52 protein-coding genes (1 of these 52 only partly in view) are annotated in these 55878 nt (G+C 61.9%); 20 read left to right on the forward strand and 32 right to left on the reverse strand.

The features are described from left to right. Positions 1-63: 63 nt before the first annotated feature. Entirely contained in the window at positions 64-2553 is a 2490-nt protein-coding gene (locus tag ACQKPZ_RS15985) for a TonB-dependent siderophore receptor (protein WP_427539757.1), read from the forward strand. Between the two features lie 643 nt (positions 2554-3196). Here the strand turns inward: ACQKPZ_RS15985 and ACQKPZ_RS15990 are convergent. Together ACQKPZ_RS15990 and ACQKPZ_RS15995 are read right to left on the reverse strand one after the other, a co-directional pair. Further along, the gene (locus ACQKPZ_RS15990) at positions 3197-4525 is read right to left on the reverse strand and encodes an MFS transporter (RefSeq protein ID WP_427539760.1); all 1329 of its coding nucleotides are present in this window, start codon (positions 4523-4525) and stop codon (positions 3197-3199) included. Positions 4526-4607: 82 nt separating this feature from the next. Then, positions 4608-5585 carry a hydroxyacid dehydrogenase gene (locus tag ACQKPZ_RS15995; protein ID WP_427539763.1) on the reverse strand — a complete coding sequence of 326 codons (978 nt, stop codon included), beginning with the start codon at positions 5583-5585 and terminating at the stop codon, positions 4608-4610. 231 nt (positions 5586-5816) lie between these two features. Here ACQKPZ_RS15995 and ACQKPZ_RS16000 point away from each other — a divergent pair, with 231 nt between their 5' ends. Both ACQKPZ_RS16000 and ACQKPZ_RS16005 read left to right on the forward strand, forming a co-directional pair. Continuing rightward, on the forward strand, positions 5817-6494 hold the full coding sequence (locus tag ACQKPZ_RS16000; protein ID WP_427539766.1) for an RraA family protein: 678 nt from the start codon (positions 5817-5819) through the stop codon (positions 6492-6494). 84 nt (positions 6495-6578) lie between these two features. Beyond that, positions 6579-7805, forward strand: coding sequence for an MFS transporter (locus tag ACQKPZ_RS16005; protein ID WP_427539769.1), 1227 nt, complete (start codon positions 6579-6581; stop codon positions 7803-7805). A gap of 4 nt (positions 7806-7809) precedes the next feature. Here ACQKPZ_RS16005 and ACQKPZ_RS16010 read toward each other — a convergent pair whose 3' ends face one another. Next, a complete protein-coding gene (locus tag ACQKPZ_RS16010; protein ID WP_427539772.1) occupies positions 7810-9144 on the reverse strand; it encodes an MFS transporter in 1335 nt (444 codons plus the stop codon). 45 nt (positions 9145-9189) lie between these two features. Continuing rightward, positions 9190-10110, reverse strand: a complete 921-nt coding sequence (locus ACQKPZ_RS16015; protein ID WP_427539775.1) for an SMP-30/gluconolactonase/LRE family protein — start codon at positions 10108-10110, stop codon at positions 9190-9192. Positions 10111-10346: 236 nt separating this feature from the next. On the opposite strand from ACQKPZ_RS16015, the gene ACQKPZ_RS16020 reads away from it, so the two are divergent. After that, positions 10347-11663, forward strand: coding sequence for an OprD family porin (locus ACQKPZ_RS16020; RefSeq protein ID WP_427539777.1), 1317 nt, complete (start codon positions 10347-10349; stop codon positions 11661-11663). A gap of 177 nt (positions 11664-11840) precedes the next feature. Further along, positions 11841-12545, forward strand: a complete 705-nt coding sequence (locus tag ACQKPZ_RS16025; RefSeq protein WP_427540014.1) for an IclR family transcriptional regulator — start codon at positions 11841-11843, stop codon at positions 12543-12545. A 95-nt stretch (positions 12546-12640) separates the two neighbouring features. Here the strand turns inward: ACQKPZ_RS16025 and ACQKPZ_RS16030 are convergent, their stop codons facing one another. Then, the gene (locus ACQKPZ_RS16030; RefSeq protein ID WP_427539780.1) at positions 12641-14389 is read right to left on the reverse strand and encodes an OPT family oligopeptide transporter; all 1749 of its coding nucleotides are present in this window, start codon (positions 14387-14389) and stop codon (positions 12641-12643) included. 379 nt (positions 14390-14768) lie between these two features. Here ACQKPZ_RS16030 and ACQKPZ_RS16035 point away from each other — a divergent pair, with 379 nt between their 5' ends. Beyond that, positions 14769-15239 carry a GNAT family N-acetyltransferase gene (locus tag ACQKPZ_RS16035; protein WP_427539783.1) on the forward strand — a complete coding sequence of 157 codons (471 nt, stop codon included), beginning with the start codon at positions 14769-14771 and terminating at the stop codon, positions 15237-15239. Positions 15240-15266: 27 nt separating this feature from the next. Here ACQKPZ_RS16035 and ACQKPZ_RS16040 read toward each other — a convergent pair whose 3' ends face one another. Further along, entirely contained in the window at positions 15267-16649 is a 1383-nt protein-coding gene (locus ACQKPZ_RS16040; RefSeq protein WP_427539786.1) for a PLP-dependent aminotransferase family protein, read from the reverse strand. A 121-nt stretch (positions 16650-16770) separates the two neighbouring features. Between ACQKPZ_RS16040 and ACQKPZ_RS16045 the strand changes: the two genes are divergently transcribed. Beyond that, positions 16771-17640, forward strand: coding sequence for a DMT family transporter (locus ACQKPZ_RS16045; RefSeq protein ID WP_427539789.1), 870 nt, complete (start codon positions 16771-16773; stop codon positions 17638-17640). 43 nt (positions 17641-17683) lie between these two features. Here ACQKPZ_RS16045 and ACQKPZ_RS16050 read toward each other — a convergent pair whose 3' ends face one another. After that, positions 17684-18691: a zinc-binding alcohol dehydrogenase family protein gene (locus ACQKPZ_RS16050; protein WP_427539792.1), complete on the reverse strand. Its 1008-nt coding sequence runs from the start codon at positions 18689-18691 to the stop codon at positions 17684-17686. A gap of 130 nt (positions 18692-18821) precedes the next feature. Beyond that, on the reverse strand, positions 18822-19619 hold the full coding sequence (locus ACQKPZ_RS16055) for an SDR family NAD(P)-dependent oxidoreductase (RefSeq protein WP_427539795.1): 798 nt from the start codon (positions 19617-19619) through the stop codon (positions 18822-18824). 105 nt (positions 19620-19724) lie between these two features. On the opposite strand from ACQKPZ_RS16055, the gene ACQKPZ_RS16060 reads away from it, so the two are divergent. Further along, the gene (locus ACQKPZ_RS16060; RefSeq protein ID WP_427539798.1) at positions 19725-20666 is read left to right on the forward strand and encodes a GlxA family transcriptional regulator; all 942 of its coding nucleotides are present in this window, start codon (positions 19725-19727) and stop codon (positions 20664-20666) included. Between the two features lie 71 nt (positions 20667-20737). Here ACQKPZ_RS16060 and ACQKPZ_RS16065 read toward each other — a convergent pair whose 3' ends face one another. The 9 genes from ACQKPZ_RS16065 to ACQKPZ_RS16105 form a co-directional block, all read right to left on the reverse strand. Further along, complete coding sequence (locus tag ACQKPZ_RS16065) at positions 20738-21001, reverse strand: stress-induced protein (RefSeq protein WP_427539801.1); 264 nt, start codon at positions 20999-21001, stop codon at positions 20738-20740. Positions 21002-21233: 232 nt separating this feature from the next. Further along, positions 21234-22592, reverse strand: coding sequence for a Na+/H+ antiporter NhaA (gene nhaA / locus ACQKPZ_RS16070; protein ID WP_427539804.1), 1359 nt, complete (start codon positions 22590-22592; stop codon positions 21234-21236). Between the two features lie 171 nt (positions 22593-22763). Continuing rightward, positions 22764-22904: a DUF2256 domain-containing protein gene (locus ACQKPZ_RS16075; protein ID WP_427539807.1), complete on the reverse strand. Its 141-nt coding sequence runs from the start codon at positions 22902-22904 to the stop codon at positions 22764-22766. 38 nt (positions 22905-22942) lie between these two features. After that, a complete protein-coding gene (locus ACQKPZ_RS16080; RefSeq protein ID WP_427539810.1) occupies positions 22943-23491 on the reverse strand; it encodes a chalcone isomerase family protein in 549 nt (182 codons plus the stop codon). Between the two features lie 138 nt (positions 23492-23629). Continuing rightward, complete coding sequence (locus tag ACQKPZ_RS16085) at positions 23630-24121, reverse strand: DUF1543 domain-containing protein (protein WP_427539813.1); 492 nt, start codon at positions 24119-24121, stop codon at positions 23630-23632. Between the two features lie 81 nt (positions 24122-24202). Beyond that, positions 24203-25726, reverse strand: a complete 1524-nt coding sequence (hutH, locus tag ACQKPZ_RS16090; protein WP_427539816.1) for a histidine ammonia-lyase — start codon at positions 25724-25726, stop codon at positions 24203-24205. Positions 25727-25738: 12 nt separating this feature from the next. Further along, positions 25739-26554 carry a quaternary amine ABC transporter ATP-binding protein gene (locus tag ACQKPZ_RS16095; RefSeq protein WP_427540017.1) on the reverse strand — a complete coding sequence of 272 codons (816 nt, stop codon included), beginning with the start codon at positions 26552-26554 and terminating at the stop codon, positions 25739-25741. A 14-nt stretch (positions 26555-26568) separates the two neighbouring features. Further along, a complete protein-coding gene (locus ACQKPZ_RS16100; RefSeq protein WP_391134262.1) occupies positions 26569-27420 on the reverse strand; it encodes an ABC transporter permease in 852 nt (283 codons plus the stop codon). 75 nt (positions 27421-27495) lie between these two features. Continuing rightward, complete coding sequence (locus tag ACQKPZ_RS16105) at positions 27496-28461, reverse strand: ABC transporter substrate-binding protein (protein ID WP_427539819.1); 966 nt, start codon at positions 28459-28461, stop codon at positions 27496-27498. 100 nt (positions 28462-28561) lie between these two features. Here ACQKPZ_RS16105 and ACQKPZ_RS16110 point away from each other — a divergent pair, with 100 nt between their 5' ends. Beyond that, positions 28562-29476 carry a LysR family transcriptional regulator gene (locus ACQKPZ_RS16110; protein ID WP_427539822.1) on the forward strand — a complete coding sequence of 305 codons (915 nt, stop codon included), beginning with the start codon at positions 28562-28564 and terminating at the stop codon, positions 29474-29476. Between the two features lie 36 nt (positions 29477-29512). On the opposite strand, the gene ACQKPZ_RS16115 is transcribed toward ACQKPZ_RS16110, so the two are convergent. Beyond that, positions 29513-29977 carry a type II toxin-antitoxin system YhaV family toxin gene (locus ACQKPZ_RS16115; protein WP_427539825.1) on the reverse strand — a complete coding sequence of 155 codons (465 nt, stop codon included), beginning with the start codon at positions 29975-29977 and terminating at the stop codon, positions 29513-29515. After that, positions 29974-30291 carry a type II toxin-antitoxin system PrlF family antitoxin gene (locus tag ACQKPZ_RS16120; protein WP_427539828.1) on the reverse strand — a complete coding sequence of 106 codons (318 nt, stop codon included), beginning with the start codon at positions 30289-30291 and terminating at the stop codon, positions 29974-29976. Before ACQKPZ_RS16120 ends, ACQKPZ_RS16115 begins: the two co-directional genes overlap by 4 nt. Positions 30292-30582: 291 nt before the next feature. On the opposite strand from ACQKPZ_RS16120, the gene ACQKPZ_RS16125 reads away from it, so the two are divergent. Beyond that, positions 30583-31101 carry an MgtC/SapB family protein gene (locus ACQKPZ_RS16125; protein ID WP_427539831.1) on the forward strand — a complete coding sequence of 173 codons (519 nt, stop codon included), beginning with the start codon at positions 30583-30585 and terminating at the stop codon, positions 31099-31101. A 39-nt stretch (positions 31102-31140) separates the two neighbouring features. Here ACQKPZ_RS16125 and ACQKPZ_RS16130 read toward each other — a convergent pair whose 3' ends face one another. Next, the gene (locus ACQKPZ_RS16130) at positions 31141-35250 is read right to left on the reverse strand and encodes a CheR family methyltransferase (RefSeq protein WP_427539833.1); all 4110 of its coding nucleotides are present in this window, start codon (positions 35248-35250) and stop codon (positions 31141-31143) included. Positions 35251-35477: 227 nt separating this feature from the next. Here ACQKPZ_RS16130 and ACQKPZ_RS16135 point away from each other — a divergent pair, with 227 nt between their 5' ends. Both ACQKPZ_RS16135 and ACQKPZ_RS16140 read left to right on the forward strand, forming a co-directional pair. Continuing rightward, positions 35478-35615: a PSPA7_2676 family Cys-rich small protein gene (locus ACQKPZ_RS16135; protein ID WP_427539836.1), complete on the forward strand. Its 138-nt coding sequence runs from the start codon at positions 35478-35480 to the stop codon at positions 35613-35615. A gap of 9 nt (positions 35616-35624) precedes the next feature. Then, positions 35625-36461, forward strand: coding sequence for a Ku protein (locus tag ACQKPZ_RS16140; protein ID WP_427539839.1), 837 nt, complete (start codon positions 35625-35627; stop codon positions 36459-36461). 1 nt (position 36462) lies between these two features. Here ACQKPZ_RS16140 and ACQKPZ_RS16145 read toward each other — a convergent pair whose 3' ends face one another. Genes ACQKPZ_RS16145 through ligD form a run of 5 tightly spaced genes read right to left on the reverse strand, consistent with a single transcriptional unit; the run spans position 36463 to position 41975 of the window. Next, positions 36463-37125 carry a glycosyltransferase gene (locus tag ACQKPZ_RS16145; protein WP_427539842.1) on the reverse strand — a complete coding sequence of 221 codons (663 nt, stop codon included), beginning with the start codon at positions 37123-37125 and terminating at the stop codon, positions 36463-36465. After that, positions 37122-37721 carry a class I SAM-dependent methyltransferase gene (locus ACQKPZ_RS16150; protein WP_427539845.1) on the reverse strand — a complete coding sequence of 200 codons (600 nt, stop codon included), beginning with the start codon at positions 37719-37721 and terminating at the stop codon, positions 37122-37124. The genes ACQKPZ_RS16145 and ACQKPZ_RS16150 overlap by 4 nt, the downstream gene beginning before the upstream one ends. Next, positions 37718-38488, reverse strand: a complete 771-nt coding sequence (locus ACQKPZ_RS16155) for a PIG-L deacetylase family protein (protein WP_427539848.1) — start codon at positions 38486-38488, stop codon at positions 37718-37720. The genes ACQKPZ_RS16150 and ACQKPZ_RS16155 overlap by 4 nt, the downstream gene beginning before the upstream one ends. Continuing rightward, positions 38485-39510: an acyl-CoA dehydrogenase gene (locus ACQKPZ_RS16160; protein ID WP_427539851.1), complete on the reverse strand. Its 1026-nt coding sequence runs from the start codon at positions 39508-39510 to the stop codon at positions 38485-38487. Before ACQKPZ_RS16160 ends, ACQKPZ_RS16155 begins: the two co-directional genes overlap by 4 nt. After that, entirely contained in the window at positions 39507-41975 is a 2469-nt protein-coding gene (ligD, locus tag ACQKPZ_RS16165; protein WP_427539854.1) for a DNA ligase D, read from the reverse strand. Before ligD ends, ACQKPZ_RS16160 begins: the two co-directional genes overlap by 4 nt. Positions 41976-42130: 155 nt before the next feature. On the opposite strand from ligD, the gene ACQKPZ_RS16170 reads away from it, so the two are divergent. Then, on the forward strand, positions 42131-42589 hold the full coding sequence (locus ACQKPZ_RS16170; RefSeq protein WP_427539857.1) for a phosphotransferase system, HPr-related protein: 459 nt from the start codon (positions 42131-42133) through the stop codon (positions 42587-42589). A 223-nt stretch (positions 42590-42812) separates the two neighbouring features. Here ACQKPZ_RS16170 and ACQKPZ_RS16175 read toward each other — a convergent pair whose 3' ends face one another. Genes ACQKPZ_RS16175 through ACQKPZ_RS16190 form a run of 4 tightly spaced genes read right to left on the reverse strand, consistent with a single transcriptional unit; the run spans position 42813 to position 46661 of the window. Further along, positions 42813-43772: a lysylphosphatidylglycerol synthase domain-containing protein gene (locus ACQKPZ_RS16175; protein ID WP_427539860.1), complete on the reverse strand. Its 960-nt coding sequence runs from the start codon at positions 43770-43772 to the stop codon at positions 42813-42815. After that, positions 43772-44974, reverse strand: coding sequence for a cardiolipin synthase ClsB (gene clsB / locus ACQKPZ_RS16180; RefSeq protein WP_427539863.1), 1203 nt, complete (start codon positions 44972-44974; stop codon positions 43772-43774). Before clsB ends, ACQKPZ_RS16175 begins: the two co-directional genes overlap by 1 nt. After that, positions 44971-45744, reverse strand: coding sequence for an endonuclease/exonuclease/phosphatase family protein (locus ACQKPZ_RS16185; RefSeq protein ID WP_427539866.1), 774 nt, complete (start codon positions 45742-45744; stop codon positions 44971-44973). The genes clsB and ACQKPZ_RS16185 overlap by 4 nt, the downstream gene beginning before the upstream one ends. Next, the gene (locus ACQKPZ_RS16190) at positions 45741-46661 is read right to left on the reverse strand and encodes a DUF72 domain-containing protein (RefSeq protein ID WP_427539869.1); all 921 of its coding nucleotides are present in this window, start codon (positions 46659-46661) and stop codon (positions 45741-45743) included. Before ACQKPZ_RS16190 ends, ACQKPZ_RS16185 begins: the two co-directional genes overlap by 4 nt. A 165-nt stretch (positions 46662-46826) precedes the next feature. Here ACQKPZ_RS16190 and ACQKPZ_RS16195 point away from each other — a divergent pair, with 165 nt between their 5' ends. Both ACQKPZ_RS16195 and ACQKPZ_RS16200 read left to right on the forward strand, forming a co-directional pair. Next, positions 46827-47207: a low affinity iron permease family protein gene (locus ACQKPZ_RS16195; RefSeq protein WP_403195478.1), complete on the forward strand. Its 381-nt coding sequence runs from the start codon at positions 46827-46829 to the stop codon at positions 47205-47207. 82 nt (positions 47208-47289) lie between these two features. Next, the gene (locus tag ACQKPZ_RS16200) at positions 47290-47454 is read left to right on the forward strand and encodes a DUF6021 family protein (RefSeq protein ID WP_427539872.1); all 165 of its coding nucleotides are present in this window, start codon (positions 47290-47292) and stop codon (positions 47452-47454) included. 85 nt (positions 47455-47539) lie between these two features. Here the strand turns inward: ACQKPZ_RS16200 and ACQKPZ_RS16205 are convergent, their stop codons facing one another. The 3 genes from ACQKPZ_RS16205 to ACQKPZ_RS16215 form a co-directional block, all read right to left on the reverse strand. Further along, positions 47540-49984 (reverse strand): TonB-dependent siderophore receptor, encoded by a 2445-nt coding sequence (locus ACQKPZ_RS16205; RefSeq protein ID WP_427539875.1) that lies wholly within the window; start codon positions 49982-49984, stop codon positions 47540-47542. 137 nt (positions 49985-50121) lie between these two features. Further along, positions 50122-51078 carry a FecR domain-containing protein gene (locus ACQKPZ_RS16210; protein WP_427539878.1) on the reverse strand — a complete coding sequence of 319 codons (957 nt, stop codon included), beginning with the start codon at positions 51076-51078 and terminating at the stop codon, positions 50122-50124. Beyond that, positions 51075-51581 (reverse strand): sigma-70 family RNA polymerase sigma factor, encoded by a 507-nt coding sequence (locus ACQKPZ_RS16215; protein WP_427539881.1) that lies wholly within the window; start codon positions 51579-51581, stop codon positions 51075-51077. The genes ACQKPZ_RS16210 and ACQKPZ_RS16215 overlap by 4 nt, the downstream gene beginning before the upstream one ends. 222 nt (positions 51582-51803) lie before the next feature. On the opposite strand from ACQKPZ_RS16215, the gene ACQKPZ_RS16220 reads away from it, so the two are divergent. The 5 genes from ACQKPZ_RS16220 to ACQKPZ_RS16240 all read left to right on the forward strand — a co-directional run. Continuing rightward, positions 51804-52046, forward strand: a complete 243-nt coding sequence (locus tag ACQKPZ_RS16220; RefSeq protein ID WP_016486338.1) for a hypothetical protein — start codon at positions 51804-51806, stop codon at positions 52044-52046. Next, positions 52043-52843 carry an exodeoxyribonuclease III gene (gene xth / locus ACQKPZ_RS16225; protein ID WP_427539884.1) on the forward strand — a complete coding sequence of 267 codons (801 nt, stop codon included), beginning with the start codon at positions 52043-52045 and terminating at the stop codon, positions 52841-52843. The genes ACQKPZ_RS16220 and xth overlap by 4 nt, the downstream gene beginning before the upstream one ends. Positions 52844-53073: 230 nt before the next feature. Beyond that, positions 53074-54735, forward strand: coding sequence for a choline dehydrogenase (locus tag ACQKPZ_RS16230; RefSeq protein ID WP_427539887.1), 1662 nt, complete (start codon positions 53074-53076; stop codon positions 54733-54735). A 32-nt stretch (positions 54736-54767) separates the two neighbouring features. Beyond that, positions 54768-55037 carry a hypothetical protein gene (locus ACQKPZ_RS16235; protein ID WP_427539890.1) on the forward strand — a complete coding sequence of 90 codons (270 nt, stop codon included), beginning with the start codon at positions 54768-54770 and terminating at the stop codon, positions 55035-55037. Positions 55038-55268: 231 nt separating this feature from the next. Further along, positions 55269-55878: the 5' portion of an MFS transporter gene (locus ACQKPZ_RS16240; RefSeq protein WP_427539893.1), read on the forward strand. 716 nt of this gene lie beyond the right edge of the window; 610 of the gene's 1326 nt are visible here — the first part of the coding sequence; the start codon lies at positions 55269-55271; its stop codon lies off the right edge, out of view.

The raw sequence follows: 55878 nt of genomic DNA on the forward strand, positions 1-55878 counted from the left end.
TTTTTAAAACTCGTTCGTGCTTTCCCTTCAAACAGCCTGCCAATGGCAATTGAAGGAGCAGACATGCCACGCCTCACCCCACCCGCCAGTACCTCCCCACGCACATTGCCCAGGCTCTTATTGGGTGCAGCAGTCGTAATCCAGGTCGGTTTTATCCAGCCGCTCACGAACAAGGCCAGCCAGGCCTGTGCAGAACAAGCGCTTCAGGCTTACCGGATTGCGCCTGGCCCGCTCGGCGCGGCATTGAACCAGTTTGCACGCGATGCAGGGGTCGTACTTTCGTTCGAAACCGCATTGACCGATGGTCGTCACACCCCCGGCCTGCAAGGCCACTACAGCGTGGACCAGGGGTTCGCAGTGCTGCTTCAAGGTACCGGGCTGGAGGCGCTCAGAACCGGAGACAACTATCTGCTGACGGAAAAAAACGCAGGCAGTACTGCGTTGCAACTGGGCGCCACCAACGTCAATGCCAGCGGCCTGGGTGATACCACGCAAGGCACTGGCTCCTACACCACAGGGGTTGCCCGGACCGCAACCAAGCTGCCGCTGTCGATCCGCGAAACACCCCAGGCGGTCAGTGTGATGACCAGCCAACGTATGCGTGATCAGGACCTGGTGAGCCTGGAGGACGTGCTGGCCCAGGCGCCTGGCGTGCTCTACAAGAAAAAGAGCAATGCTTCGGACGATGAAGTCGGTATCTTCTCGCGTGGCATGAAGGTCGAAACGTTCCAGGTGGACGGCATTCCCACGGTGTTCGAGCCCTCCATGAGCAGCCAGTCGAACGACATGGCGGTCTATGACCGGGTCGAGATCGTGCGCGGCTCCACCGGGCTGCTCAGCGGTACCGGCCAACCTTCGGCCACCATCAACATGGTACGCAAGCGGCCAACACGCGAGTTCGCCGCCTCTGTCCAGGGCAGTGTCGGCTCTTGGGACAATTACCGTACCGAGGTCGACGTTTCTGGCCCGCTGGTGGAAAACGGTACCGTGCGTGGGCGCCTGGTCGGTGCCTACCAGACCGCCAACGCCTTCACCGACCGCCTCAGCACCGAGCGGCAGGTGGCCTACGGCATCATCGAGGCGGACCTGAGCGAGCGCGATACCGTGAGCTTCGGTATCGACTACCAGGTGCGCAATTGTGATGCCTGCGGGTACTTCGGTTTCCCTGCGTTCTACAGCAATGGCCAACGCACCGACTTCAAGCGCTCGTTCAACTCCGCGGCGGACTGGAGCCATGCAGACCGCCAGCGCACCTCGATATTCGGCACCTACGAGCACCGCTTCGACAATAACTGGCTAGCCAAGGTCGCGGTCACCAATGTGCGTGACGACAATGATATCGAGTACGGCTGGTTCAGCAGTTTCGGCTACCCCAACCAACAGACCGGCACCGGTACCGGGCTGTTCATGGCAAAGTGGCCGAGCAAGCCCGAGCAGAACTCGCTGGACGCCTATATCACCGGCCCCTTCAACCTGTTGGGGCGCGAGCACGAATTGGTGGTCGGGGTCAGTGCCATGCGCTACCGCAGCAACACCGGAGCCTATCCGCTGTGGTATGACCGCAGCGGAAGCGGCTGGGACCCATCGATCCCTGATGTTTTCGAATGGCGTGGCGATATCGAAAAACCGCCGCTCGACCGCCAGGGCGACGTCAAGTACAGCCAGCGCCAATACGCGGCCTACAGTACGGTGCGCCTGAAACCCACCGATGATCTGTCGGTAATCCTCGGCACGCGCCTGAGCTACTTCAAGCTGGATCAGTCGATGATCTACTACGGTGACCCCATCGACTATGCGCCGGGTGATGGCAAGAAACGAGAAAATGGTGAGCTTACGCCCTACGCCGGCATTGTCTATGACCTGAACGAGCATCACTCGATCTACGCCAGCTACACCAGCATCTTCAAGCCACAATCGAGCAAAACCGTCCAGGGAACCTTCATGGATCCTACCGAAGGCGACAGCTATGAGGTGGGTGCGAAAGGTGAATACTACGACGGCAGGCTCAACCTGACTGCCGCGTTGTTCGAGTCAAAGATCAGTAATTACCCTGTTGACTCAGGCCTGACCGACCCCAACTCGTTCGCCACCCTGGTGCAGCCGGCGGATGTGAAAATCAAAGGGCTTGAGTTGGAAGTAGCGGGGGAGGTGCTGCCGGGTTGGCAGATGCAAGCGTCTTACAGCCACGTCAACACGTATTATCCTGACGGTGTGGACGTCAACGTCGGCTTTCCAAAAAACGCCTTCAAACTGTTCACCACCTATGAGCTGACCGGTGACCTCAATCGCTTGACCCTGGGCGGCGGTATTCGCTGGGAGAGCGCAACCAGTTACGGCAATACCGAAGTGATTCCGGGTACTACCCTGAAGGCCAGTCAAGGCAGCTATGCCTTGGTTGACCTGCTGGCACGCTACCGGTTCGACGACCACTTCACCGGTACCGTCAATGTCAACAACCTGTTCGACAGGAAATACTACGCCAGTACCAGTGTTTACAGTGACCTTTACGGGGAGCCACGTAGCGTGACCGCCACATTGCGTTGGGAGTATTGAAAGGCGAACTGGAGCACCTTTCCAGAAAGCATTTCACTCGGGTTGCAGCTGACAGGACCCATTCAAGGTTCGATCGTCTGTGCTGGCCTCATCGCCAGCAAGCCAGCTCCCACTGGAGTATCACCAGCCTTCAGGCAAGTGCAGGACCTGTGGGAGCCGCGCTTGCCGGCGATGGGCCGCGCCGCGGCCCTGGTATTCAGATGTCTGCTTCGGGCCGATGGCTGCCGGTCGCGGATGACTGTTTTCGACCCATAGCAGACACTGAAAAATTGCTGGGTTCTTGAGCACGACGCGCACTCTGTGGGAGCGGGCGTGCCCGCGAACACCGGCGCAGCCGGTGCCAGGCTCCGCGTTGGATTCTTCGCGGGCGCGCCCGCTCCCACAGAGATTGCTGTTCGGCTCACCGGCTGCCATGGGTCGACAGCAGCCATTTGCGACTGGCCTCATCGCCGGCAAGCCACACTTAGGAACATCACCAGCCTTCAGGCGAGTGCAGGACCTGGGAGGCGCGCCCGGCGATGGGCAGCTCACACGTCACCGCGCTGGCGTGCCTGCCCTGACAGCCTGGGATTTGCAAGGCGGCCGAAAAAAAACGCCCACGCTCTGCTTAAAAGCGTGGGCATCAGGTTGCTGCACGGGGTAGTTACTTCGCGCTGGCAGCGGTCGCCACGTCAGCCTGCTCGCGCTGGCGCTTGCGCCCGATCACCAGTACCGCCACACCCGCCAGGGTGCACAGCGCCGCCAGTGGCATCAGTGCCAGCGAGTAGCTGCCCGTGGCATCGTGGATGGCGCCGTAGGCGTTGACCATCAGCCCGCCACCGATCAGGTTGGCCATGGCACCAACCGCAGCCAGCCCGGCCGCGGCGGTGGAAGACGACAGCCAGCCCGAAACCAGTGCCCAGAACGGGCCTTTCATCGAATAGGCGCCTACCAGGACCATGGTCAGCATCACCACCGTTGCCGGCAGGGATGAGGTGAACAGCGTCATCAGCAGGCCCGCAGCGATCAGCAGCATGGTCATCGCGGTATGCCAGCGGCGTTCGCCGGTGCGGTCGGAGCTGCGGCCCCAGATGATCATCAACACCGAGGCGATACCGTAGGGGATGGCGTTCACCAGGCCGATTTCCATCGAGGTCAGGCCGAATGTCTTGAGCAGTTGCGGGGCCCACACGCTCATGGTACTGCCGGCTGCCGAAGCGCCCGAGTAGATCAGCGCCAGTACCCAGATATCCTTGTGGCGCAGCAGCTTCCACAGGGAGATGTGGCCGATTGCGGTTTTCTTCGCGGCTTCTTCGCCAAGGCGCTTGATCAGCCAGCCACGCTGCTCGTCACTCAACCATTTGGCCTGTTCGGGGCGGTCAGTCAGCACGAACAGGCAGGCGATGCCCAGCAGCACCGCCGGGATGCCTTCGAGAATGAACAGCCAGTGCCAGCCGCGCATGCCCATCCAGCCATCCAGGCTCAGCAGCAGGCCCGACAGCGGCGAGCCGATGAAGTTGGCGGCAGGGATCGCCACCATGAACAGCGCCACCATGCGTGCGCGGTAGGCCGACGGCAGCCAGTAGGTGAGGTACAGGAGCACGCCCGGGAAGAACCCGGCCTCGGCGGCCCCGAGCAGAAAGCGCATCACGTACAGCGAGTTGGCGCCCTGGACGAACGCGGTGCCGGCGGAAATCAGGCCCCAGGTGATCATGATGCGGGCAATCCAGATGCGCGCGCCGTAGCGCTGCATGGCCAGGTTGCTGGGCACTTCGACCAGGAAGTAGGCGAAGAAGAACAGGCTGCTGGCGAAGCCGAAGACCTTCGCCGTGAGCTGCAAATCTTCGTTCATCTGCAGGGACGCCATGCCGATGTTGCCGCGATCGATGATCGCGATCAGGTAGCAGACGATCAGGAATGGCAGCAGGCGCCAGGCGACACGGCGCATGGTGCTGCGTTCGAGGTCATCCGGCAGCGATGTTGCTGAAGTCATGGTGCTCTCCAATTGTTTTTTTTCTGGAGTGACGCGTCGTGAACGTCCCCCTTCTCGCGAAAGGGCACGCGAGGGAGTGCGATCAGCTGGCAAACAGGTGGCGGTTGACCACGCAGCGCGGGTCCAGAGCATTGCCCGCCCAGACATCGAGAATCTGTTTCAGCGCTACCAGGCCTACACGGTCACGGGCCTCGCTGGTGTTGGCGCCGACATGCGGCGTGGCGACCAGGGTCGGCAGGCCCCACAGCGGGCTGTCGGCGGGCGGCGGCTCGGGGTTGAAGGTGTCCAGGCCAGCACCGGCGATGCGGCGTTCGCTGAGTGCTTTTACCAAGGCGCTGGTGTCGATCAGCTCACCGCGAGCGGTGTTGATCAGGATGGCGCCTGGGCGCATGCGCTGGAGCTGGGCGGCACCGATCAGGTTGTGGTTGGCCTCGGTCAGCGGGCAATGCAGGCTAATGATATCGCTTTCAGCCAGCAGGCGATCGAAATCCTCTTCACGCTCGACGTGCGGGCGCTCCGGCAGCTGCTGGAGGTAGGGGTCGAACACTTTGACCTTCATGCGCAGCGGCGCCACCAGGTCCATCAGGATGCCGCCGATCGAACCCAGGCCGATCAGGCCCAAGGTCTTGCCCGACAGTTCGATGCCGTTGGCCGAGGCTTTGTCCCAGTGCCCGTCACGCATGCGCGCATCCAGCAGTGCGGTTTGCCGGGCCACGCTGAACATCAGGGCGAAGGCCAGTTCGGCCACCGACTGGGCATTGGCACCTACCGCGATCGATACCGGGATGCTGCGGTCTGCGGCGGCCTGGATATCGATGGTGTTGTAGCCCACGCCGTGCTTGGCGATCACTTTCAGGTTGCGTGAGGCCTCGATCATGGCACGGGTCAGGTTGCCCTGGCGGACCACGATGGCATCGGGCTGTTCAGCACGAATGATGGCCTCCAGCTCTTCGGCCGGCAGGTAGGGCGTGGTCGGGATGACTCTCACGCCCTGTTCGGCAGCAAGGTTCATGGCCTCGGCGGCGAGCGCGGGGCCGGTCAGCAGAATGGTACGGGACATCATGGACACCTTGTTCTTGTCAGGGGCAGTTCAGGGCCTTGTGCCGCGCAGATGCGGCAGTGATTTAACCCTATCATAATGAAACGCCGTTGCAAGAAAATAAAAACACACTCGATAGACCTGCAAATCAAGGCGTCAAAAACCGATTGCCATGCGCACAATGAAATGACATTCTAAAAACACATCGGCAATAGTCGGTGACAACGAATAACATCAAGAGAGGTAGGTCACATGAGCATTGGCTTCCAGGTGCTTGAGCGCGCACGCAAGGTCGGCGATGAGTGGGTTGCACGTTACCGTGAGGTGCCGGTCGCCAACGTCAGCGACTCGATGAACCGCATGACGGCAGGGGGTGCCCGCTTGCGCCCCATGCACCGCGAAGGCGTGCTGTGCGGCCCGGCCCTGACGGTCAAGGCCCGCCCGGGTGACAACCTCATGCTGCACTACGCGATCGACATCGCTCAGCCGGGCGATGTGATCGTGGTGGATGCCGGCGGCGACCTGAGCAACGCCCTGATCGGCGAAATGATGGTGGCCTATGCCGTCAAGCGCGGCGTGGCGGGTATCGTCATCAACGGCGCCATCCGCGATGCGGCAAACATCGGCGCGGGTGACTTCCCGTTGTTCGCTGCCGGCGTTTCGCACCGTGGCCCTTACAAGGACGGCCCGGGGGAGATCAACGTGCCGATTGCCATTGATGGTATGGTGATTGAGCCGGGTGACCTGGTGATCGGTGATGACGATGGCCTGCTGTGCATACCTTACGATCACGTCGCTGACGTGTACGCCGGCGCCACAGCCAAGCACACTGCCGAAACCGCGCAGATGGAAAAAATTGCCCAAGGCACCAACGACCGTTCATGGGTTTTGGAGTCCTTGAAGAAGAAAGGCTGCCTGCTGCCAGGCTGATCCTGCACGCGCTGCGCACCTTGCGATGGGGTGCGCAGTGGCGCTGGCTCGGCGCCGGTCGTGGGCCTATCGAGGTTCGCAGATTTGTCCGATTCATCATCGCCGCAGCGTAAGCCCTGGCCCACCGCCATTCGTGCACTCGGCCATCGTAACTTCCAGATCTATTTCGCCGGCCAGGGCATCTCCACGTTGGGCAAATGGGTGCAGCAAGTCGCGCTGGCCTGGCTGGCCTATCACCTCACCGGCTCCGCCGTGCTGCTGGGGCTGATCACCTTCCTTTCCCTGGCGCCACAATTGCTTATCGGCCCGCTGGCCGGGGCGTGGATCGACCGGCACGACAAGCGCCGCATGCTGATCATTGTGCAACTGCTGCTGATCCTGCAGTCGCTGGTGCTGGCCGGCTGCACCTGGCTCGGTTGGGTCGACGGCATGTTCATTGCCGCCATGGCCTTGCTGCTGGGCTTGCTCAATGCCTTGGAAACCCCGCTGCGCCAGGCCTTGATCGGCAGCTTCGTCGATGACCCGGCGGACTTGCCCAATGCGCTGGTGCTCAATGCCATGCTGATCAACGCCGCACGCTTCGTTGGCCCGCCCTTGGCCGGCGCGCTGATTGCCGTGGCGGGCGAGGCGACCTGCTTCGCCCTCACCGCTGTCGCATTCCTGGCCTTGCTCGGTGGTTTGCTCAAGGTGCGCGGTACTGCCAGCCCCAGGGCCGCCGGGTCGACCGCGCAGGTGTTTCGCGAGGGCCTTGTGTACTTGTGGCATACCCGTAGCGTGCGTCAGTTGCTGGTGAATGTGATCATGGTCAACCTGCTTGCCTCGTGCTATGCGGCGTTGCTGCCGATTCTGGCCAAGGCGGTGTTCGCTGGGGATGCGCGCGTGCTCGGCTGGTTGTGGGGGGCGGCGGGCGCGGGTGCATTCGTGGCGACCCTGGTATTGGCGGTGGGTGGCGCGTTGCCACGGCTGCGCCAGTTCACAGATGCAGGGGCAGGGTTGTGCGCGGTCGCGCTGCTCGGCCTCTGGTTGGCCGGTACGCTGTCATTGGCGCTGGCGGCGTTGGCAGTGTTGGGCTTTGGCATCACCCTGAGCAATGTTAGTACCAACATGCAGCTGCAAAGCGGCGCTCCGAGCCATTTGCGTGGCCGGGTCATCGCCTTCTATATAGCCATGCGATTCGGTTTCGAGGCATTGGGCGGCATGGCGGCAGGCCTGATCGCGGCCCGCTGGGGCGCGCCGGCGACCTTGGGGGTCGCCGGCGGGATCTTGCTGATGGGGCTGGTAGGGCAGTACGACATGCGGCGCCGCAGTTGACCGATCAGGCGGGTTGGCCTTGTGGGCGGGGCGCCTGCTGTTTGGCGGGGTCGCCCAGCCAGAGCATCAGGCAGGTGCCGACCAGCAGGATCGAGGCCACGGCAAAGAACGGCATGCTGAAGCTGTGGGTGGCGTCCTTGATCAGGCCGATCAGGAATGGGCCTGTGAAGCCACCCAGGTTGCCGATCGAGACGATCATCGCCAGGCCGCCCGCGGCGGCGCGCCCCGTCAGGAAGGTCGACGGTATCGCCCAGAACGTGGCCTGGAAGGACAGGACGCTCGCCACGGCCACGCACAGGCTGGCGATCTTCATCATCGGCTGGTCTATCAGGGCGGCGGCCACCAAGGCTACGGCGGCGAGTGCCAGCGCGCTGACCACATAGGGCAGGCGATGGCGGCTGCGGTTGGCCAGGCGTGCCCAAAGGGTCATGGCCAAGGCACCCAGCAGATAGGGCAGGGCAACCACGAAACCGACCACGGTGCTGTCGATGCCCAGGCTTTTGATGATCTGTGGCAGCCACAGGCCGATGCCGATGGAGCCGACGATGCAGCAGAAGTTGATGGCCGCCAGGGTGAACACCTTTGGGTTGGTGAGCGCGGCGCGCAGGGTGTTGCCGTGGGAGGCGCCGATCGCCTGTTGCTCCTGGGACAGGCGCTGGGTCAGCCAGGCCTTTTCCCGCGGCTTGAGCCATTTGGCCTTGGCCGGGGTGTCGACCAGCACGAACAGGCAGGCGATCCCCAGCAGCACGGCGGGCATCGACTCGGTGACCAACAGCAGTTGCCAGTTCTTCAGGCCCCAGACGCCGTGCTGTTCCATCAGCCAGCCCGACAGTGGCGAGCCGACGATATTGGCGACCGGAATGCCCAGCAGGAACGCCGCGGTGGCTTTCGCCCGCCATTTGCCGGGGAACCAGTAGGTGAAGTAGAGGTACACCCCAGGCGTGAAGCCTGCCTCTGCAAGGCCCAGCAGAAAGCGCGCGATGCTGAAGCTGATCGGCCCGGTGGCGAACGCCGTGGCCATGGAAATCAGCCCCCAGGTGATCATGATCCGCGCAATCCACACCCGCGCGCCGAAGCGCTGCATCAGCAGGTTGCTGGGGATCTCGAACATGAAATAGCCGAAAAAGAACAGGCCGGCCGCCCAGCCGAACATCGTGGCGGTCAGGCCCAGGTCCTGGTTCATGCTGATGGCGGCGAAGCCGACGTTGGTGCGGTCCAGGTAGCTGATCACGTAGCAGATGAAGATGAACGGTACCAGGCGCCACAGCACGCGGCGCATCAGGCGTTCGCCCTCGGCGTCGCTCAGCGGCGCCTGGGCAGCGGGGGATTCGTGGGTCATGTCGTCACTCTTTTGTAGTTGTTGTGTGCGCCGACAGGCGCTAGGTCAGCTGTGGGAATACATCGCCAGCCCGGGTGTGCTGGTGCGCACCTGGAGAATGCTGCCGGTCTCGGACTCGGTGATGAACAGGGTCTGCCCGTCGTCCCCGCCGAAGGCCAGATTGGTATTGCTGATGCCGGCACAGGAGACGATGCGCTGCAGCGGCTCGGCGACTTTCGACAGCTTCCACACCGAGCCGAAACCGGTATGGGCGATATACAGGTTGCTCTGGGCATCCAGCGCCAGGCCGTCAGGCCCGCCCAGCCCGCCATGGAGTTGGGCGAAAACCCCCACCTTGCCGACGATCGAGCCGTTGCCCAGCGGGATGCGCCAGATCTGTTGGGCGCGGGTCACGGCCACCAGCAAGTGGTTCAGGTGCGGGTCGTAGACGATGCCGTTGGGGCTGGGAATAGTGCCTAGCAGGCAGCTGAGATTGCCTCGGGCATCGAGCTTGTAAACCCGGCCAGTGGCGTCCTGTAGGCCGGTCTGGCCCTGGTCGGTGAAGTACAGGTCGCCATTGGGCGCGAACACCAGGTCGTTGACGCCCTTGAAGCCTTCCGAGCCGGCCGAGTCGAGCAGCGCTTCGATGGCGCCTGTCTGCGGGTCGAGCAGCATGATCCCGCGTTTGTAGTCGGTGATGTAGATGCGCCCGTCCTGGTGGATTTTCAAGCCGTTGGGCCAGCCATCGTACTGGCACACCAGCTCCCATTCGCCCTGGGGCGAGATGCGAAAAATCCGCCCGTTGGGAATGTCGGTCACGTACAGGCGGCCGTGGCGATCGAACGAAGGGCCTTCGAGGAACGAGTCGATGGCGCGCCCCTGACGGTTGGCGTTGGCCCAGGCGGTCGGGCGCGGGTCGCGGAAGCGATCAGGCAGGCGGGTGAATACCGTGGTTTCGACGGTGGGCGGGGCAGCGAAGAAGCTCATGGGCGCTCCTGTTGGACCGGGGGACGCCTTGGCGTCCGACTGATGTTATTGTTGGTTTAATGCAATGTCGTTGCAAAATAAATCAAAATCGGACGAAGGGTGAAGCAAATTTTTGGGTGATAGCGGTTTATAGCGCTCGCTTCCTGGGAGGTATTGACGTTTTGGCGTTGATCTGACTCCATATAAAGAAATGGCGTTTCAAAAAATAACAACAACGATCCCTTGGAGTCTGCTTCTTGAAATCCTTACCCACGATCGGCCGCATTGCCCTCGCGGCAGGTGGCAGTGTCATTGGCTTTTCTGCCCAGGCCGACCTGATCAGTGACAGCCACGCAAATCTGTCGATGCGTAATTTCTACTTCAACAGCGATAACCGTGACGGCACGGCGCAGCCCTCCAAAACCGAGGAGTGGGCGCAAGGGTTTCTGCTCGACGTGCGCTCCGGGTACACCCAGGGTGCAGTCGGGTTCGGGGTAGACGCCACGGCCATGCTGGGCCTGACGCTGGACAGCGGCAGGGGGCGGCACCAGGGCGGTACCATGATTCCTTCCGAGGGTGATGGCGCAGCTGACCGCTGGAGCAGCGCCGGTGTCACCGCCAAGCTGAAAATGAGCCAGACCGAGCTGCGCGTAGGGCAGTTGATGCCCAAGCTGCCAGTGCTGGTGGCTTCTGATGGACGATTGCTGCCGCAGACCTTCCAGGGCGTGCAGTTGCAGTCCAGGGACATCGATAAGCTCACGCTGGTCGGCGGCGCCCTGAATCGGGCCAGGGGGCGTGCTTCGACCGATCTCACTGGCATGGCCGTAAGTGGCGGCACCCAGGAGAGTGACCGTTTCAATTTTGCCGGTGCCGACTACAGGGCCACCGAAACCCTGCTGCTGCAGTATTACGCTGGTCAACTCGAAGATTACTACCTGCAGCAGTTCGCCGGGCTCAATCACACGCTGGTCTTGACCGATGACAGCGCGTTGACCACTGACCTGCGCTATTTCCGCACCCGCTCCGACGGCGCCAACGGCAGCAGTACAGGGCGAAGCCAGGGCTATACCATTGGTGGTTACACCGATGGCGGTGATGGAGAGATCGAGAACGACCTGTGGAGCGCAGCTTTCACGTACCGTCTGCGGGGCCATTCGCTGACGCTGGGCTACCAAAGCGTTTCCGATGACAGCAATTTCGTGCAGATCAATCAGGGTTCGATCGACAAGGGCGCCGGCGGCAGCAGCCTTTATCTATGGACGGACAAAATGCTGCTCAGCTTCACCCGGGCCGGTGAGCGTACCGGCTTCGCGCAATACGGCTATGACTTTGCTGCCAACGGCATACCGGGGCTGAAGGCTTCGGTGATTTATTTGAAGGGTGACCATATCCAGGCTGCTGGCGGTGCTGAACAGTCGGAATGGGAGCGGGACTTCACGCTGGACTATGTGATCCAGGGCGGCACGTTCAAAGGGCTTGGTGTGGCCTGGCGCAATGGCAAGTCGCACAGCGAGGCAGCGCGCAATGGTGACCAGAATCGCCTGATCATCAACTACACCCTGCCGCTGTTCTGAGTGTCGGGCAGTGAAGCGGCGGGGTTGCGTCAGTAGCTCCGTTTGCTGATTGCCAAGGCGCAGGGAAAGCGCCGACGCCTTGGTGGCGCTGCTCGACCACTGCCGACCGTTGTCGGATAATGGGATTTTTTCGCCCTTGGGTACACTGGAGGGCATTAATCCTGAGAGGTCTTGCAAATGGTGAAGGCGCGGCCGCGTCCAGCGGTGAATGGTGTGGCATCGGCAGACCGTGTTTTGACCGTGCTGACCGCGTTTCAGATAGGCGATACAGCGCTGAGCCTGGTTGAACTGGTCGAGCGTACCGGGCTTATCAAGAGCACGATCATGCGCTTGATGGTGTCCCTGGAAAACCACGGTTTCATTACGCGCATGGCGGATGGGCGCTACCAGCTGGCCAGTGAAGTCATGCGCTTGAATGCGGTCTACCAGGAGGCACTGGACCTCGAAAAGCATGTGATGCCGCGTTTGCACCATCTGGCCGAACAGTCCGGTGAAACCGCGTCGTTCTACGTGCGCCATGGTGCATACAGGATGTGCCAATACCGGGTGAATTCGTCGCACCGACTGCGTCTGAACCTTCAGCCGGGGGACATGCGCCCGATGGATGAAGCCGCGGGCGCACAGGCGCTGCGCGCGAGCTACCAGGTCGGCATCGACTTGCAGAAGCCGTACTACTCCAAAGGTGCCACCGACCCCCATGCTGCTTCAATGGCATTGCCCATCTACGGTGCGCAGCAGGAACTCATGGGGGCTCTGGTGATATCGGGGCCTGCAAGCCGTTTGACCGAAGAGTATGCGGAAAGCTTGAAGCAGATGTTCTTCGAGGCGGCACGTGACCTGATGCGCAGCCTGGGCTACAAGCCGGCCGAACCAACACAGTAGGCCTGTGAAAGCGCGCTTGCCCCGTGCCGGGTTCGCGGGCAAAAGGATCCGAAGTGCTTTGGCGGGGTGGCCGGAGGCGGAGCAGGGTGGTGCGCCTACAACCCCCGAACCATCTCCCAGAACGATGCGCCCACACCCATGATGCTTTCGCCGGCGATCAAACCCGCTGCCGCAGTGATCGCAAAGCGTTCCGTCACACTCGGCCACCGACAACTGACCAGCCAGGTAATGACTGCGCCAAGCCCCATCATCAGGCTGATGGACGCCGGCAGGATGAACGCCAGGCCCAATGCCGCCGTACTCGGCAGGCAGCGGGCCAGCCGCGGCGGCAGCAGGCTATCCAGTGCCCCCAGCACCACGCCCACCACGCTACCCAGCACAATCGCCCAGCGCAGCGCTGGCGACAGCGCCCCCAGCCCTTGGGTCAAGGTCTGCGCCACCGCTTTCCAGGTTGCCGCAGCCGGTGCCGGCCACTGCTCGGTGAGCAGCAGGTGTTGCGGGTCGGGTATCAGCACCAGGTAGACAACCACGCCGACCACGCTGCCGATGAAAATGCCGATGCACTGCGCCACCAGTTGCTTGTGCGGCGTTGCACCAATCGCCTGGCCAACCTTGAAATCGTTCATCAGGTCGGTGGACTGCCCGGCTGCACCCCCCGCCGTGTTGGCGCTCATCAGGTTGATCGCCACCTGGCCAGGGGCAATCAAGCCGAAGCTGAGCTGCGACAGCTTGCCGATGGCACCAATCGGCGCGATGCCAGTGGCGCCGACCACCCGTGCGGCGACCACGGCCAGGCACACCGCTAACGGAAGGCTCAACAGTGCCATCCACCCGTCGATGCCGAACAGCAGCACCTGCAGGGTCACGACCAGCGCCATGGCCAACAACAGCCCCGACGCAGGCCAAGGGGCCAATCGCAGCCTGGCGCGTGGTGCCCGCGGTTCGGCGGGCGATCGCCGGGGCACCTGAAACAGGCGAACCAGCAATGACGTCAGGGTCGCGCAGACCATCAGGCTCACGCCCGGCCACAACAGCCACTCCACCAGTGCGGCGAACTGTGGGCCGCTGGCGCTTGGGGCAAGCACCACCAGGGCATGCCCGACAAGCCACGGTGCCAGCCCGCCCCAGGCCAGTGCGGCGCCGATCAGCAGGGTCAGGCCGACGCGAATGCCGATGATGCTGCCGAAGCCGATCAGCATCAGTGAAGGGTCGAGCGTGAAGGTCAGGCGCTCCAGCGCAGGGGTGGGGGCCCAACGCGGTATTGCCCAGACCACCGTGTCGATCCATTTGACCAGTGCTGACAACAGCGCAGCGCCGCACAGCACCTTGATCCGTACCATGGCTTCGCGCCCTTGGTTGTAGATCTGCTGCAGCGTTTCCAGGGTCGCCATGCCTTCAGGAAATTTCAGGCCATGGTCGTTGAGCAGGGTGGGGCGCAGGTACCAGGCGATCCAGATACCCAGGAAGCTCACCGAGAATACCCAGGCCATCATCGGCAGCGGGTCCAGCTGGTGCCCGGTGAGCAGGGTGTAGGCCGGGATTGGCGCGACCAGCCCGCCGGAGACGATGGAGGCGGCGGCCGAGGCCACGGTCTGGTTGATGTTGCTTTCGTGCAACGTCCACCCAGGGAGGGGTTTACTGCGCCCAGCCAGGCCCTGCCAAAGGGCGAAACCGATGAGCAGGGCGATGATCGACATGTTGAACGACCAGCCGATCTTCAGCCCCGCATACACATTCGAGGGAGTGAGCAGGATGCCCAGTACCGCACCGGTGAGCACCGCCCTCAGGCTCAGTTCGCGTTCGACGCGGACCTGGGGCAGGGCAGTGGCGGGAGCATGAGCCATGGCATTCCTTTGTCGACATCGCAAGCGCGTTCAGGACAACTGAGCCCTGGCAGCCGCGAAGGTTCACTGTCGCAGGGGGCATTTGAGGTAACCCTGGCCCCTTTTGGGCACGCACCAGCGGCTGCTATCGACCCATTGCAGCCGGTGAGCGATAACGGGTTCGGAAGTGCGACGCGCACTCTGTGGGAGCGGGCGCGCCCGCGAAGAATCCAACGCGGAGCCTGGCACCGGCCGCGCCGGTGTTCGCGGGCACGCCCGCTCCCACAGTGTGCGAGTCGTGCTCACGAACCCAAATTCCACGCATCCCCTAAGCCCCGCCCACAATGGTCGGGGCTTTTTCATGCTCCGATCATGACCACCCATCATAAGGAAAATGAGCATGTTGGAGATCCGCCCAGCCAGGTACATCGACGCCGAGGTCGCTTTCGATATCCGGCTACAGGCTATACGGCACCAGTGTATTACCGTCTACACGCCAGAACAGGTTCAAGCCTGGACACAGGTGCCGTTGACGGACCGTTACCGGGCCAGTGTCGAGCACCAGTACCACATTGGATGGTGGGGCGAAGTAGCGGTTGCCACGGGGTTTATTGATTTCCAGTCTGGTGAGCTGGGTGCTGTATTTGTGCTGCCTGGGTTCATGGGGCAGGGAATTGGCAAGTCCATGATCCATTACCTGGAGCGGCTGGCGCTTGAGGCCGGGCTTGCCGAAATACATCTGGACGCGACCCCGAATGCCACTGCGTTCTACCACCGGTGTGGCTACCTCGGGGAGGAAAGCGGCATCTATACCTCGCCTTCGGGGCTTAAACTGGCATGCACACCCATGCGCAAGCGATTGATCGGATGAAAAGGGCAGGGGAAGGCGAAACAGCGCCTAAGCACTCAGAGCCCGTTTCAACACTTCGTAGATTCTGGCGTCACCCGATTGAGCAACGTTGAAACGCAGAAAATCCCCCGCCGTCATCGACTGGCTAAAGGCATTTCCGGGTGCCAGCACCACACCTTCCGGCAAACACGCCTTGGCCAGTGTTGCGGCATCCTTGCCGTGAGGCAACTGGCACCAGGCATACATGCCAGCCTGGGGGATGATCCAGGGCTGGATACCTATGGCCTGAAGCCTCGCTACCGTTTTGTCCATTTGCTCGGCCAACCGAAGGCGAACACCCTCCATGTGTTTTCGGTACCCGCTATCAGTAATCGCGTGATGGATGATGTCTGCGGCCAGGCGCCCACCGCCGAATGTGGTCGCAATCTTGAGGTCGACCAGGCTTTCGATCCATTCCCCGCGAGCAGCGATGTAGCCGCATCGGATCGACGCTGAGATGGTTTTGGAGAAGCTGCCTATCTGGATGACACGAGCAAGGCCATCGAAAGCCGACAGCCGTGGCGCGGGCGTATGCTCGAAGTCGCCGAAAATGTCGTCCTCGACAATCACCAGGCTGGAGGTGTCAGCCAGCTTCAGCAACTTGTGCGCCGTGACCGGTGAGAGGGTGGCCCCGGTCGGGTTGTGGATGCCGGAATTTGTGATGTACAACCGCGGCGAGTGCGCGAGCAGGGCAGCGCCGAACGCATCAATGTCCGGGCCCGTCGGCGTGTAAGGTACGCCGACCACGTTCACCCTGTGTGCTTTGAGCAGCGCGTGAAAGTTGAAATAGCAGGGGTCGTCTACCAGTACTGTGTCGCCCGGTTCCAGCAGAAAACGGCAAATAAGGTCGATGGCGTGAGTGCCGGATTCCGTCAGCATGATCTGCTCCGGAGGGGCTTCGATGCCCATGCCTGCAAGGCGTCGCGACAAAAACTGCCTGAGCGGAGCGTACCCAAGCGGTGAAGCGTACTCTGTCAGTTTTGATGCGTCAGACCGGGCAACGGATCTAAGCGCCTTACGCATGCCGGCTTCGTACATCCAGGAAGGCGGTAGCCACCCGCACCCGGGTTTCATCGCATCGATGGAGGTTTCAAGCGACTGTCGCGAGATCCACAGCGGGTCGACCACTCGATCAAACCTGGGGCCAAGTTCGGTCAGTGCCAAGGGCGCCACTGGCCCCGCCACGTAAAAGCCGGAGCCAGGGCGAGCGCTAAGTACGCCCTCAGCCATTAACCGCTCATAGGCCTCAAGGACGGTAGAGACCGAGACCTGCATGGCTTGGGCCATGGCCCGCACGGAGGGGATTCTTGTGCCGGGTGTGTAGGTTCGGGAGGCGATCCTGGACTGTATTTCGCCCATGACCGTTTGAATTCGCGTTCCGCTGCGTTTCATCGCGCCCTCAACTGTGCGGGTTTTATATACATAACAGTTCGGTTCAACTGTATTGGATTGTACATGGCCTTGATAAACCCGTCAGTGATGTACTGAACACTGAATTATCGAGGACTTACCGATGGAAAAAACAACAAGCGGGTGGATCAACGGCTTTGTAGGCGTCGCAATTTTTGCGGGCTCGTTGCCGGCAACCCGTGTGGCAGTGGCGGATTTCGAACCCACCTTTCTGACCTGTGCCAGGGCAACCATTGCCGCCTTGTTGGGTGCGCTCTTCTTGATCGTGTTGCGCCAGCCTCGGCCGAAACGGGGTGATTTGTGGTCATTGGCGATAACAGCGCTTGGCGTTGTGATCGGTTTTCCTCTGTTGACGGCACTGGCCTTGCAGCATGTCACCTCAGCTCATTCCATTGTTTTTGTCGGGCTCTTGCCCCTGTGTACCGCAGGCTTTGCGGTGCTGCGGGGTGGTGAGCGCCCTCAGCCGCTGTTCTGGTTATTCTCGATGATCGGTGCTGGCCTGGTCGCAGGTTATGCGTTGATGAATGGTGGTGACGGGGCGGTGGTGGGTGACCTGCTGATGATGGCTGCGGTCATTGTGTGCGGGTTGGGTTATGCGGAAGGGGCGCGCCTGTCGCGGACATTGGGTGGCTGGCAGGTGATCAGTTGGGCGTTGGTTGTGGCGTTGCCGTTCATGCTGCTGCTGACGGTCGCTAATTTTCCAGCGCCTGATGCCTTTGCCCAGGTAAGCGCGCCTGCGTGGTTCAGCTTTGGCTACGTTTCACTGTTCAGCATGCTGATCGGCTTTGTGTTCTGGTACCGGGGGCTGGTCCAGGGCGGGATTGCGGCTGTGGGCCAACTGCAACTTTTCCAGCCGTTCATGGGGCTTGGCCTGGCAGCGTTGCTGCTGCACGAGCATGTCAGCTGGATGATGCTTGTGGTCACGCTGGGGGCTGTCATCTGTGTGGCCGGGGCCAAGAAATACGCACGGTAAGTCGGCAGTGGCGGTAATCAGGCCCACCACTGCCAGCAAGCATTCAGAACCCTTCCAGCACAATCTTGCCGCGCGCTTTTCCACTTTCGATCATGGCGTGCGCGCGCTTGAGGTGCTCGGCATTGATGGTGCCGTAGTGCTCGCCGAGGGTTGTCTTGAGTACGCCATCATCGATCAGCCGGGACACACGGTCGAGCAGTTGGTGCTGCTTGATCATGTCCTCGGTCTTGTACAGCGAACGCGTGAACATCAGCTCCCAATGCAGTGACAGCGACTTGCGCTTGAGCGGCATTACATCCAGCTGTGCCGGGTCGTCGATCAGCGCCAGCTTGCCTTGCGGGCGGAGCACTTCCACGAGTTGCTCAAGGTAACTGTCGGTGTGCGTCAGGCTGATTACGTAGTCGACCGGGTTAAGCTTGAGTTCTTCCAGCTGCAACGGGATCGACGCGCTGTGATCGATGACATGATGAGCGCCCAGCGCCTCGACCCAGGCCCGGGTTTCGGGTCTTGATGCCGTGCCGATAACCGTCAGCTGGGTGAGCTTGCTGGCTAGCTGGACCAGGATCGAACCGACCCCTCCGGCGGCACCGACCACCAGCAGGCGCTGGCCTTTGCCACCGTTTTCTTCAATGCCCAGGCGGTCGAACAGCAGCTCCCAGGCGGTAATGGAGGTGAGCGGCAGGGCAGCGGCACTGGCGTTGTCCAGGCTGCGGGGCTTGTGCCCGACGATGCGCTCATCCACTACGTGCAGCTCGCTGTAGCTGCCTGGGCGGTCAATCGCCCCGGCGTAGTACACCTCATCGCCTGCCTGGAACAACGTGACTTCCGGCCCCACCTCGCGGACAACGCCGACTGCATCCCAACCCAGGATTTGTGGATGCTCGCCGCCGCGGCTTGCACGGATCTTGGTATCCACCGGGTTAACGGCAATGGCTCTGACTTCGACCAAGAGATCGCGGGGGCCGGGTTTTGGCGCGGGCAGTTGCGCGTCATACAGCGATTGCGGGTCGTGGATTGGCAAACCGGGCTGGGTGTAAACGACGGCCTTCATTGGCGCTACCTCCAAGGGATATGAAAAGTGAGAGCAGGCTATTCCTTTCGATTAACTCAAAAAATAGCCTGAATGCAGTAAGACTTTCTCGCCTGTGATGAAAGTGGTGTGGGGCTCAGGCCAATCCTGATCACTTGGCGTTATAGCGTGGCGCCAGCTGGTTGCTGGAGAGCTGGCCGAACAATGCCTGACGGCTGGCTTCGTAGTGGTCGAAGGCTTGCAGGTCATGTACCGACGGCAGGGAGATCAGCACGCCGTTGTCGAAGTCCTGCAGGGCACCGTCAACCAGGTCCTGGGCCGACATCACGATGGCGGGGTCGAGGTTTTCAAGCGGCAAACCGCCTGTCTGCCAAAGGTCGGTGGCGGTAGCCCCGGGCAGTACTGCCTGCACTTGAACGCCTTTGCCTGCCAGCTCCTTGGCAAGTGCTTGTGTAAATGCGGTGACATAGGCCTTGCTGCCGCCGTAGACACCGTTAAGCAGTTCCGGGGCCAGGCTGACAATCGACGAAATATTGATGACCGCGCCTTGCTTGCGAGACACAAAGCCAGGCACCGCGGCATAGGTGAGGCGGGTGAGGGCGGTAATGTTGAGGCTGATCATCTCGGCCATGCGCTCGACGTCGCTTTCCAGCAGGCCGGTATGGGTACCGATACCCGCGTTGTTCACCAGCAGGCTGATGCTGGCGTCTTCGCGCAGTTTGCGCTCGACCCTGGCCAGGTCGGCTGCATTGGCAAGGTCGGCCGGGAACACCTCCACGTTCTGCCGGGTTTCACTGGTAAGCCGGGCGGCCAATGCGTTAAGGCGTTCCCGGTTGCGTGCCACCAGCACAAGGTCATAGCCGCGGCGGGCCAGTTGCTCTGCGTAAATCGAACCGATGCCGGTGGAGGCGCCGGTGATGAGCGCGGTGCCTTTGAATTGCTGGGTCATGATGATGCTCCGTTGTTTGGGTGTGGAGCCATCATGCAGTATGTGGTTTTTGACCGAAATGACGCATATGATACGTTTTTAGGACATAGCGTAGAGGGCACCAGCATGCACAGGGTCGGCTACCTCATAACCGATGGTTTCCAGGTCATGTCCCTGGCAACGCAAACCGTGTTCGAGTTCGCCAATATCGTTGCAGGCGAGGCGATTTACCGGATCCAGAACTTTTCCGTCGGTGGCGGCACGGTGTGTTCTTCCCTGGGGATGCACATAGATACACTGCCGTTGGGTGCGCCGGGCCTGGCTGACACCTGGATGGTCACCGGCACGTTGACGCCAATGACACCGCCCAGCCAGGACGTGCTGGCCAGCGTACGTGGTTTTGTCGATGGCGCGCGACGCACCGCAGGCCTTTGTACCGGCTGCTTCGTGCTGGCGCAGGCCGGTGTGCTGGATGGCCGTCGCGCCACCACCCACTGGGCGTATGCCAACAAGCTGCGTGATTTACACCCGAAGATCGACGTCGAGGAAGACCGGATTTTCATTGTCGATGGGCCGATATGGACGTCCGCCGGCATGACCGCCGCCCTGGACATGGCGCTGGGCATGGTCGAAAAAGACCTGGGCACCGAGCTGGCCAGGTCGGTCGCACACAAGATGGTCATGCACCAACGCCGCTCTGGGGGGCAATCCCAGCACTCCGAACTGTTGGCGCTTTCGCCCAAGTCGGACCGTATCCAGCATGCACTGGATTACGCAAGCAGGCACCTCAGTCGACCATTGAGCGTGGAGGAGCTAGCCGACGTGGTGCACCTGAGCCCTCGCCAGTTCACACGGGTGTTCACCGCCGAGACAGGGCAGTCACCGGGCAAGGCTGTGGAGCGCCTGCGGCTGGAGGCTGCCCGATTGATGATCGAGCAGAGCCGGCACAGCCTGGATGTGGTGGCCAGGGAGACCGGGTTCAGGGACCGCCGGCACCTGCGGGAAGTGTTCCTGCGTGGGTTTGGTGTGCCACCGCAGTCCATACGCAGGGATGCACGGCAGCGATGATGCACGCAACTCAACGGGATGGGCGGGGTAGAGGTGATGCCAAGGCGATCCGTCGCCAAGGCTTGCAGGGGTCAACGGTTCTTGTCTGTCATGCCGCTGCCCTGGTCTTTATCGGCTTGTGAGTCATCATCCATGTTGCTGTGGCGGGCATTGTCTGATTTCTTGTCCGGGGAGTGGCCGCCTTTCGCACCTTGCTGATTGGCACCGCTCGCCCGCCCGGGATCCTGCCCCTGCTTGTCCTGCCAGGCCCCTTGGCCGCCTTTTTGATGCTCATCAGGTTTGCCGCCAGACATCTGGCCGCGTTGCTGACCGGTTTTGTCTTGTTCGTTACCCATGATCTTGCACCTCGCATGTTCACACAGAAAAAGCTGTGTTTACGTGTGAGGGCCAGCGGGTTGCGGTTACTCATACTACTTTCTCGCTGGCAGACGAGGTGCGCGAAAATACCCATCGCTCAATGAGTTGCGTCGTAAAAGCTTGCAGGCTGGCGCAGGGGTTTGCGCACTCAATGGATGATTCACCCACCGCGCGGGCAGCCCTTCGCGGCCCGCGATCGGTGCCCTGGGGCTAGCCGGCGTTCAATGGCTTGGCGTTGGCGGCTTTTCTAACGCTTACTGCGCCCCACAACAGCCCGATGGAGGCAGCAATGAGCGACCCGGTGAGGATGCCGAGCTTGGCTGCACCCAGTGAACCTGGGTCGGCAAAGGCGAGGTTGGCGATAAAGATCGACATGGTGAAGCCAATACCTGCCAGCAAGCCGATCAAGGTAATGCCACTCCAGGTCACACCCTTGGGCAGTGCACACCAACCCAGGCGCACCATTAGCCAGCTGACGGAGACGATGCCCAGAGGTTTGCCCAGGACAAGTGCCAGGCTGACAGCGAGCATCACGTGGTATGGCCCTTCGGAGGACAAGTCCACCCCGGAAAGCCCGACCCCGGCATTGGCCAGCGCGAACAACGGCATTATCACGAAGGCTACCCAAGGGTGCAGCGCACTCTGCACCCGCACCACAGGCGGTACCAGGTCACGCTGGGCAAGCCGCAGGCGTTTCAGCGGGTGGATCAGGTTGCTGCTGTCCTGCTCTGGCGTTGTTGCATTGCCGAGCAGATCGTTGGAAAAGCGTTTGATGGCGTCCACAGGGCGCTCACCCATGGGGGCTGAGCGCACGGGTGTCATGAGCCCGAGCACCACGCCGGCCAGGGTGGGGTGGGCGCCTGTCATCAGCACGCCGAGCCAGGTAATGGCGCCCGGAATCACGTACGCATAGGCCGAACCAACGCCGATCTTCTGCAACCCGACAACCAGCAGGATGCCAACGATGGCAACGCCAAAGCCTGTGTAGTCCAGGCCGCCGGAATAGAAGATGGCAATAATCAGCACCGCGATGATGTCGTCGATGATCGCCAGCGCCAGCAAGAAGATACGCACGTTGGACGGTATCGATTTGCCAAGCAGGGCGAGCACGCCGACGGCGAAGGCAATGTCGGTGGCCGTGGGGACAGCCCAGCCGTTCTGTTCTTGCGGTGCATGCGCGAACGCCAGGTAGATCAGCGCCGGTACAACCACGCCGCCCATGGCTGCTGCCATGGGCAAGGTAGCCTGGCGCAGGCTCGCCAGCGCGCCTTCGTGGATTTCTCGGCGGATCTCCATGCCGACCACCAGGAAGAAGATGGTCATCAGGCCATCATTGACCCAGAAGTGCAGGGATTGCGAAAAAACCATCGACCCTACACCGAACGTGAGCGGTGTGTGCCAGAGTGAATCGTAGCTATCAGCGAGTGAAGAGTTTGCCCAGGCGAGTGCAGCCAGGGCGGCGATGAGCAATACCACACCACTCACGGCCTCGACATGCAGGAAGCGCTCGAGCGTGGCGAACGCACGACGGGCAAGTTGCTGGGCAAGGGGGATTCGAATTTTTTGCATAGGCGCAAGTAACCCCGCAAGGCGGCCCGACCTGCGCTGTCATTTAACCTGCGTCACTGCGTTATGCAGCTAGCACCCGAGGGCAAGTCTATCACCCGAACGCAGTTTTGCGGTGAGAGTTTGTAATGCCGCTTTTGCACAGCGCAAGAGCAGGGTTGTGCGCAGGGCCGCCTAGTGAGGTTTGTGGTGTGCGCGGCGGCAGCGTTCGGAGCAGTAGCGTACGTGTTCCCAGCAGTTCGCCCACCGCTTGCGCCAGCTAAAAGGCAAACCGCACGTGGCGCAGACTTTGCCGGGTAGAAACGGCTTTTTCATGGGGTGGAATGTCCCAAACGCACAAGTTTGTGCATGTTTCAGTCGCCTCGATTGCTCCCGGCCAGCCCAAGCAGCCGCTGGCGCAGCTGTGGGTCGCGGGCCCGCGGGTCAAGCCAGATGGCGAAGAATGCGCGGGCGAAGGCGGGGTCGTTCACCTCGCTGCCAGGTTGGCCATCGACGTAGAAGCGGCAGCCTTTGCCAGGCAGGTAAAGGCCGCTGATGCGCATGCCGGGGCGCACATCCACAAAAGCTTCGCGCATGGCTTGAGCCCAACGATTCAGGGTATCCGTCGCCAGTGGGCGATCAGCCAGGCGCTGCATTTCATCAAGGCTGGCCTGTACCAATGTGTCTCGGGACAGCGACCGGTGATAAATCAACTCAAGGGCGAAGGGCTCGTGCCAGTTCCACGCGGAACCACCGTGCCAAAGTTGTGCGGTATAGAGGTGCAAGCCAAACCAGGTGAATTCGCCGCTACCGGCCATGCGTGCTGGTGCCAGCGATTGCCGCCAGTCTGCGCATGCAGGCTGCGCCATTACCATCAGAATGGCCAAGGTGTACAGGCTGAGCGCCGAGCTTCTGCTTGCCATGTGTGTGCCACCGGAAAACAAAATGCTGTACAAATATAGTTTGCTGTACAAATTTTGCGCAAGTGAAGCTTATGTCGAGTCTTGGCAGGGATGTCGGGCTAGAAATACCGGGGCTGGCACTGGCCCCGGCCCACGGGCTCAGAGCAGGATATAGTCGCTGAACTGGCGGACACCCGCATGCTCGCCTTCGACCAGATGCACATAGCGCCCTGCCACCAGGTCTACCGGCAGGCAATCGTCGACATCGAGCACGGCGTCGGTGTGCGGCTTCAGCCAACCTGCCGCCATGCGTTGTTTGCCCAGGCGCTTGGCCTCGGCCTTGTCGACAGCCGCCACCAGCAGGTACCGATGCGCTTCACCGAACACCTGACGCTCATAACCGCCCAGGTTCAGGAAAAACAAGCGCATGGCGCCGGGGCCGGGGGCCACCTGGCTCAGTTCGACACGGTAGCCATCGACCCCGGCCACTTCCAGCCAGGAATCGATGTGCAAGCCTTGGGCGCTGCCGAACCAGGCTTCGCGTAACTGGGGGTGGAGCTGTTCCAGGCTGTCGGCCTGGGCGAAGACCACATCGTGGACTTCGATGCGGGCTCGAGGGTGGCGACCGCCGAGCATGACGATGTAGAGCATGATGAATCCTTGACCAGCAGCCCCAAAAGCACTGTGAGTGCAAATAGTACCAGCATGAGGGTCGCCAGGCGCCAACCGCGGTCATAGCAGCCAGGGAAAGACAGCGCCAGGCAGGCCGGGGTCCTTCAGGATCGCTGCACTGCTGGCGATGTCCGGGGCCAGCCAACGGTCCTGGGAATAGGCCGGGACCCGTTCTCGCAACAAGCGCCAGGCAACCCGGGTACCCGCGCCAAAGCGCTGCTCCTTGAGAAACTCGAATGCCTGGGCCGCCAACAGGTATTCGATGGCAAGGATCTGCGTACAGTTCTCCAGCGCCCGGTGCAGCTTCAACCCGGCATTGGTGCCCATGCTCAGGTGATCCTCCTGCATACCGGAGGTGACGTAGTTGTCGATGACTGCCGGCTGCGCCAGCTGACGGTTTTCTGCACACAGTGAAGCGGCGACGTACTGGACAATCATCATGCCCGAGTTCACACCCGGTTGGCTGACCAGGAAGGCCGGCAAACCGCTGACCAACGGGTTGATCAGGCGATCGAGCCGGCGCTCGGCAATCGCCCCGATCTCGGCCACCGCGATTGCCAGCAGGTCCGCCGCCATGGCCACCGACTGGCCGTGCGGATTCGCCTGGGAAACCACCCGATATGACTCAGGTGTACCCAGCAGCATCGGGTTGTCGGTCGTGGAGTTGAGTTCGGTTTCGATCTGTCGCGCAGCGTGATCCAGTTGATCGCGCGCGGCGCCATGAACCTGCGGAATCGAGCGAATACTCAAGGCGTCCTGGGTGCGGATACCCTGGCTATTGGCAATGACTTCGCTGCCGTCGAGCAGGCGACGCAAGTTACTGCCTACGCGTTGCATGCCGGGGTGCGGTTTCATCGCGATGATTTCAGGGTCGAAGGCATCGAGTTGACCGCGCAGGGCTTCGAAGCTCATGGCGCCGATAACGTCTGCCCATTGGCACAAACGCGTCGCGTCGTCCAGCGACAGGCAGCTCAGACCGGTCATGCAAGGGGTACCGTTGACCAGGCACAGGCCATCCTTTGCGCCCAGTTTGACCGGCGCCAGGCCGATCTCGGCCAAGGCCTGCTGCGCCGGCACGATCTGGCCGCGGTAGCTGACCTGGCCGACACCCAGCAAGCTGATGCTGATATGTGCCATGTGGGTCAGATACCCCACCGACCCCTGTTTCGGTACCTGCGGAGTGATGTGCTGGTTGAGCAGGCTCAGCAGCGCCGCGACCACCTTGCGCTGAAGGCCGGAGCGGCCCTGGCTGAAGTTGATGATCGCCGCGCACATTATTGCCCGGGTCTGTTCGTCAGACAGCGCAGGGCCTACGCCACAGGCATGGCTGAGCAGGGTGTTATGCGACAGCTGGCTGAGTTGTTCGTCCTGCAAAGAGACATTGCACAAGGCACCAAGCCCGGTGTTGACGCCGTAGGCGCGTTCACCGCTGGAAACGATGCGCTGGACAATCGCCTGGGCGTTCTCGATACGCGCCCAGGCCGACGGGGCCAGCTCAAGCTTCGCCCCGTGCCGGGCCACTGCCACCACGTCCTGCCAGCGTACTGGCGCCTCGGCGATGATGATCTTTTCGGCAAGTGACATACACGTGGTTCCTTATAGCGAAGCTACACGGCGCTGCACGAAACGATCTACGTATTCGTCCGCAGGCTGGTAGAGGATTTCCTTCGGTGTGCCGACCTGGATCAGGCGGCCGTCCTTGAGAATGGCAATCCGGTTGCCGATGCGCACCGCTTCGTCCAGGTCGTGAGTGATGAAGACAATGGTCTTGTGCAGGGTCTTTTGCAGCTCCAGCAACTGGTCCTGCATTTCGGCGCGAATGAGCGGGTCGAGCGCACTGAAGGCCTCGTCCATCAGGATGATGTCGGTGTCGGCGGCCAAGGCCCGGGCGAGGCCGACACGCTGACGCATGCCGCCTGATAACTGGTGCGGGTAGGATTTTTCGTAACCCTTGAGGCCCACGGTGTTGATCCAGTGCAGGGCACGCTCGGCGCACATGGCCTTGCTCTCGCCACGGACTTTCAGGCCGTAGGCAACGTTGTCCAGCACGGTGCGGTGTGGCAACAGACCAAAGCTCTGGAACACCATGCTGATCTTGTGGCGGCGAAATTCGCGCAGGGCTTGCATGTCGTATTGCAGAATGTCCTCGCCATCCACCAGAATCTCACCGCTGGTTGGGTCGATCAGGCGGTTGAAGTGACGCACCAAGGTCGACTTGCCCGAGCCCGACAGCCCCATGATCACAAAGATTTCACCGCTGCCGATGGTCAACGACAGGTCGTTGACCCCGACCACGCAGCCAGTTTGGGCCAGGACCTGATCTTTGCTTTTGTTCTGGCGGATCAGTTTCAGGGCTTCTTCGGCGCGAGCACCGAATATCTTGAACACATGTTTGACTTCGATCTTGTTCATCGCTTGCTTGGCGCTCACTTGCCCACCCCATGCCGTGGCCGGCCATAGGCCTGGGTAATGCGGTCGATCACAACCGCCAGAATCACAATGGCCAGGCCCGCTTCAAGGCCGCGGCCCACGTTCAGGGTCTGGATGCCGACCAGCACGTCTTCACCCAGGCCACGGGCACCGATCATCGATGCAATGACCACCATCGACAGCGCCATCATGGTGGTCTGGTTGATACCGGCCATGATGCTCGGCAACGCCAGCGGCAGCTGCACGCCGAACAGTTGTTGCATGCGATTGGCACCGAATGCATTGATCGCCTCCATGACTTCGCCATCCACCTGGCGGATGCCCAGGTCGGTAAGGCGGATCAGCGGCGGGGCGGCGTAGATGACGGTGGCAAAGATCGCCGGCACCTTGCCCAGGCCGAACAGCATCAGTACCGGGATCAGGTACACGAAGCTGGGCATGGTTTGCATTATGTCGAGCAGCGGCATCAACACCGCCCGCAGGCGATCGTTGCGCGCCGACAGGATACCCAGCGGAATGCCCACCAACACCGATATCAGCGTTGCTACCAGCATCAGCGCCAGGGTCTGCATCAGCTTGTCCCAGAGCCCGACCGCACCGACCAGAAACAGCAAGCCGACGATCACGGCGGTGGGCACAACCCTGCGCGTGGCGTGCCAGGCAATACCCGCGACAATGGCCAGCATCAGCCACCAGGGTGTTGCGCGCAGCAGGCCTTCGAGGTTGACAATGGCCCACAGCAGGGTGTCGGAGATGTGCCGGAACACATCACCGTAGTTGGTGACCAGCGCATCGACCCAGCCATTGACCCAGTCGGCAATGGAAAACGTGAAGTTTTTGGGAAACATGGAATTCTCTCAAGCAAGTGCATGAAGCGGACTGCTGCATGGCGTGCCCGACAGGCGCCGGACCCGCTCACACCCTCAGAGTGCCGCGTCTACCTTTTTGGCTGCGTCTTCGCTGACCCAGCTGTGCCAGACTTCGGGGTGTTCCTTGAGGAACAGCTTGGCCAACTCAGGCGATTCGATACGCTCCTTGCTCATGCGCCCGAGGTTCTGGTTCAGCAGGTCGATCGGCAGGTTGACCTTTTCCAGCACCGCCACCAGCTCCGGCGCCTGCTCGTGGAAGGCCTTCGACACACCCACCTGAATGGTCACCGATTTATCCACGCCTGGTTCGTCCAGCTTGACCAGGTCGGCCTGGCCCATCAGCGGCGTCGGCGACCAGTAGTAGAACAGGATCGGCTCGCCACGCCTGTAGCTCGACAGTACGGCGGCATCCAGTGCCGGGCCGGTGCCCGGGCGGAAGTTGGTATAGGTGCTTTCCAGGCCGTAGCGCTTGAGCATCTCGCTATTGTCCAGCTCGCAGGTCCAGCCGGCCGGGCAATTGTAGAAGCGCCCTTTGTCTGGTTCTTCAGGGTCCTTGAATACCTGGGCGTATTGCCCCAGGTCGGCGATGGCCTTGAGGTTCGGTGCCTTGGCTTCGAGTTTGCGCTTGGCATCGCCTTCGATCACATAACGCGGCACATACCAACCTTCGGCCGCACCAACGACTGGCGAACCGATGCCAACGACCTTGCCGGCAGCCGCAGCCTTGTTCCAGACCTCGCTGCGCCCCACCCACTCCTCGGCAAACACCTGAATGTCGTTGCTGCTCAGTGCGTTTTCCATGGAGATGGAGTTACCTGGCAGGCTGTCGGTTTCGCAGCCATAGCCATTTTTCAGCACGAACTGCATCACGTCAGTGAGCAGCATCCCGCTTTCCCAGTTCAAACCGGCGAACTTCACCGGTTTGCCCGACTCGCACCACCCGGCGGCCTGGCTGGCACCAGCGGATGCCAGCAGCCCGAAAGAAAGCGTTGTGGCAAGTAGAGCTTTTGTAATTGTCATTGTGACGCTCCCGAACAAGAACCTGTGCACGGGAGAAATATTTCACAACCTCAAAAAAGGCAGAAATAATAAGTCCTGATGCATCACAACGGAAAAACCTATGAAGTTCACCCTGCGGCAATTGCGCTATGCCCTCGCAGCGGCCAAGCACGGAAACCTGACGACGGCCGCCATGGAGCTTCATGTTTCGCAACCCTCCATCTCGGCGGCCATTACGGAGCTTGAGGAAGTGCTGGGTCAGTCCATCTTCATACGCCAACGGGGCCTCGGCATATCGCTGACTCCATTCGGTCGAACCGTCATGGTCCAGGCACGTCGTGTACTGGCAGAGGCTCAGACCTTTGCCGAGATCAATGCCACTGCCGGCGAGTGTGTCGGAGAATTGGTGGTCGGCTGCTTTGAAGACCTGGCGCCCTATTGCCTGCCGCAAATCGTGCGACGGATGCAGGAGTCCTGCCCAAGGGTCACGGTCGACATGCGCGATGGCAGCTTCGATTTTGTTGGCAAGCGGCTGAGTGAAGGGGCGATCGAGTTGGCGATCACCTACGACCTGGGTTTGCCACCGAACACGCAAACCATTCCGCTGTGCCAACTGACCGCTCAGGTACTGCTGGCGGCGGATCACCCGCTGGCCAATGAACCGCGTGTCAGTCTCAAGGCACTGGCCGACTACACCTTGGTCGTTACCGATCAGGCGCAAAGCTGGCAGCATGTGCTGGATCTGTTCAGTTTTTACGACCTTTCACCCTCTGTGGTGCACCGGGTTCGCACTTTCGAGTTACAGCGCAGCCTCGTCGCCAATGGCTTTGGCGTGGCGCTGATCTACACCCGACCGTTTGGTGATCGTAGTTACGATGGTCAAGCGCTGGTCTGTCGGCCGACCCAGGAGAAATTGCCAACGCATAGCATTGTACTGGCGCACGATCAGCGCTATCCGCTGACGCCTTCGGCTGAGGCGTTCAAGGAGCTTGCGGTGGCATGGTTTGCGGAACGGCCTTCGTTTGCATCTGAATGAATAACGGGTGGGGCTATGGCAAATAAGGGGCGCAGCTCAAACCTTGGACTCGCCCCATTCGCTACGCGTCGCTGCAATCAGCGAATCCCAATCATCAGGAGGGTTGCCCCGGCCCAGCATCTTCTCGAAAACGGCGTAGGGGTCGGATTTGCTGCCCGCGGAGCGCAAGGTATGTTCGTCGTTGACCCATGCATAGACGATGACCCTGGATCTGGAGTCGTAGCGAAAGAACAGGCGAAAGCGCCTGCCGATTTTCGCTCGCCGCCAATGGCGGTAGGCGGTTCCCAGCGTATTGCCTTGGCGGAACTCATCACGGGCCGGGTCGGCTGGTACAGCCTCCATTATCAGATGGCTCAGGGCCCGGAATAGTTTGACGTTGGCGTTGCTTTCAAATCCCTGCGGGTCGTTCAACTCGGCCCGGGTGGCGGCTTCCTGCAGTTTACGTAGCTGTAAGGTCACACCTTCATGGAACAACAGTGTCCAGCCATGGCGCTGCGTCAAAGCGCGACCTCACCGTCAATGTCTTCGTCCAGGTTTACAGAATGGCTCGCGTTGGCAAGCATGGCCTGCGCCAGGCCGTCGGGTAATGTAGTGATGTTACGTCCCCTGCGGATGTCAGCCTCGAGCAAACCCAGGAACGCGCCGATGGCAGGGTCTTCGTGATCAGCCTCTACCCGGCTGACCACGACTTCACTCCCGCGGACGTCGAACGCGACCTTGGCGCCGGTATTCAGGCCCAACAGTTGGCGAACGGCCTTAGGTAGCGTGACCTGGCCCTTGGAGGTTAGCGTGGCGATTTCGTGGATGGCAGGCATGATCGTTCTCCCGTGCTTTGGCAAGATGGTAAGGAATAATCCTTACTCGGTCAATCTCGGGTTTTTTTTCACCACGCGATCGAGAATGGCGATTTCTGACAACTTTCAAAGTCAGCCTAGGCAGCTTGCACTCTACCTACCAGGTAGTCCGATGCAGCAACCTTGCAGTACTCACAGTCATACGCTTTAACCGCCTACGGAAAACGCTGCCATGTCCATCGAGATCGAACAAACGCAAGCCGGTGAAGCGCGCCGCACAGGCAGGGAACGTGACCAGGCCGGAACCTGCCAATGGACATGATCTGGCAAACCATCCAGGCCGAATTCGCCGATATCGGCGATGAACGCGAGATCGTGCGAATACTGGTCCGCCTGGTGATGGCTGCCGTACTGGGCGCGGTGCTGGGTTTCGAGCGCGAGCACAAGGGCAAATCCGCCGGGGTGCGCACGCACATGCTGGTTTCGCTGGGGGCAGCGCTGTTCGTGCTGGCACCGAGCATGGCAGGTGCCGATGCGCAGGCGCTCAGCCGGGTGATTCAGGGCATCGTTGCCGGTATCGGCTTTCTGGGTGCGGGCACCATACTCAAAGGCAATGGCCAGGACACCAGCCATGTCAAAGGCCTCACCACAGCCGCAGGGCTATGGATGACGGCGGCCATCGGTACGGCGGCGGGGATGGGGCGCGAAGCCACGGCGCTGGTGAGCACGGTGCTGGCACTGTTGGTGCTGGGCACCATGCCCTTGCTGGTGGACAAGGTCGAAGGGCAAGACGAAGAGAAACAGAAGGAGGAGGAGGGCAGGAAGCACTGAGGGGCGTGGGTCGCCCCCCGGTCAGCCTGTCGGCACTGGTCAGACCGACGTTGAGCCATTCAGGCGCTCGATCGCGTCAATCAGGTCGTCATAACCCACGGGCTTGTTCAAGTGGCGGTCAAAGCCGGACTGTCGAGACTTGTATTGGTCAGCGCTTGCCCCGTAGCCAGTCAAGGCGATGGCAGGGATGTAGCGCAGATGTTCCAGCCCACGCAGCGCCCGGATCAGTGCATGGCCATCCATGCCAGGCATGCCGATGTCGGAAATGATCACGTCGTAACGCGCATCTGCCGCCGATTGCAGCGCCAGTTTCGGGTCGCTGTAGGCGTCCACGTCGGCATCCTCCATCAACAGTAACTGTTCCATCACTTCCAGCACATCGAGCGAGTCGTCCACCAACAGTATGCGAACCCCTTTCAGCCGGCCTTCTGATGGCAGCGCTTCGCCCTGAACCTGGGGTTGCTGGGTGTACACGCACAACGGCAATGTGATGATGAACGTACAACCCAGGCCTATTCCGGGAGACGTCACGCTGACCGCTCCGCCATGGGCTTCTACCAGTTGCCGGACCAGGGAAAGGCCAATACCCAGCCCCTCACGGCCATGCCCGGTTGGTGCAGCCTGGTTGAACAGCTCGAAAATATCTTCCAGGGAGTTTTCGGCGAGGCCTATGCCCTGATCGATGACTTCAAGTCGTGCCTGCTCATCCTGGCGAGCAAGTTTCAACTGGATTTCGCCATCGGCAGGGCTGAACTTCAGTGCGTTGTTCAACAGGTTCCAGATAATCTGCTCGACACGCGTGCTGTCGGCCTCCACATAAACCGGCATGCCATCGGCCGGCAGCGTCAGCCGAACACTGCGGCCGCGCTGCTCATTGCAGGCTACAGCACAGATACCTTGCAGCATGGCAGACAAGTCGACAGGCTGGGTCTTGAGCTTGAGCTTGCCCGTGCGGATGCGCGCTACATCAAGCAAGTCATCGATGATCCGCGCCTGGCTGGTGACCGCTTCGCGGATGACGTTGACTGCCTTGCTCGCCATGCCGGTGCTGGTGACCGACGGGATGCGTCGCAAGATATCGGCATTGAGCTGGATCAGGTTAAGCGGGTGCTTGAGTTCGTGCGACATCACCGCGAAGAACTCGTCCTTCATATGGCTGGAGCTCTGTGACTCGGCCAGGCGCTTGCTTTGTTCGTCCTGCAGGCGCTTTTGGCCGGTCAGGTCACGGGCGATCTTCACGTAACCGCGCAAACTGCTGCCCTTGAGGCGGGAGACTTCGCCACTGCAATAGAACCGGCTACCGTCCTTGCGCACATGCCAGCGCTCGTCCTGGCCGCGGCCATGCAGGCGAGCGGCGCGCAGTTCACGTTCCGGTTGGCCCTCTTCGCGGTCCTGCTCGGTGAAGATCAGCGCATAGTGCTGGCCCAGCACTTCATCCTTGGCGTAGCCGAATATCAGCGCAGCGCCAGTGTTCCAGTCGATGATCAGGCCTTGTTCGTCAAGCAGGATGATGGCGAAGTCATGGGTGCTCTCCGCGACCAGGCGCATACGCTCCTCACCCTGGCGTAGGCGCTCTTCGGCTGCGCGGCTTTTGGTGATGTCGATGAACGTGAGCACGGTGCCATCGACATTCTGCTCGCTGGCCCGATATGGCAGCAGGCGCGCCAGGTACCAATGCTGGTCCTGGCCGATGACTTCGCGCTCGAGCGTGGTTTCGCGCTCGATCACCGCGCGCGCATCGTCCGCCAGCCCCGGATATTCCAGGCGGTGGGTGATGTCGAGCAGCGAGCGGCCGGTGTCGACCGGCAGTATGCTGAAAATGGCGGTGGCCCCGGGGGTGAACCAGCGAATGTGCAACTGGCGGTCGACGAAAACGGTGGCGATCTGGGTGGAGGCGATCAGGTTGCTCAGGTAGTCGTTGATCTTGTCGGTTTCATCGACCTTGGTCTTGAGCTCGTAGTTGACCGTAAGCAATTCTTCGTTGATGGATTGCAGCTCTTCCTTGCTGGTTTCCAGCTCCTCGCTGGCCAGGCGCAGCTCCTCGTTGATCGCCTGCATTTCTTCGTTCGAGGCCATCAGCTCCTGGCTGGAGATATCCGACTGCTCGATGGTTTCCTGCAATTGCTGGCGGGTACGCTGCAGTTCGCGCTCCAAGGTAGTCAAGACCATGCCTTCGGTTTGCTGGATGGCAGGCGGGCTATGGGGATCAGCTTCGCGAACCAGGAAAACCACCAGCAGGCATTCGCTGCCACTGGGTTCGTCCTGGTGGGGCTGCACCTGTATCTGGATTTCGACGCGCTGATCGTCGACCGTGGTGATCACGGCGCCCGAGCTGACCGGCTGGCCGGTGTTCTGGGCCTGCAACAAGGTACTGCGCAGGGCAGGGCGCAGCGGCGCGAGTACCAAGTTCAGCAGGCTGGGGCTGACTTCGCCACCGGCGTGGCGCAGGAAGCGGCCGACGCCATCGCTCATGTGCAAGATGTTGCCATCAGCATCGACGATCAGGCTGGGCGGTGTGCGCCTGGACAAAGCACGGTGATGGATTTCTGCGTAGGACAGCTTGCGCAGGGGCTTGGGTTTGGCGCGAACAGCTTGCGTGTCGGGCGTCTGAAGCCGCCCGGGGCGGCGCGCCGGCTCCACCTCCCTGGCGCGGAAGATGCGATGGCGCTTGTCCACGGCAATAAACAGGTCGGTAGCCACGTCCGCCGATTCCGAACTGCCCAGGAACAAGTAACCCCCTTTGCGCAGGGCAAAGTGGAACAGGCGCAATATTTCCCGTTGCACTTCCCGGTCCAGGTAGATGAGCAGGTTACGGCATACCACCAGGTCCAGCTGAGAGAACGGTGGATCCGACAGCAGGTTGTGCCGGGCGAACAGGACTTTTTCGCGAATGTCCTTGCGTACCCTGTAATGCTGGTCCTCCTTGATGAAGAACTGACGCAACCTGGCCGTGGGTACATCGGTGGCGATGGCATCGGGATAAACGCCAAGCCGGCCGACATTGATGGCGCGCTCGTCGAGGTCGGTGGCGAACACCTGGACTTTGGCACTGCGCTGCTCCATTGCCAATTGTTCAGTCGCCATCATCGCCAGGCTGTAAGCTTCCTCTCCGGACGAGCAACCGGCCGACCAGATGCGTATTTCCCGTTGTTGATCCTCGCTGTCGTCAATGGCCAGCCCCGGCATGACCTGTTGTTGCAACGCTTCGAAAGCGTCCCGGTCGCGGAAGAAGTTGGTGACCCCGATCAGCATGTCAGCCAGCAATGCACGGCATTCCTCAGGGTGCCGCTCAAGGTATTCGCGGTAACCGGCCAGGTCAGTCTGTGCGGTGACATGCAGGCGCCGTTCAAGCCGGCGCAGCACGGTTGCGCGCTTGTAGTGCTGGAAGTCGTGACCGGTACTGGCATGAAGGCGGGCGAGGATGTCGTCGAGCAGTGGGTCGCAGCGGGCTGGGTCGCCTGAGCGTTCGCCCAGGGGTGGCGGCAGGCTGTCATCTTCTATTTGCGGCAGTTTCACCTCTTGTGCCGAACGCCACAGCTGCACCAGTTTGCCCGGAATCTGGGCCACCGGTAGCACCAGGTCCACCATGCCGGTGGCCATGGCAGCCTTGGGCATATCGGGGTACTGGGCGTCATCGGGCGACTGCACCAGGGTCACGCCACCTTGTTCCTTGATGCGCGACAGGCCCACCGCGCCATCGCTGCCGCTGCCCGAAAGGATCACGCAGAACGCATGGTCCTTGTGCACGTCCGCCAGGTCGCGGAAAAACAGGTCAATGGCGACGTGGTCGCCGCGGCTGCGCCTGGCCGGGCTGACCCGCAGGTAGCCGTCATTGGTGGACAGGCGGTTGGCCGGCGAAATCACATACACATGGTCACGCTCGATCGGTACCGGCTCGCTCACCTGGCACACCGGCATGCGCGTGACGCGCTGGATCAGGCGGTCGGCCTGGCTCTGGTGGTCCGGTGACAAGTGCAGCACCACCACGAAGGCCATGCCGGCATCCGCAGGGGCGTGCTGGAAAAACGCCTGCACGGCCTCCAGCCCGCCGGCCGATGCACCGATGCCCACCACCGGGAAGTCCAGGTGGCTGGGGCTGAGCGCAGGGTTGTGCGGCGAGGCGAGCGAGGTCTTGCTGGACGATTTCATTGGCACGAGCCTTGTGCGAACCGGGAGTGAGCTTTGGCACCGATTATAGGCCCGACACCCTTCAGCCGACGAGCGGGGTTCACGTTAGGACAGCCCTCGCTGGCCAAAGTGCCGCTATTTGTCCCGCTGGCCTGAAGGCTTGCCCGGGATATCCGGATAAACCTTCGCGGCGCCGCGTAGTCAGTTTCAGTAAGGGCCTGGATATCCCCGGGCCAGGGAGGTGGCTGATGAAACTCTTCTGCCTGCTGCGTGGCTGCCAATGGCGCAGCCTGCTGGTGTGTGACGTCGCCGGGCTTCACTGCCAGTGTTGCGAACGCTGTGGCGCGCTGCGCTACAGCCAGCCCGGCCAACCCATCAATGCGTAGGAGCGGACCATGGCCCGGTCAATCTGGAAAGGCGCGATCAGCTTCGGCTTGGTGCACATCCCCGTCTCGCTGAATACCGCCGTACGCAGCGAGCGCGTGGATTTTGACTGGCTGGACAAACGCAGCATGGAGCCGGTTGGCTACAAGCGGGTGAACAAGGTCACCGGCAAGGACATCGACAAGGAGCACGTCGTCAAAGGCGTGGAGTACGAGAAGGGCCGTTACGTGGTGATCAGCGAGGAAGAAATCCGCAAGGCCAGGCCCGAGTCTACCCAGACCATCGATATTTTTTCGTTCGTCGACGCTGGCGACATTCCGCTGCAGCAGTTTGACACCCCCTACTACCTGAGCCCCGACCGTCGTGGCGGCAAGGTCTATGCCTTGCTGCGCGAGACCCTGCACAGCACCGGCAAGGTGGCCCTGGCCACCGTGGTGCTGCACACCCGCCAGCACCTGGCCCTGCTATGCCCGCTGGAAGATGCCTTGGTGTTGATCACCCTGCGCTGGCCAGAAGAGGTGCGCGGGCTGGATACGCTGGAACTGGACAAGAGCGTGACCGACAGCAAGGTCGACAAGCGTGAACTGGAGATGGCCCGGCGCCTGGTGGAGGACATGAGCGGACAATGGACGCCCGATGACTACCATGATGCGTTTCGCCAGACCATCCTCGACCTGGTGGAGGAGAAAGCCAGCAAAGGCAAGATCGAGACCGTGGACAAAGGCGAGGGCGCGACCGCTGAGAAGGGCGCCGACATCATCGACCTTACCGAGTTGCTCAAGCGTAGCCTCGGGGGCAAGGCCAAGGCGAAAAAGCCGGTGGCCAAACGACCGCGCAAGGCTTCATGAGTTACCCAAGCTCCCCCTCAAGCCCCTTGAGATAGTCACCGAAGCCGTGGCGCGCGCGGCTGTCCACCCGGCTGCTGGTGGCCACGCTGTGCGCCGCGGTCCAGACGATCTGTGCGCCGCTGGCTTCGAGGGCCAGCACCAGTTGCACATCTTCGTGCGCCGGCACGGGCTGGAACCCGCCGACACGCTCGTAAGCCTTTGCGCATACCCCGAGGTTGGCGCCATGGATATGCCGGTGCCCATCCCTGGGCTGGTAGCGGCTGCGGTACAACTGGCGCAATGCGGCGTTTTGCCAAGGCTGCCAGCGCTCGATGTGCACAGTGCCGCAGACCGCGTCGGCGTGCCATTGCAGCTGCGACACCAGCCAGTGCCCAGGCACGCGGCTGTCGGCGTCGGTGAAGGCCAGCCACTGGGCGCCGCGCTCGATCATCCACGCCGCACCCAGGCGCCGGGCGATACCCACGTTACCGGCCTCCAGCTCCAGGGTATGCACGCCATGGCGGCGGGCAATGCGCGCGCTGGCGTCGACACAGCGATCCAGCACCACCAGTACCTCGACTGCCAGGCCCACCGCCTCGGCTTGTGCCACGGCCTGCTTGACGGCGGCCAGGCAGTGCCCAAGCCGACGGGCTTCGTTGTGGGCGGGGATGATGACGGCGATCATGGGCAGGTCTCGTCAAGGTCAACGACGCTGGGCTGACATGACCAGTATTCGAGTAGAAAGTCCGCCTCTTCGTGGCGCAGCACGGGGTAGAGTGGCAGATGCCGGGCCAGCAGGGCATGCACTTCGCGGCCATCCTGGGGGCAACCGGCAATGGGATGGCGCCAGTGGCAGGCCAACAGACCACCGTCATACGCCAGGCTGGCCACCGACTGCTCGATGACCTGTAGCCAGTCGGTGGGGTCCAGGTAATAACCGATTTCGCTGAGCACGATCAGGTCGAACTGACCGCCCGGCCAGTCGCCCGGCAGGTGGCCCTGTTCGACATGGGCGTGGCTCACGCCCGCAAGCCGCTGACGGGCCAGGGCCACGGCCGTTGCGTCGATGTCCTGGCACAACAGGCTGGCGCAGCGCTCGGCCAGCAACACGCTCAGCTCGCCGTTGGCGCAGGCGGGTTCGAATACGCGCTCATAGCATTGCCGCGGCAGGCTGGCCAGTGTCAGCTCGCGCTTGCGCCGTTCGTACCAACGGGTACGAAAGGCCCAGGGGTCATCGTTGCCGGCATACAAGTCGGCGAAATACTGTGCGCCCAGGCTCATGTTGCCTCCGTTGACAGGAAAATCAGCTCGAACGGTTGCAACAGGCAAGCCTGCAACTGTTCTGGAACTACCGGCGGACGATCACCATCGGGCTGCAACTGGCTGGCATGAGCGGCGAGGGCTTGGCGCTTGAGCGCCAGCTGCGCATCACTGAGTTGCAGGCGGTGGGCGCGGGGCCAGGGCAGACGCTGGTCGTCGGGGCTAGCCCAGTGCCAGGCCCAGACCGGGATCTCCCCCAGTTGTGCCCGGCAGGCCTGTGCTGCCTGGGCACAGGCGCGACCTGCTGCCTCGTGGTCGCAATGGCCGTCGCCGCGCCATGTGGTCAGCAGCAGGTCGCCAGGTTTGAGCAAGTGGTTGAGGTGGTTGACCAGGAAGGCTTCGTCATGGGGCAGCGCGCCGTCCTTGAGGTTGAGTCGTCGCCAGTCGAGGCGGTTGAGGTCCAGGCCAAGCAGTTGCAAGGCATGGCGGCTTTCCAACGGGCGCTGATGACGCAGGCGGCGCTCGGGCCATTGCGAGGAATGCGGGTGGCTACCCTCGCCATTAGTTGCTGAAACAAGCAGCACGTCCTGTTCTCGCCCCTGGAAGCTGGCCAGCAGCCCGCCGGCCATGAGGATTTCGTCGTCCGGGTGCGGCGCCAGCAGGACCAGGCGCCTTCCGGGTGGGCACAACTGCTCGGGCAGCGTCCAGCTGGCGCGGGCCAGCTGAGCAGAATGCTGCCAGGCGCTCCATGGCGTCCCTTGCGCAGCCTGTATCAGGTTCTGGCTCATAATTGCCATGCTCCCGCCGGCATGCCGGCCAGTTGTCGGCCCAACTCGGCCAGGTCGCGTTCGGCGTGGCTCTGGCGCAGGTACACCGGCAGGTCGGCACTGAGCCGGGCAAAATGGCTGCTGCGACAGAACGGTGTGGCGCCCAGCGCCCGGCCGACATGCTGAATGACCTGCTCGGCTGCCTGCTCGACCTGGGCGCGGGTACGCCGCACTTCGAAGCTGGCGTCGACCTGAGGGTGGCGGTCGATCCACGTGGCGCATTGGTGAAGGGCAGCGCGGGCTCCGTACAAGGCAGCATCGACTGCGCCCAGGTGCGCATCGGCGTGCGGGTCGCGCCGGGGCTTGCGGCAGTTTTCGCGCAGGTAGTCTGCCAGGGCCTCGGCGGCGCCATACCAGCAAGCAGCGATGCCGGCGCCGCCGTGCCAGAAGCCCGGGCGCGAAAGGTACTGGCCGGGGCCACCGATGGCCAGCCCAGGCGAGTGATCGAATTCAATGGCGACTGTGACACTGCCAGCCATGCCAACTGCCTGCCAGTGATCGGCCTGAGTGCGTTGGCTGGGATGAGGCAATTCGATGGCCACCAGTTGGGGCTGGTCATTCTCCCAGGCGGTGAGCAGCGCACGGTTGATGTGCAACGCACCCGAACACCAGGCCTTGCGGCCTTGCAAAGATACGCGTTCACCGTCCCGTTCGACGATGTAGGTGCGGGCATCCGGCGGTTCGGCGGCCCACACGCCCCAGATGCCGTTGCAGGCATGCTGGGCGGCACCACATTCGGCGAGGATCGCCAGGGCGTCGGTATGGCCTTCGAAGAGCTTGGCCAGGCTGAGATCGCAAGCGGCGACCCGCGCCAAGGCCCGCCAGCGCTCCACAGTGCAGCCCTGGCCGGGCAACGGGAGCATGTCGAGCTGTTCGCCCTTCAAGGCCTGCATCAGTTCCATGAGCGAAGTGTCGCGGTGGATGGCCTGCGAACGGTGAGTAAAACGGTGGAGCAACGAATCGAAGTGGGTCAATTCCATCATGCAATTCCCAACTGTTTGCGCATGCGCACCGTGATCGACTGGCGGGTCTTGCCCATTTCGGCCCACGGGTCGTCGACCTCTGCCAGCCGCTCGTGAAGGTTGCCGATATTCCACTGGTTGGCACCCTTGAGCTGGCTCAGTTCCTCACGCCAGATGGGTACCGAAACCGGCAGGCCCTCGCGGGCCCGCAGCGAGTAGGCGGCAACGGTGGTGGCGCCCTTGCCGTTACGCAGGTAGTCGATGAAGATCCGCCCGACCCGGTTCTTCGGCCCGGACACCGCGCTGAGGCGATCGGGGAACAGCCCGGCCATGTGCTTGACCAGGGCATGGCTGAAGTCCTTCACCTCGTCCCAGCCAGCGCGACGGGTCAACGGTACGACCAGGTGCATGCCCTTGCCGCCGCTGGTCTTGAGAAACACCTTCAGGCCCAGTTCGTCGAGCAAGGTCAGGGTCAGTTGGGTGGCCTCAAGCATGGCTTTCCAGGGCAACGCCGGGTCAGGGTCCAGGTCGAGGACAAAGCGGTCGGGCTTGTCGAAATCCTTGATGGTGGCATTCCAGGTGTGCAGTTCAAGCGTATTCATCTGCACCGCGCCCAGCAGGCTGTCAGCGCGGTTGAGCACCATGGCCGCCTGGCCGGCCTGGGCCTTGCTGTAGCTGAGCAGGTGAGGGATATGCAACTGGTCGGCGTTTTTCTGGAAGAACAGCTCGCCGCCCAGGCCATCCGGTGCCCGCACCAGGGCGACAGGCCGATCCTTGAGCTGTGGCAGCAGCCAGTCGGCGACCTGAGCGTAGTACTGTGCGACTTGGCGCTTGGTGGTACCGGTGGTTGCGTCGACCACACGGTCGGGGTGGGTCAGGCGCAGGGTGCCCGCGTCCTCGTGTTGTGTATGTGCTGCGCGCTTGGCGGGCATTGCTCGCTCCAGGTCGATGGCGGTGGCGGGTTTGTCGTCGCGCAGGCCGTGGAACACCGCGTGGCGCACGATGCCTTCACGGGTCATCTGGGCATAGGCGACTTCTGCCAGCAGCTGTGGCTTGAGCCAATGCACCCCGCGGGCTTCAGCACCGGTGGGTGGTTTGGGCAAGTGCGGCCTGTCGGTTTGCAACCGCTTGAGGCGGGCGTGGATACTATCCAGAGTGGCAGCGCTGAACCCGGTGCCGACCTTGCCGGCGTAGCGCAGTTGGCCGCTGGCGTCATCGTGCAGGCCGAGCAGCAGGGCGCCGAAGCCGTTGCGGCTGCCTTTGGGGTCGGTGAAGCCCACGATCACGAATTCCTGGCGCTGCGTGCACTTGAGCTTGACCCAGTCGCTACTGCGCCGGCCAACATAGGGGCTGTCGGCACGCTTGCCGATCAGGCCTTCGAGCTGCAGCCGGCAGGCGCTGTCGAGAAGTGACGCGACGGGCTCTGCAAAATCGGCGGAATACCTGAGTACCTGCGATGCATTGCCCTCCAGCAGCCGGGCCAGGGTGGCGCGACGCTGTTGTAGCGGCAGGTCTCGCAGGTCTTCGCCACCCAGCCAGGGCAGGTCGAACAGGTAGTAGGCAATGCGCTCGTCTTGCTCGGTGTCGAAGGCATTCTGCAAGGCCTGAAAGTCCGCTACGCCGTTGTCGTCGACCACCACCATCTCGCCATCCAGCCACGCCGAGTCGAGGCCAAGGGCCTGGAGCGCCCCGACCTGTCGAGGCATTTTGGCGCTCCAGTCGTGGCCATTGCGGGTGAACAGGCGCACGTCTTCACCCTCGATGCGCGCCAGGATACGGTAGCCATCGAACTTGACTTCGTAGCGCCAGTCGCCACTGGGTGGGGAATCTACCAAAGTAGCCAATTGCGGCTGGAGCAGGTTCGGCATGGCTTTGCCGGCGGCCTTGCGCTTGCGTGGGGAGGTGGTCGCCTTGGCGGGTCGCCGCGGCGGTAGGGTGCGCTCGCTCAGTACACTGTCTGGCAGGGCCTCGACGATGCGGTAGTCGGTTTCACTGCGCGCTTGTGCGTCATGGGATTTGACCAGCATCCACTGTTCTTTCTTGCCGGCCAGGTGGGTGCGGAACAGGTTCCACACCCCCGAAAGCTTCTCGCCCTGCAGGCGAAACCGCAGCTTGCCCTTGGCATAGGCTTCGCGGGGGTCGCCTTCGGGCTCCCAGGCACCCCGGTCCCAGACGATCACGTCGCCCGCGCCGTAGTGCCCTTCGGGGATGCGCCCCTCAAAATCGGCGTAGTCCAGCGGGTGGTCCTCCACGTGCACGGCCAGGCGCCGGACCTTGGGGTCCAGTGAGGGGCCCTTGGGGATGGCCCAGCTTTTGAGCGTGCCATCGAGCTCCAGGCGAAAGTCGTAGTGCAGGTGACTGGCATCGTGTTTCTGGATGCAGTACCGCAGCGCGTGAGCCGGGCGTGAGCGGGCGTGTTTACCGGCTGGCTCGGGCGTGGCGTCGAAGTCGCGCTTGCGCTGGTACTCCTGCAGGGGCTTGGCCATGACGGGCTCCGGAAAGGTTTGCAGGTCTCAGGATTGGGAGGTGGTTGCGCAGCGAGGAGTTCAAAAAAAGGCGGGGAGTGGGTGCTTGGCGAAACTCTGAATCATTTACCCCTGGCGGGAGTCGACCGGATGAAGCCCACAAACGGAGAACGTTCATGTCCACATCCGATGACCCAAGACCGCAGATTGAGATCGACGACACCGAGGACCGCATGGGCAGCGTGCACGAGCTTGATTTCAGCGAGCGCCGCGATGAACGCCAGGGGCGTATCGGCGATGAGCGCCCTGAGCGGGAGATTGCCGAGGCCTACCCGCCGCGGCGTGTGGCCGAAAGCGGCATGACTGGCGGCGAGACCCTGAGCGAGAGCTTGCATGAGGACAATGTCACCTACGATGACCTGAGCCCCGATACGTTGTTCGATGAAACCGGTGCCCGCGACCCGGACGAGCCCGGTACCGGCGGCCCGGCGGACAAGGCCTTGCGCCGGGTGGAGGCCCACGAAATCGGCGGCGGTTTTGGCCTGGACGAGGCCGAACTGGCACGCTCCGCGCCGCTGGACGGCGAGCCGTGGAGCGATGATGTGGTGCCCGATGATGACAAGAGAGAGCCGTGATGGATGAGCAACGCTGTTCCTGCAATCATTGTTCATGCATCGAGCAGAGCGCTGATGCTGGGCGCTCCGCGTACCTTATGGGAGGTTCTATGGTTTCTGGCAATAGCATCAGGGTTGCCAGGTGGTCGCCACGGCATCTTCAGTGTCTGTGAGATCGAGCGCCGCCCGCGCGGCGCTCGATCTCACAGGCGCTGCATATCTTATGGCCACCACCTTACACCCCTCAGCGCTTGTCGAGCGCTGCCCCGGCCTGTCTGCGCAAGGCCTTGGCGCGCTTCTCGAGGATCAGGTAGGTCACCACCGCCAACAGCAGCGGGACAAGGTAGTACAACGTTCGATAGCCCAGCAGCGCGGCGACCAAGGTGCCTTGGCCTAGCTGGCCGTGGAGCAGCGCCAGGAATACGGCTTCCAGCACGCCGAGCCCGGCGGGAATGTGGGCGACCACCCCGGCGACGCAACTGATCAGCAACACACCCAGCACCGAGGGATAGAACAGCTCGGGCGGCAGTAGTAGATGAATCAGCGCTGCCATCAGCGCCCAGTTGCTTGCGCCCAGCGCCACCTGGCACAGCGCCAAACGCAGGCTCGGCAGGGTGACTTCGTGCCCGCGCAGCGCCCACGTGCGCCGCGTGGCGAAGGCGCAGGCGCACAGGTAAGCCAACGCCACCGCCACCATCAGTACACCGATCAGGCGCAGGCCGCTGGCACCCACCGCCCAGCTTTCCGGCAGCTTGACCAGGCCCAGGGCGAAGACCGTGCCGGCCAGCAGCAGGTAGCCCATCCAGTTGGTCAGCAGCCCCAGGGTGAGGATGCGGGTGATGGTGGGGGTATCCAGGCCCAGCCGGCTGTACAGGCGATAACGCAGGGCCACACCACCAACCCAGGTGGTGAAGTTGAGGTTGAACGCATAGCAGACGAACGCTACCGGCAGTACCTGGCGGGCCGGCAGGCGGTGGCCGGTGTAGGCCCGGGCGAGCAGGTCGTAACTGGCGAATACCAGGTAGCTGCACAGCGCCAGCAGCAGCCCCAAGGCCAGGGTTGAGGGCCGGTAGGCCAGCAGCGACTGGCGTACTTCGTTCCAGTCCAGGTTACGCGCCAGGGTTACCAGCAGTACCGGTATCAACACCAAAAACAGCACGGTCAGCAAGCGTTTGGCCCAGGTCGTCCAGCTTGTGGTGGCCATCAGGTCTTGCCCCCGTGGTAGTCGGCAGGGGCCTGGTCGTCGGCTTGCAGCGATTGCAGGCGCTGCCGGTGCGCCGGAAACCAGCCAGCGATCCGCGGAAAATAGCGCGTGATGTGGAACCCCAGGAAGATCAACGGGGCACGCCACCAGTAACCGCGCACCATGCGCTCCAGCGTTACGGTCTTGCAGTGGTCGCGGCTCAGCTCGGTCAAGTGCTGGTACAGGTGTTCGTTGAACGCAGGGTCGCGGATCAGCAGGTTGGCCTCAAGGTTGAACGACAGGCTCAGCGGGTCGAGGTTGCTTGAGCCTACGGTGGACCAGTCGTTATCCACCAACGCAACCTTGCCGTGAAGCGGCCGCTGGCAGTACTCATGGATGCGCACGTCGTCGCGCAACAGGTAGTTGTAGAGCAGCCGCGAGAGCGCGCGTACCCAGCGCATGTCCGGTTGCCCCTGGAGGATCAGCGTCACCTCGACCCCGCGCCGGGCGGCATTGCGCAGTTCACGCAGCAAGCGGTAGCCGGGGAAGAAGTAGGCGTTGGCCACGACGATACGTTGCCTTGCTTCACGGAAAACTTGCAGGTAGCAGGCTTCGATATCGTTGCGATGGCGCTGGTTGTCGCGTTCCACCAGCACGGCGCTGGCCGGGCCTGAGGCGATGCCGCCCGGCTTGACGCCGCTGGCAGCGCCCAGCACCGGTGCGAGCATACGGCACGAAGAAGCATGCACCTGGGCCACCACCGGGCCGACGACTTCCACGGCGTAGTCTTGTTTGGCCTGCGGGCCGAAATCACCCAGGTGGTCGGCACTGTAATTGATGCCGCCAATGAAGGCGCGTTGCCCGTCGATAACCACGATCTTGCGGTGCAAGCGGCGAAACAGGTTGGTGCGCATGCCCACCAGCCGTGGTTGCGGATCGAACGAATGGAACCGCACGCCGGCCTCGGTCAGCGAGGTGATGAATTCGTCAGGCAGGTCGGCGGTGCCGTAGCCGTCCACCGCCACCTCGACCCGCACCCCGCGCCGCGCGGCATCGATCAGGGCGTGGCGCAAGGGTTGGCCGACCTTGTCGTCGTAGATGATGAAAGTTTCCAGGAGGATCTCCTCGCGTGCCTGGGCCATGGCCTCGAAGACGCGGGGGTAGTACTGCTCGCCGTTTATCAGCAACTCGACACGGTTGCCATCACACCAAGGCTGTTTCATAGCGTCACCTGCGCCACCAGCGGGGCATGGTCGGAGAGATGTGACCACGGGTATCTGGATAACACCCGTGCCTGGCACGCGTGGGCATTGCGCAGGTAGATGCGGTCCAGGCGCAGCATCGGCAGGCGCGCGGGGAAGCTGCGTGCCGGCTTGCCGAAGGCTTCCACCAAGTGGCCCGACAGCCGCGCATCCGCTTTCAGGCGCCAGTCGTTGAAGTCGCCGGCGACAATGACCGGCTCGTCCGCTGGCAGGCTGTCAAGCAATGCCAGCAGCAGGCCGACCTGACGCTGACGATGTTCTTCACGCAGGCCCAGGTGTACACAGACGGTGTGCACCTGTTCATGGCCCGGCACTTCCAGCTGGCAGTGCAGCAGGCCTCGTTCTTCGTTGCCATGGACAGAAACGTCCAGGTTGTCATGGGCACGGATGGGGAATTTGGACAGCAGCGCATTGCCATGGTCGCCATGGGGATAGACCGCATTGCGGCCATAGGCGAACTGCGGCCACATGCTGTCGGCGAGAAACTCGTACTGGGGCGTTTTCGGCCACTTCGGATGGCGCTCGGCATGTTGCTGATGGCTGCCGTGGACCTCCTGGAGAAACACCAGGTCGGCCCCGGTCGAGCGTACCGCCTCGCGCAGTTCCGGCAAAATGAAGCGGCGGTTGAACAGGGTGAAGCCTTTGTGCACATTCAGGGTCAGTACCGTCAGGCGATGGACGGCGGTGACCTTGTCGATGATGCAGCGGGGGGCGGGCAGTGTCCGGTTCATAGCGGCTCCTGCGGTTCGACGCCTGGTTCGGTAGCCAGCTCGCCGCCAAGGCCCAGCTTGTCCAGCAGGCGGCGGGCATCATAAGGGGCATGGACTTTCTGGTCGTTGTCGAAGTAGCAGTACACGTCACGGGAGGCGCGTCTTGCCGGGGCGCGGTGCACCACGCGTTGGGCATCCTCGGGCTGGCCGCCCGCAGCCCAGGCCTGGATGCGCAAGCGCCAGCGGCGCAGCGCGCTGGCCGTGTAGCCGCTGCTGTACAGCTCGACATCGCCATGCAGGCGCAGGTACACGAAATCGGCCGTGAGCTCTTCGACACAGGGCCATTTACCGGCGCTGTCGGCGACCACCAGGGCAACCTTGTGCTTGCGCAACAGGTTGATGAAGGTGTCGCAAAGGAAGCTGGGGTGGCGGATCTCCACGGCGTGGCGCAGGCGCGCATTACCCGGCACGGCAATGCCGCCGTTGCCTTGCAGGCGTTCTGCGGCGTGGCGCGCAAGGCTGCGGGCGGCTTTGCGGTCGCGTGGTAGCTTGGCCAGAAAGTCGCTGAAGCGCGGCGCGTCGAACTTCAGGTTTGGAGGGAACTGCCAAAGGAAGGGGCCCAGTTTGTCACCCAGCAGCAACGGGCCCGATGCGAAGAAATTGGCGAGCGCCTCGTCGACCTCGCGAAGCCTGCGTACGTGGGTGATATAGCGCGGCGCCTTGACCGAGAACACGAAGCCCTGCGGTGTCTGGTCACGCCACTTGCCATAACGATCCGGGGTTTGCAGCGCATAGAAGGAACCGTTGATTTCGATACTGTTGACCGCCCGCGAGGCGAACGCCAGCTCGTCGTCCTGGCGCAGCCCCTCGGGGTAGAAGTCCTTGCGCCATGGGCCATAGCGCCAACCGGAAATACCGATGCGGATCTCGCTCACCATAAGTCCCTGCGCTCCTGTACGTATCAGTAGCGACAGGGACAGGGACCAGATTGTTCAGTGCGATTGACGAGTGGATGGCCATGCAAAAAGGGAACTTTACCGGCGTTGCAATCCTCCACCGGATGCCTGGGTTCCACTCAGGTACACCATGAAGGAGGCTCAGCCATGAAGTTTGATCGGTTTGCACAATGGCTGGCCAACCATAGCGGGCGGCCTTTGACCTTCGTTATTGCCTTGCTGCTGATCATTGCCTGGGGCGTAAGCGGGCCCTTGTTTCATTTCAACGACACGTGGCAGTTGGTCATCAATACGTCGACCACGATCATCACCTTCCTGATGGTGTTCCTGATCCAGAACACCCAAAACCGTGATAGCGACGAATTGCACATCAAACTTGACGAACTGTTGCGCACTACCCAACGGGCGCACAAGGCGTTGCTCGACCTTGAAGACATGGGGCCAGCTGAACTCCATGCGCTTCGAAAGCGATACCAGCAACTGGGGGAGCGCGACGAAGCGGGGCCAGACAGGGAGGACTCTCACTGACGTGTTCATGAACCCGCCATGGCGTTGTTCAGAAAAGGCCAGGACCGTGACGGTGAACAACTCACACTTCGGAGACCAAATGATGAAAAAATACGACGAACAGGAGCAGAAAGGCCCCTATTCTTCCGATCATGCAACGACTGATCAGGACCTGGGTTTCGACCCGGACTCTCCGGATCTGGACGACCCTCAAGTGGACCCCCAAGGCCCCGCGAAAGCACCAAGGGACGTGGAAAAGAAACCGTGAGCGAAGCTTCCGTGGCCGCATGTCTGCCGCACATGGCATTCATCTGTTGCCCCGGCTGTTCAAAAGCCGGGGGGCAGCACAGCTATCAGAATGTGTACTTCAGCGACAGCATCAGGTTGCGTGGCTCACCGTAAACGTTGCTCGGTACCGCGACAGAGTTGCTGAGGGCGTTGTAGTACTTCTTGTTGAACGCGTTGTTGAGGTTGACGCGCGCATCGATGTGGTCGGTCGGCTTGAACCCCAACATGAAGTCCACCAGGGTGTAGCCATCCTGCTCGATCATGTAGGTGGTGTTCTTGTTGTAGATTCGATTCTGGTGATAAAGGGAGGCGCCGACACGCCACTGGTTGAACTGCCCCGGCAGTGTATAGGACGTGCTCATCTTGAACAGATGGCGGGGTATGTCGGTGTCGAACAGACGGCCCTCGTTTTCTTTCTTGGTATCTTTGACATACTTGGCCTCGGCAAAGGTATAACCGGCAGCCAGTTGCCAATCAGGGGTCAATTGGCCCTGTACCTCCAGTTCTATGCCCTTGCTGCGCACTTTGCCTGCCGCCTCGTAGCACGGGGTAGTCGGAGCAGTAGGGCAACCGTCGGTAAAAGACTTCGCACGGTTTTCCTGGTCGATCTGGAAGAGGGCAGCCGATGCGTTCAGTGCCCCGTCGAAGTACTCACCCTTGATGCCCAGTTCATGGTTTTTCCCGGTGATCGGCGCAATGATGTTGTCGGAAGCATCCTTGTAGTTCTGGGGTTTGAAGATATCGGTGTAGCTGACATACACGCTGTGATGCTCGTCGATGTCATAGATCAGGCCGGCGTACTTGGTGACATGCCGAGTGACTTTCAGCTCGCTCGGGGCGGTCCCTTTGTAGGGCGAGGTGGTGGTGTTGTCATACCAGTCCAGGCGGCTGCCCAGAATCAGCTTCAGCGGGTCGGCCAGGCTCAGGCGTGTGGTGGCGTAAACGCTGTTGAGCTTGGCGTTGGTGTTCTGCCAGCCGTACTTGTCCTGGCTTGGCGGTTTTGGCGTGGCGCCCGCGTCCCAGTTGTAGAGGTCGATGTTGCTGTTCAGCAAGATGTTGTAGGGCACGTCACCGTTGAACACCACCCGCCGGTGACTGGCGCCGACCACCACTTCGTGGTCTCGGTCCATCAGGCGAAACGGGCCGCTGGCATAGGCGTCGAAGCTGTTCTGGGTTTCCCGATAGTGCCCCGCGCCGACGAACTGGTTATAGGCATGGGTGGTGGTGTTGGCGACCAGATAGGTGCCCAGCATGTCGAGGTCGGCCCAGGTCCTGGTGGCCGAGAGGTTGAGCTTCCAGCCGTTGTCCAGGAGGTGTTCCAGTGCCGCGTAGGCAGAGGTGCTGGTCTTGTCCCAATACTCCCAGTCACTGCTCAGCGAAGTAGAGCGTGACAAATGCAGGTCACTGCCGTCGAAGCCCACCGGCAGGCCGGTCCAGCCGTTGCCATTGTTGTTGTCTTGCTGGCGCGATGCACTCAGGGTCAAGGTGGTGCTGTCGTCCAGGTCGGCTTCCAGGATGCCGTAGAACAGGTTGCGTTGGTTTTCCAGCGTGTCTCGGTAGCTGTTGCCGGTCTGATACGCCGTCACCATTCTGCCGCGAACGGTTCCGCTGTCGTTGAACGCGCCGGAGACATCGACCTCGGTGCGGTAACGGTCCCAGCTGCCCATGCTTCCTTCGATGCTGGCCTGAAACTCGTGCGTCGGCCGCTTGCGGATCAGGTTGATCGACGCCGCAGGGTTGCCCGCACCCTGCATCAGGCCGGTGGCACCGCGCACGACTTCGACCCGGTCATACATGGCCATGTCGGCCGACAGCAGGTCTTGGGACACCTGTGAGCTGTCCAGGCTGGTGGGCAGGCCGTCGTACATGATGTTATCGAGGGAAAACCCCCGGGCGTAGTACGAGGATCGTTCCGGGCCGGTCCGGCGCAGGGTGAGCCCAGGGGTGTTCTGCACCACCTCGTTGAGGTTGGCGAGGTTCTGGTCTTCGAGGCGTTGGCGCGTGATGACTGTGACCGATTGTGGCGTCTCGCGCAGGGACAATGGCAGTTTGGTTGCCGTCTGCGCTGATCGTGAGGTGTACGAACCTGTGCCTTCGGTGGTGCCAGACAGCAGTGCACCGGTTACGGTAGTTGCCCCCAGTTCCAGGGCACCTTCGCTGTCCGCTGCCACTTCTATTATGTAGCTGTCCGCACGCTTGAGTACGCGCAGGCCGGTGCCGGCCAGCAGTTGGGCGAGGCCATCACTCACTGAGTAGGTGCCGCTGAGCCCCGGGGTATGCTTGCCGGCGGTCAATTGTGCGTCTGCGGACAGCAAGATGCCGGACTGGCTCGCGAAACGGTTCAGCGCCTGATCAAGGCCCCCAGCCGGGATGGCGTAGTGGCGTGTCTGTTCGCTTGCGTAGGCCAGTGCTGCAGGCATGGCAAGCAGTAACGGGGTGCCGCCGAGCAAGCTGGCAAGCAGGATGTGGTGGGTCAGCCGTGAACGGGTTGGCGTGGGCAGGTGCGACACTCTGAACGATCCTCTTGAGAAGGCTTGTTGATTGGGTTCAAGAGGTATCCCGTACAATTCGACCAAAACGACAACACTCACAAACTATTTTTTGCCATTCCAGGCTGGCAGCAGACGGCCAGCAATCTCGTGCGTTTCTAAACCGGGCTGACGTTGACCCAGAAGCGCGTCAATCTCTGTATTTTTACGGGTAGCGACTGCTGAACTGCCATCAGCACGCGGTCGGTGTCTGCCAAGGGGAACACCCCCGTGAGCGGCAACTGCGCTACAGCGGGGTCGCAGCGAAGCACACCGGGACGATGGCGAGCCAGCTCGGCGACGAAGTGCCCCAACGGCATGCGCTCGGCGATCAAGCGGCCGTCTAGCCAGGCGATGGTGTTGAGGTTGGCTGGCCCGAGGTCGCCGAGGCGATTGGCGGAAAACCAGCGACTTTGTCCTGCTTGAAGGCGGCTGGCGGGCGCCTGCCGCGGACGCAACTCCAGCTCGCCTTCAAACAGCTCGACATGGCTGCCATGCTCACGCTGGTACACGGAAAAGCGTGTGCCCAACGCCTGGATTTCCCCCTCTGCAGTTTGAACGACCAGCGGGCGCTGCGCCGGGTCATGACCACTTTCCAGCAGCAACTCCCCAGTGATCAGGCAAATGCGCCGTTCCGACGCGTTGAACCGGATATCAACCGCAGTGCCACTGTTCAGGCTAAGTTGGCTGCCATCCTCCAGCGAGCGTTTCAAACGTTCGCCAGTGCCGCTGCGCAGGTCTGCCATGGCTTCGCGCCAAGGGGATTGCGAATGAACCAGATAGCCGCTGCCGCCGGCCAACAGCAGCGTGCCGAGCAGCTTGAGCGCCTGCCGACGACGCGCATCGGGCAGCTCGCGCAGCACCCCGAGTGCTGTATCCGCAGGGACACCGCTCAGGGTACTTTGCAGGCGCTCCAGGCGTCGCCATGCGCGATCGTGCTCCGGGTCCGCGGCGCGCCATTCAAGAAACCGCTGCTGTTGTGCCGCTTCGAACTCACCGCTCCATTGCAGCATCAACCAATGACTGGCCTGCTCGACGATTGCGGGGGAGAGTGGTGCTTCGCTGACGGTTTTCATTCAGCGTACAGGACCTGATAGCAGGCAGTGATGGCGCGGAGCATGTACTTTTGCACCGAGCTGACGCTGACGTTCAGCCGAGCTGCGACCTGTGTGTAGGTCAGCCCTTCAAATTGCGACAGCAGGAATGCTTCGCGTACCTTCGCAGGCATGTTGTCGAGCATGGCGTCGATCTGCATCAGGGTTTCGATCACGATCGCGCGGGTTTCCAGTGACGGAGTTTCTGGCTCGGGCAGGGCGGCGAGGCTCTCCAGATAAGCTTGGTGGATACGCTGGCGACGCCACTGGTCTATGACCAGGTTGCGGGCGATCTGCACCAGGAATCGACGGCCGTCACGCTGTTCCGGCAGGCGGCGGGTTACCAGCAGGCGCAGGAAAGTGTCTTGAGCGATATCCGCCGCCCGCTCGCGATCACCCAGGCGGTGGCGCAGCCAGCCTTGCAGCCAGCCATGATGGTCGCGATACAGGTTGTCGATGGGTTGCAGTGTGGTGTCGATGGGCACTTCACCTTTCCGCTAATCAAATGCATATGGGAATTGATCTCGATTGTAAGGTGATGTGCTGATTTTGCAAACTGTTGCAGCAGACGTCAGGTTGTCGCGTGCAAATGGCGCTGGCGTGTTGATCTGGCAAACCAGGAAAGGAGGCTGACCGGCTGACCGTTGCAGTTGAACATTGCGCGGAGCTTGGGCTCTCACTAGCAGGGATAGAACGAGGCGGCCGTCATGAGCATCGAACGCAGCATTCCTGAACTTGAAGCCTGGTACGCGCAGTACGACGACATCAGCTACCGGCGCGAATCGCCGGATGCCTACCACCACGAACTGGTTCGCACTGCTGAGGCGCTGCGGGACGACGGTGCTATCGACTGGGATGACTGGTTGGCGCTCAAGGCTCTGGCCGACGAGGCACATATCCGGGCACTGGAAGATGCGGTACAGGCTCACGTGAGCGACCCTGACGCATGAAAGCGCTGAAGATCGCCACCTTCAACATCAATGGCATCCGCAGCCGCCTGCCCGCGCTGTTGGCCTGGCTGGCGCGCGAGCAGCCGGACATTGCCTGCCTGCAAGAACTGAAGGCGGCCGACGCGCAGTTTCCTCGCGAGGCATTGGAAGCGGCAGGTTATGGCTGCCTGTACCAAGGGCAACCCTCCTGGAACGGTGTGGCCATTCTGGCGCGCGATAGCGAGCCTCTGGAGGTTCGCCGCGGGCTGCCCGGCATGCAGGACGATCCGCAAAGCCGCTACCTCGAAGCTGCGGCGCACGGTGTGCTGGTATGCTGTTTATACCTGCCCAATGGCAACCCGCAACCCGGGCCAAAGTTCGATTACAAACTGCGCTGGTTCGAGTGCCTGCTCAACCATGCGCAAATGCTGCAGGACAGCAGCCATCCCACGGTACTGGCGGGCGATTTCAACGTGGTGCCCACCGATCTGGACATCTACAACCCGCGCTCGTGGCTCAAGGACGCGCTGCTGCAACCTGAGCCACGGGCGTGCTTTGAACGGTTGCTGGCCCAAGGCTGGCTCGACGCTGTTCGCCACCTGTACCCGGAGCAGCGCATTTACACGTTCTGGGACTACTTTCGCAATCACTGGGCACGCAATGCCGGGCTACGTATCGATCACCTGCTGCTCAGTCCCGGCCTCGAACCTTGCCTGAAGCAGGCTGGGGTGGATGCCTGGGTGCGCAACGAACCCAAGGCCAGCGACCATGCGCCGGTCTGGGTCGAGCTGGGCAGCCGCCGTCAGCGACGCATGTGAAGAGCTTCTGCCAGGCAAGTTTAAAGAGTGATTCAATGATCTTGGGGCGTAGTCAGGCCAGAGTTTGGCGAAACTTACCGGGCTTAATTATTTTTAATACTTGGCTTATTTTTTATTCGATACCCCTCAGTCGCGACCTTGGATAGATTGCGTGCGACAAACTGTCGCGAGAGCCCGCTCACCCGTGACTGTTCAGAACTGCTCTGGTTGAGCGTGGTGGAGATAAGCAATTGAAGGTTGAGTTTGATTATGTGATCGCTGGTGCCGGCTCTGCGGGTTGTGTCCTTGCACGTCGGCTGTCCGATGCCGGGCATGAAGTTTTGCTGCTGGAAGTCGGCCCCTCCGACAAGTCCTGGATCATCCGCATGCCCGCCGGGTTGCGGTCGGCCTTCAAGCCGACCTCGAAGTACAACTGGTGGTACTACACCGAACAGCAAAAGCACCTCGATAACCGCCAGATCCAGCAGCCCCGAGGCCGCGTGCTCGGCGGCTCGTCCTCGATCAACGGCATGACCTGGCTGCGCGGCCACCCCATGGACTACGACGCCTGGCAAGCTGCCGGCGCCAGCGGCTGGAGCTGGGCCGACTGCGCGCCGTACTTCAAGAAGATCGAAAGCAGCAAGATCGGCGGGCTGCACCGTGGCCACGACGGGCCGATCCGCGCCCAGCGCCAGGAGCAGCTCAGCCCGCTGAATGCCGCCTTCCTCGAGGCCGGACAGCAGGCTGGCTTCCACCTTACCGAAGACGTCAATGGTTACCGCCAGGAGGGCGTCTCACGCTTCGAGATGAGCGTGCGCGATGGCATCCGCAACAGCGCGGCGTACGGCTATATCCATAGCATGGGCGAGCACCCCAATCTGACCATATGGCTTGGCTGCGAGGTGCAGAAGATCAACTTCGAAGGCACGCAGGCCACCGGTTTCCGGGTGATGTACAAGGGCAGCATGGTCGAGGTGCGCGCCCGTCGCGAAACCATCGTGTCGTGCGGCGTGTTCGGCTCGGCGCAACTGCTGATGCTGTCGGGCGTCGGCTCGGCGCAGCACCTGCGCGAGCACGGCATCGCCACCAAGGTGAACCTGCCTGGCGTTGGCGAGAACCTGCAGGATCACCTGGAATGTCATATCCAGATCGAAACCAAAGAGCCGGTGTCGCTGAACAAGGAGCTGCAACCGCACCGCATGCTGTGGGCGGGCATGCAGTGGTTCGGCTTCAAGAAGGGCGTGGCCGCGGTCAACCAGTGCCACGTCGGCGCGTTCCTCAACAGCTCGCCGACCACACCGCACCCGGACATCCAGTTCCACTTCTTCCCGGTGTTCTTCGACAAGAACTGGATCCCGGTGAGCACGACGTATGGCTACCGTATCGGCGTGGGCCCGATGCGCCCGACCAGCCGCGGCAATGTGCGCCTGCGCAGCAACAAGGTCTCCGACCCGCTGCGCATCGACCCCAACTACATGGCCACCGAGGAAGACTGGCGGGTGATGCGTGAGGCGATGCGCCTGGGTATCGAGTTTTCCGAGCAGGCGGCGTTCAAGCGCTACAACTACCACGAAGACACCCCAGGCAAGCACATTCGTTCGGGCAAGGCGCTGGATGCGTTCATCCGCGAGGATGCGGCGAGCGCCTACCACCCGTGCGGCACCTGCAAGATGGGCAGCGACAGCGACCCGATGGCCGTGGTCGACAGCCAGCTGCGGGTGCGCGGCGTGGAAAACCTGCGAGTGATCGATGCGTCGGTATTCCCGACAGTGCCGAGTGCCAACATCAACGCAGCAACGATCATGCTGGCTGAGAAGGCCAGCGATCTGCTGCTGGGCAAACCTGCACTGCAACCTGAAGCGCTGCCGTATTACAGCCAGGTTCAAGTGGCCGAACACAAAGCCTTCGCCTGACTCGGCGTCCAGACATAATCGGGAATATAAAAATGACCACTATTACCAAGCGTCAGGCAACACCGCAAGAGCTGGCGAGCTGCCAGAGTTGGGAACTTTGGGAGAGCGGTGACACCGATCGTTTTGTCTATCAATACGATCAGGATGTGCAGTTTATCGTGCAAAGCGGTGAAGCCGTGATCAACAGCGCAACCAACCCGCCGGTGGCGATTGTTCCTGGTACCCATGTAACCATCCGTAAAGGCGTCGACGCTGACTGGGCTATTTCCTCTGCGATCGTCAATCGCTACCAGTACCTGTAACACACCAGCCAGCACTGTTGCCGTTCATTCAACCTGTTGGGTTGAGTGAACGGACCTGCGTGCGCGAGTGCTGCAAGTTACTGACGGTCTTGTTTCAGGTTTCCATATAAATAGTTCATGAGCGCTGCACGTGCGCAGCCGCTCATTTCAATGACGTGCCACACGTAGTGAAGGGCGGTGTCGGCGGCCGTTTATTCGATCGCCCGCAGCATGCTGCCCGAGGAAAGCCAGATGAACAACAGTGCTGTTTCGATTGAAGATGTATCGCTGAGCCGCTTTCACCAGTTACTGACGCTGCGGGCATGGTCCGGCTCGCTGGTTGCAGGTTATGTGCTGAGTATCGTCGGGGTAGTGATGTTGCAGATGTCATCGACACTGCAACTGGATGCGTTCTGGGAAGGGATGATTGCTGCCTCTGCCCTGATCGGGATTTTCTGTGGTGGCTTCATCGGTGGCTGGCTGACAGACCTGCTGGGCCGGCGCTGTATGTTTCTGGTGGCACCGGCGCTGTTCGTGATGGCCTCGCTGGGGCATATGTGGACGGATTCCGCCGCGCTGACCTTCCTGCTTCGGCTGCTGATCGGTATTGCAGTCGGGTTCGAATACCCGGTGGCATCTTCACTGCTGGTCGAATTATTGCCCCGCCAATACCGTGGCCCGCGCCTTGCGGCGCTGGCGCTGCTCTGGTTCATCGGCGCAGCGCTGGCCTATGTGGTGGGCGAGGTCATCCTGCACAGTGGGCACCCCGATGGCTGGAAATACACGTTGGCCAGCAGCGCGGTGCTGGGGGCCATCCTTTTTGTGATGCGCCTGGGCACCCATGAATCTCCAGGCTGGTTGC

The sequence above is a fragment of the Pseudomonas sp. NPDC089547 genome (genome assembly GCF_050280665.1).
In the GTDB taxonomy this organism is placed as follows: domain Bacteria; phylum Pseudomonadota; class Gammaproteobacteria; order Pseudomonadales; family Pseudomonadaceae; genus Aquipseudomonas.

Coding starts and splice junctions, on each gene's coding strand:
- ACQKPZ_RS15985 (WP_427539757.1), top strand. CDS start 64: ATGCCACGCCTCACCCCACCCGCCAGTACCTCCCCACGCACATTGCCC.
- ACQKPZ_RS15990 (WP_427539760.1), bottom strand. CDS start 4,525: ATGACTTCAGCAACATCGCTGCCGGATGACCTCGAACGCAGCACCATG.
- ACQKPZ_RS15995 (WP_427539763.1), bottom strand. CDS start 5,585: ATGTCCCGTACCATTCTGCTGACCGGCCCCGCGCTCGCCGCCGAGGCC.
- ACQKPZ_RS16000 (WP_427539766.1), top strand. CDS start 5,817: ATGAGCATTGGCTTCCAGGTGCTTGAGCGCGCACGCAAGGTCGGCGAT.
- ACQKPZ_RS16010 (WP_427539772.1), bottom strand. CDS start 9,144: ATGACCCACGAATCCCCCGCTGCCCAGGCGCCGCTGAGCGACGCCGAG.
- ACQKPZ_RS16015 (WP_427539775.1), bottom strand. CDS start 10,110: ATGAGCTTCTTCGCTGCCCCGCCCACCGTCGAAACCACGGTATTCACC.
- ACQKPZ_RS16025 (WP_427540014.1), top strand. CDS start 11,841: ATGGTGAAGGCGCGGCCGCGTCCAGCGGTGAATGGTGTGGCATCGGCA.
- ACQKPZ_RS16030 (WP_427539780.1), bottom strand. CDS start 14,389: ATGGCTCATGCTCCCGCCACTGCCCTGCCCCAGGTCCGCGTCGAACGC.
- ACQKPZ_RS16035 (WP_427539783.1), top strand. CDS start 14,769: ATGTTGGAGATCCGCCCAGCCAGGTACATCGACGCCGAGGTCGCTTTC.
- ACQKPZ_RS16040 (WP_427539786.1), bottom strand. CDS start 16,649: ATGAAACGCAGCGGAACGCGAATTCAAACGGTCATGGGCGAAATACAG.
- ACQKPZ_RS16045 (WP_427539789.1), top strand. CDS start 16,771: ATGGAAAAAACAACAAGCGGGTGGATCAACGGCTTTGTAGGCGTCGCA.
- ACQKPZ_RS16050 (WP_427539792.1), bottom strand. CDS start 18,691: ATGAAGGCCGTCGTTTACACCCAGCCCGGTTTGCCAATCCACGACCCG.
- ACQKPZ_RS16055 (WP_427539795.1), bottom strand. CDS start 19,619: ATGACCCAGCAATTCAAAGGCACCGCGCTCATCACCGGCGCCTCCACC.
- ACQKPZ_RS16060 (WP_427539798.1), top strand. CDS start 19,725: ATGCACAGGGTCGGCTACCTCATAACCGATGGTTTCCAGGTCATGTCC.
- ACQKPZ_RS16065 (WP_427539801.1), bottom strand. CDS start 21,001: ATGGGTAACGAACAAGACAAAACCGGTCAGCAACGCGGCCAGATGTCT.
- nhaA (WP_427539804.1), bottom strand. CDS start 22,592: ATGCAAAAAATTCGAATCCCCCTTGCCCAGCAACTTGCCCGTCGTGCG.
- ACQKPZ_RS16075 (WP_427539807.1), bottom strand. CDS start 22,904: ATGAAAAAGCCGTTTCTACCCGGCAAAGTCTGCGCCACGTGCGGTTTG.
- ACQKPZ_RS16080 (WP_427539810.1), bottom strand. CDS start 23,491: ATGGCAAGCAGAAGCTCGGCGCTCAGCCTGTACACCTTGGCCATTCTG.
- ACQKPZ_RS16085 (WP_427539813.1), bottom strand. CDS start 24,121: ATGCTCTACATCGTCATGCTCGGCGGTCGCCACCCTCGAGCCCGCATC.
- hutH (WP_427539816.1), bottom strand. CDS start 25,726: ATGTCACTTGCCGAAAAGATCATCATCGCCGAGGCGCCAGTACGCTGG.
- ACQKPZ_RS16095 (WP_427540017.1), bottom strand. CDS start 26,554: ATGAACAAGATCGAAGTCAAACATGTGTTCAAGATATTCGGTGCTCGC.
- ACQKPZ_RS16100 (WP_391134262.1), bottom strand. CDS start 27,420: ATGTTTCCCAAAAACTTCACGTTTTCCATTGCCGACTGGGTCAATGGC.
- ACQKPZ_RS16105 (WP_427539819.1), bottom strand. CDS start 28,461: ATGACAATTACAAAAGCTCTACTTGCCACAACGCTTTCTTTCGGGCTG.
- ACQKPZ_RS16110 (WP_427539822.1), top strand. CDS start 28,562: ATGAAGTTCACCCTGCGGCAATTGCGCTATGCCCTCGCAGCGGCCAAG.
- ACQKPZ_RS16120 (WP_427539828.1), bottom strand. CDS start 30,291: ATGCCTGCCATCCACGAAATCGCCACGCTAACCTCCAAGGGCCAGGTC.
- ACQKPZ_RS16125 (WP_427539831.1), top strand. CDS start 30,583: ATGGACATGATCTGGCAAACCATCCAGGCCGAATTCGCCGATATCGGC.
- ACQKPZ_RS16130 (WP_427539833.1), bottom strand. CDS start 35,250: ATGAAATCGTCCAGCAAGACCTCGCTCGCCTCGCCGCACAACCCTGCG.
- ACQKPZ_RS16135 (WP_427539836.1), top strand. CDS start 35,478: ATGAAACTCTTCTGCCTGCTGCGTGGCTGCCAATGGCGCAGCCTGCTG.
- ACQKPZ_RS16140 (WP_427539839.1), top strand. CDS start 35,625: ATGGCCCGGTCAATCTGGAAAGGCGCGATCAGCTTCGGCTTGGTGCAC.
- ACQKPZ_RS16145 (WP_427539842.1), bottom strand. CDS start 37,125: ATGATCGCCGTCATCATCCCCGCCCACAACGAAGCCCGTCGGCTTGGG.
- ACQKPZ_RS16150 (WP_427539845.1), bottom strand. CDS start 37,721: ATGAGCCTGGGCGCACAGTATTTCGCCGACTTGTATGCCGGCAACGAT.
- ACQKPZ_RS16155 (WP_427539848.1), bottom strand. CDS start 38,488: ATGAGCCAGAACCTGATACAGGCTGCGCAAGGGACGCCATGGAGCGCC.
- ACQKPZ_RS16160 (WP_427539851.1), bottom strand. CDS start 39,510: ATGATGGAATTGACCCACTTCGATTCGTTGCTCCACCGTTTTACTCAC.
- ligD (WP_427539854.1), bottom strand. CDS start 41,975: ATGGCCAAGCCCCTGCAGGAGTACCAGCGCAAGCGCGACTTCGACGCC.
- ACQKPZ_RS16170 (WP_427539857.1), top strand. CDS start 42,131: ATGTCCACATCCGATGACCCAAGACCGCAGATTGAGATCGACGACACC.
- ACQKPZ_RS16175 (WP_427539860.1), bottom strand. CDS start 43,772: ATGGCCACCACAAGCTGGACGACCTGGGCCAAACGCTTGCTGACCGTG.
- clsB (WP_427539863.1), bottom strand. CDS start 44,974: ATGAAACAGCCTTGGTGTGATGGCAACCGTGTCGAGTTGCTGATAAAC.
- ACQKPZ_RS16185 (WP_427539866.1), bottom strand. CDS start 45,744: ATGAACCGGACACTGCCCGCCCCCCGCTGCATCATCGACAAGGTCACC.
- ACQKPZ_RS16190 (WP_427539869.1), bottom strand. CDS start 46,661: ATGGTGAGCGAGATCCGCATCGGTATTTCCGGTTGGCGCTATGGCCCA.
- ACQKPZ_RS16195 (WP_403195478.1), top strand. CDS start 46,827: ATGAAGTTTGATCGGTTTGCACAATGGCTGGCCAACCATAGCGGGCGG.
- ACQKPZ_RS16200 (WP_427539872.1), top strand. CDS start 47,290: ATGAAAAAATACGACGAACAGGAGCAGAAAGGCCCCTATTCTTCCGAT.
- ACQKPZ_RS16210 (WP_427539878.1), bottom strand. CDS start 51,078: ATGAAAACCGTCAGCGAAGCACCACTCTCCCCCGCAATCGTCGAGCAG.
- ACQKPZ_RS16220 (WP_016486338.1), top strand. CDS start 51,804: ATGAGCATCGAACGCAGCATTCCTGAACTTGAAGCCTGGTACGCGCAG.
- xth (WP_427539884.1), top strand. CDS start 52,043: ATGAAAGCGCTGAAGATCGCCACCTTCAACATCAATGGCATCCGCAGC.
- ACQKPZ_RS16235 (WP_427539890.1), top strand. CDS start 54,768: ATGACCACTATTACCAAGCGTCAGGCAACACCGCAAGAGCTGGCGAGC.